This window comes from Paraburkholderia terricola (assembly GCF_003330825.1).
GTDB classification, from domain to species: Bacteria; Pseudomonadota; Gammaproteobacteria; order Burkholderiales; family Burkholderiaceae; genus Paraburkholderia; species Paraburkholderia terricola.
Genome location: NZ_CP024942.1, coordinates 1,491,603 through 1,548,547 on the forward strand (window position 1 = coordinate 1,491,603; position 56,945 = coordinate 1,548,547).

General features: G+C 62.2%; 52 protein-coding genes and 1 pseudogene (2 of these 53 cut by a window edge). 38 read left to right on the forward strand and 15 right to left on the reverse strand.

Going from position 1 to position 56,945, the window contains the following annotated elements; all coding sequences use genetic code 11:
* The 9 genes from CUJ90_RS25210 to CUJ90_RS25250 form a co-directional block, all read left to right on the forward strand.
* Positions 1-801: the 3' portion of a fatty acid desaturase gene (locus tag CUJ90_RS25210; RefSeq protein WP_073430680.1), read on the forward strand. It extends 258 nt beyond the left edge of the window; the window shows 801 of its 1,059 coding nt (coding positions 259-1,059); the start codon falls outside the window, past its left edge; the stop codon is at positions 799-801.
* Positions 802-816: 15 nt separating this feature from the next.
* The gene (locus tag CUJ90_RS25215) at positions 817-1,140 is read left to right on the forward strand and encodes a non-heme iron oxygenase ferredoxin subunit (protein ID WP_083081597.1); all 324 of its coding nucleotides are present in this window, start codon (positions 817-819) and stop codon (positions 1,138-1,140) included.
* 96 nt (positions 1,141-1,236) lie between these two features.
* Positions 1,237-2,271 carry a sugar ABC transporter substrate-binding protein gene (locus CUJ90_RS25220; protein WP_073430681.1) on the forward strand — a complete coding sequence of 345 codons (1,035 nt, stop codon included), beginning with the start codon at positions 1,237-1,239 and terminating at the stop codon, positions 2,269-2,271.
* A 19-nt stretch (positions 2,272-2,290) separates the two neighbouring features.
* Positions 2,291-3,538, forward strand: a complete 1,248-nt coding sequence (locus CUJ90_RS25225) for an NAD(P)/FAD-dependent oxidoreductase (protein WP_073430682.1) — start codon at positions 2,291-2,293, stop codon at positions 3,536-3,538.
* A complete protein-coding gene (locus CUJ90_RS25230) occupies positions 3,535-4,434 on the forward strand; it encodes a sugar phosphate isomerase/epimerase family protein (protein WP_200799519.1) in 900 nt (299 codons plus the stop codon). The genes CUJ90_RS25225 and CUJ90_RS25230 overlap by 4 nt, the downstream gene beginning before the upstream one ends.
* A 347-nt stretch (positions 4,435-4,781) precedes the next feature.
* Positions 4,782-5,561, forward strand: a complete 780-nt coding sequence (locus CUJ90_RS25235) for an acetoacetate decarboxylase (RefSeq protein ID WP_114164141.1) — start codon at positions 4,782-4,784, stop codon at positions 5,559-5,561.
* 15 nt (positions 5,562-5,576) lie between these two features.
* Positions 5,577-6,359 (forward strand): 3-hydroxybutyrate dehydrogenase, encoded by a 783-nt coding sequence (locus CUJ90_RS25240; RefSeq protein ID WP_073430684.1) that lies wholly within the window; start codon positions 5,577-5,579, stop codon positions 6,357-6,359.
* Positions 6,360-6,369: 10 nt separating this feature from the next.
* Positions 6,370-7,641 carry a DUF3734 domain-containing protein gene (locus CUJ90_RS25245; protein WP_114164142.1) on the forward strand — a complete coding sequence of 424 codons (1,272 nt, stop codon included), beginning with the start codon at positions 6,370-6,372 and terminating at the stop codon, positions 7,639-7,641.
* Between the two features lie 164 nt (positions 7,642-7,805).
* On the forward strand, positions 7,806-8,810 hold the full coding sequence (locus CUJ90_RS25250) for a DedA family protein/thiosulfate sulfurtransferase GlpE (RefSeq protein WP_090518810.1): 1,005 nt from the start codon (positions 7,806-7,808) through the stop codon (positions 8,808-8,810).
* Positions 8,811-8,940: 130 nt separating this feature from the next.
* Here CUJ90_RS25250 and CUJ90_RS25260 read toward each other — a convergent pair whose 3' ends face one another.
* The 6 genes from CUJ90_RS25260 to CUJ90_RS25285 form a co-directional block, all read right to left on the reverse strand.
* Complete coding sequence (locus tag CUJ90_RS25260) at positions 8,941-9,480, reverse strand: hypothetical protein (protein WP_208645287.1); 540 nt, start codon at positions 9,478-9,480, stop codon at positions 8,941-8,943.
* On the reverse strand, positions 9,452-11,002 hold the full coding sequence (locus CUJ90_RS25265; protein ID WP_114164143.1) for a DHA2 family efflux MFS transporter permease subunit: 1,551 nt from the start codon (positions 11,000-11,002) through the stop codon (positions 9,452-9,454). Before CUJ90_RS25265 ends, CUJ90_RS25260 begins: the two co-directional genes overlap by 29 nt.
* A 105-nt stretch (positions 11,003-11,107) precedes the next feature.
* Positions 11,108-12,421, reverse strand: coding sequence for an HlyD/EmrA/EmrK family protein (locus CUJ90_RS25270; RefSeq protein WP_073430688.1), 1,314 nt, complete (start codon positions 12,419-12,421; stop codon positions 11,108-11,110).
* A 33-nt stretch (positions 12,422-12,454) separates the two neighbouring features.
* Positions 12,455-13,972: an efflux transporter outer membrane subunit gene (locus CUJ90_RS25275; RefSeq protein ID WP_114164144.1), complete on the reverse strand. Its 1,518-nt coding sequence runs from the start codon at positions 13,970-13,972 to the stop codon at positions 12,455-12,457.
* Between the two features lie 90 nt (positions 13,973-14,062).
* Positions 14,063-14,563, reverse strand: coding sequence for a lecithin retinol acyltransferase family protein (locus CUJ90_RS25280; protein WP_073430690.1), 501 nt, complete (start codon positions 14,561-14,563; stop codon positions 14,063-14,065).
* Between the two features lie 855 nt (positions 14,564-15,418).
* A complete protein-coding gene (locus tag CUJ90_RS25285; RefSeq protein WP_073430691.1) occupies positions 15,419-16,444 on the reverse strand; it encodes a LysR family transcriptional regulator in 1,026 nt (341 codons plus the stop codon).
* A gap of 601 nt (positions 16,445-17,045) precedes the next feature.
* Between CUJ90_RS25285 and CUJ90_RS25290 the strand changes: the two genes are divergently transcribed.
* The 3 genes from CUJ90_RS25290 to CUJ90_RS25300 all read left to right on the forward strand — a co-directional run bounded on the left by CUJ90_RS25290 (position 17,046) and on the right by CUJ90_RS25300 (position 19,696).
* Positions 17,046-17,546, forward strand: a complete 501-nt coding sequence (locus CUJ90_RS25290) for an Ohr family peroxiredoxin (protein ID WP_073430692.1) — start codon at positions 17,046-17,048, stop codon at positions 17,544-17,546.
* Positions 17,547-17,944: 398 nt separating this feature from the next.
* Positions 17,945-18,700: an SDR family oxidoreductase gene (locus tag CUJ90_RS25295; RefSeq protein ID WP_073430727.1), complete on the forward strand. Its 756-nt coding sequence runs from the start codon at positions 17,945-17,947 to the stop codon at positions 18,698-18,700.
* A gap of 123 nt (positions 18,701-18,823) precedes the next feature.
* Positions 18,824-19,696: a hypothetical protein gene (locus CUJ90_RS25300; RefSeq protein ID WP_073430728.1), complete on the forward strand. Its 873-nt coding sequence runs from the start codon at positions 18,824-18,826 to the stop codon at positions 19,694-19,696.
* A gap of 161 nt (positions 19,697-19,857) precedes the next feature.
* Here the strand turns inward: CUJ90_RS25300 and CUJ90_RS33645 are convergent, their stop codons facing one another.
* A complete protein-coding gene (locus CUJ90_RS33645; protein WP_268802005.1) occupies positions 19,858-19,986 on the reverse strand; it encodes a hypothetical protein in 129 nt (42 codons plus the stop codon).
* Between the two features lie 588 nt (positions 19,987-20,574).
* On the opposite strand from CUJ90_RS33645, the pseudogene CUJ90_RS33775 reads away from it, so the two are divergent.
* From CUJ90_RS33775 to CUJ90_RS25330, 6 genes and pseudogenes are all read left to right on the forward strand, one after another.
* Positions 20,575-20,739 (forward strand): annotated as a pseudogene (locus tag CUJ90_RS33775) (acyltransferase); the annotation flags it as partial.
* 455 nt (positions 20,740-21,194) lie between these two features.
* A complete protein-coding gene (locus CUJ90_RS25310; RefSeq protein ID WP_073430694.1) occupies positions 21,195-21,839 on the forward strand; it encodes a NodA family N-acyltransferase in 645 nt (214 codons plus the stop codon).
* Positions 21,836-22,555: a chitooligosaccharide deacetylase NodB gene (gene nodB, locus CUJ90_RS25315; protein WP_073430695.1), complete on the forward strand. Its 720-nt coding sequence runs from the start codon at positions 21,836-21,838 to the stop codon at positions 22,553-22,555. Before CUJ90_RS25310 ends, nodB begins: the two co-directional genes overlap by 4 nt.
* Positions 22,552-23,844, forward strand: coding sequence for a chitooligosaccharide synthase NodC (gene nodC, locus CUJ90_RS25320; RefSeq protein ID WP_073430696.1), 1,293 nt, complete (start codon positions 22,552-22,554; stop codon positions 23,842-23,844). Before nodB ends, nodC begins: the two co-directional genes overlap by 4 nt.
* 66 nt (positions 23,845-23,910) lie before the next feature.
* Positions 23,911-24,825: a nodulation factor ABC transporter ATP-binding protein NodI gene (gene nodI, locus CUJ90_RS25325; protein ID WP_073430697.1), complete on the forward strand. Its 915-nt coding sequence runs from the start codon at positions 23,911-23,913 to the stop codon at positions 24,823-24,825.
* A 4-nt stretch (positions 24,826-24,829) separates the two neighbouring features.
* A complete protein-coding gene (locus tag CUJ90_RS25330; protein WP_073430698.1) occupies positions 24,830-25,618 on the forward strand; it encodes an ABC transporter permease in 789 nt (262 codons plus the stop codon).
* Positions 25,619-25,762: 144 nt separating this feature from the next.
* On the opposite strand, the gene CUJ90_RS25335 is transcribed toward CUJ90_RS25330, so the two are convergent.
* From CUJ90_RS25335 to pdhA, 3 genes are read right to left on the reverse strand one after another with little or no spacing between them, the layout of a single operon-like run.
* Entirely contained in the window at positions 25,763-26,878 is a 1,116-nt protein-coding gene (locus CUJ90_RS25335; protein WP_083081580.1) for a dihydrolipoamide acetyltransferase family protein, read from the reverse strand.
* Positions 26,879-26,882: 4 nt separating this feature from the next.
* Positions 26,883-27,863 (reverse strand): alpha-ketoacid dehydrogenase subunit beta, encoded by a 981-nt coding sequence (locus CUJ90_RS25340; protein ID WP_083081578.1) that lies wholly within the window; start codon positions 27,861-27,863, stop codon positions 26,883-26,885.
* Positions 27,856-28,944: a pyruvate dehydrogenase (acetyl-transferring) E1 component subunit alpha gene (gene pdhA / locus CUJ90_RS25345; protein ID WP_083081577.1), complete on the reverse strand. Its 1,089-nt coding sequence runs from the start codon at positions 28,942-28,944 to the stop codon at positions 27,856-27,858. Before pdhA ends, CUJ90_RS25340 begins: the two co-directional genes overlap by 8 nt.
* Positions 28,945-29,556: 612 nt before the next feature.
* Between pdhA and CUJ90_RS25355 the strand changes: the two genes are divergently transcribed.
* The gene (locus CUJ90_RS25355; protein WP_073430703.1) at positions 29,557-30,030 is read left to right on the forward strand and encodes a YbhB/YbcL family Raf kinase inhibitor-like protein; all 474 of its coding nucleotides are present in this window, start codon (positions 29,557-29,559) and stop codon (positions 30,028-30,030) included.
* A gap of 224 nt (positions 30,031-30,254) precedes the next feature.
* On the opposite strand, the gene CUJ90_RS25360 is transcribed toward CUJ90_RS25355, so the two are convergent.
* On the reverse strand, positions 30,255-31,235 hold the full coding sequence (locus CUJ90_RS25360) for a GlxA family transcriptional regulator (protein WP_073430704.1): 981 nt from the start codon (positions 31,233-31,235) through the stop codon (positions 30,255-30,257).
* Positions 31,236-31,338: 103 nt separating this feature from the next.
* On the opposite strand from CUJ90_RS25360, the gene CUJ90_RS25365 reads away from it, so the two are divergent.
* The 3 genes from CUJ90_RS25365 (at position 31,339) to CUJ90_RS25375 (ending at position 33,604) form a co-directional block, all read left to right on the forward strand.
* Entirely contained in the window at positions 31,339-32,013 is a 675-nt protein-coding gene (locus tag CUJ90_RS25365) for a DUF1326 domain-containing protein (protein WP_200799521.1), read from the forward strand.
* Between the two features lie 71 nt (positions 32,014-32,084).
* Positions 32,085-32,837: a DUF2182 domain-containing protein gene (locus CUJ90_RS25370; RefSeq protein ID WP_227470476.1), complete on the forward strand. Its 753-nt coding sequence runs from the start codon at positions 32,085-32,087 to the stop codon at positions 32,835-32,837.
* A 158-nt stretch (positions 32,838-32,995) separates the two neighbouring features.
* Positions 32,996-33,604, forward strand: a complete 609-nt coding sequence (locus tag CUJ90_RS25375; RefSeq protein ID WP_073430707.1) for a carbonic anhydrase — start codon at positions 32,996-32,998, stop codon at positions 33,602-33,604.
* 83 nt (positions 33,605-33,687) lie between these two features.
* On the opposite strand, the gene CUJ90_RS25380 is transcribed toward CUJ90_RS25375, so the two are convergent.
* The gene (locus tag CUJ90_RS25380) at positions 33,688-34,725 is read right to left on the reverse strand and encodes a GlxA family transcriptional regulator (RefSeq protein WP_073430708.1); all 1,038 of its coding nucleotides are present in this window, start codon (positions 34,723-34,725) and stop codon (positions 33,688-33,690) included.
* 134 nt (positions 34,726-34,859) lie between these two features.
* On the opposite strand from CUJ90_RS25380, the gene CUJ90_RS25385 reads away from it, so the two are divergent.
* The 14 genes from CUJ90_RS25385 to CUJ90_RS25465 all read left to right on the forward strand — a co-directional run bounded on the left by CUJ90_RS25385 (position 34,860) and on the right by CUJ90_RS25465 (position 51,498).
* Entirely contained in the window at positions 34,860-35,501 is a 642-nt protein-coding gene (locus tag CUJ90_RS25385) for an HD domain-containing protein (protein ID WP_073430709.1), read from the forward strand.
* A gap of 175 nt (positions 35,502-35,676) precedes the next feature.
* Complete coding sequence (locus CUJ90_RS25395) at positions 35,677-36,285, forward strand: glutathione S-transferase family protein (RefSeq protein WP_073430710.1); 609 nt, start codon at positions 35,677-35,679, stop codon at positions 36,283-36,285.
* 148 nt (positions 36,286-36,433) lie between these two features.
* Positions 36,434-37,315, forward strand: a complete 882-nt coding sequence (locus CUJ90_RS25400) for an NmrA family NAD(P)-binding protein (protein ID WP_083081571.1) — start codon at positions 36,434-36,436, stop codon at positions 37,313-37,315.
* 51 nt (positions 37,316-37,366) lie between these two features.
* Positions 37,367-37,825, forward strand: coding sequence for a MarR family winged helix-turn-helix transcriptional regulator (locus tag CUJ90_RS25405; RefSeq protein WP_073430712.1), 459 nt, complete (start codon positions 37,367-37,369; stop codon positions 37,823-37,825).
* A 143-nt stretch (positions 37,826-37,968) separates the two neighbouring features.
* On the forward strand, positions 37,969-38,817 hold the full coding sequence (locus CUJ90_RS25410; RefSeq protein WP_083081569.1) for an SDR family oxidoreductase: 849 nt from the start codon (positions 37,969-37,971) through the stop codon (positions 38,815-38,817).
* A gap of 42 nt (positions 38,818-38,859) precedes the next feature.
* The gene (locus CUJ90_RS25415; RefSeq protein WP_073430714.1) at positions 38,860-39,135 is read left to right on the forward strand and encodes a hypothetical protein; all 276 of its coding nucleotides are present in this window, start codon (positions 38,860-38,862) and stop codon (positions 39,133-39,135) included.
* 99 nt (positions 39,136-39,234) lie between these two features.
* The gene (locus CUJ90_RS25420; RefSeq protein WP_073430715.1) at positions 39,235-39,669 is read left to right on the forward strand and encodes a hypothetical protein; all 435 of its coding nucleotides are present in this window, start codon (positions 39,235-39,237) and stop codon (positions 39,667-39,669) included.
* A 575-nt stretch (positions 39,670-40,244) separates the two neighbouring features.
* Entirely contained in the window at positions 40,245-40,979 is a 735-nt protein-coding gene (locus tag CUJ90_RS25430; RefSeq protein WP_114164146.1) for a cupin domain-containing protein, read from the forward strand.
* 2 nt (positions 40,980-40,981) lie between these two features.
* Complete coding sequence (locus tag CUJ90_RS25435; RefSeq protein WP_073430717.1) at positions 40,982-42,307, forward strand: NAD(P)/FAD-dependent oxidoreductase; 1,326 nt, start codon at positions 40,982-40,984, stop codon at positions 42,305-42,307.
* 337 nt (positions 42,308-42,644) lie between these two features.
* A complete protein-coding gene (locus tag CUJ90_RS25440; protein ID WP_073430718.1) occupies positions 42,645-43,979 on the forward strand; it encodes an MFS transporter in 1,335 nt (444 codons plus the stop codon).
* A gap of 467 nt (positions 43,980-44,446) precedes the next feature.
* Positions 44,447-46,987, forward strand: coding sequence for a nitrite reductase large subunit NirB (gene nirB / locus CUJ90_RS25450; RefSeq protein WP_114164148.1), 2,541 nt, complete (start codon positions 44,447-44,449; stop codon positions 46,985-46,987).
* 44 nt (positions 46,988-47,031) lie between these two features.
* Positions 47,032-47,394: a nitrite reductase small subunit NirD gene (gene nirD / locus CUJ90_RS25455; protein WP_114164149.1), complete on the forward strand. Its 363-nt coding sequence runs from the start codon at positions 47,032-47,034 to the stop codon at positions 47,392-47,394.
* Complete coding sequence (locus CUJ90_RS25460; protein WP_114164150.1) at positions 47,391-48,662, forward strand: NAD(P)/FAD-dependent oxidoreductase; 1,272 nt, start codon at positions 47,391-47,393, stop codon at positions 48,660-48,662. Before nirD ends, CUJ90_RS25460 begins: the two co-directional genes overlap by 4 nt.
* A 13-nt stretch (positions 48,663-48,675) precedes the next feature.
* Complete coding sequence (locus CUJ90_RS25465; RefSeq protein ID WP_114164151.1) at positions 48,676-51,498, forward strand: nitrate reductase; 2,823 nt, start codon at positions 48,676-48,678, stop codon at positions 51,496-51,498.
* A 312-nt stretch (positions 51,499-51,810) separates the two neighbouring features.
* On the opposite strand, the gene CUJ90_RS25470 is transcribed toward CUJ90_RS25465, so the two are convergent.
* The gene (locus CUJ90_RS25470) at positions 51,811-52,662 is read right to left on the reverse strand and encodes a LysR substrate-binding domain-containing protein (RefSeq protein ID WP_176035744.1); all 852 of its coding nucleotides are present in this window, start codon (positions 52,660-52,662) and stop codon (positions 51,811-51,813) included.
* A 90-nt stretch (positions 52,663-52,752) separates the two neighbouring features.
* Between CUJ90_RS25470 and CUJ90_RS25475 the strand changes: the two genes are divergently transcribed.
* Together CUJ90_RS25475 and CUJ90_RS25480 are read left to right on the forward strand one after the other, a co-directional pair.
* Positions 52,753-53,604, forward strand: coding sequence for an alpha/beta fold hydrolase (locus tag CUJ90_RS25475; RefSeq protein ID WP_073428985.1), 852 nt, complete (start codon positions 52,753-52,755; stop codon positions 53,602-53,604).
* An 80-nt stretch (positions 53,605-53,684) separates the two neighbouring features.
* Positions 53,685-54,971: a DUF3422 family protein gene (locus CUJ90_RS25480; RefSeq protein WP_083081555.1), complete on the forward strand. Its 1,287-nt coding sequence runs from the start codon at positions 53,685-53,687 to the stop codon at positions 54,969-54,971.
* A 52-nt stretch (positions 54,972-55,023) separates the two neighbouring features.
* On the opposite strand, the gene CUJ90_RS25485 is transcribed toward CUJ90_RS25480, so the two are convergent.
* Positions 55,024-56,463 carry an MFS transporter gene (locus CUJ90_RS25485; protein ID WP_083081553.1) on the reverse strand — a complete coding sequence of 480 codons (1,440 nt, stop codon included), beginning with the start codon at positions 56,461-56,463 and terminating at the stop codon, positions 55,024-55,026.
* Between the two features lie 148 nt (positions 56,464-56,611).
* Positions 56,612-56,945: the end of a CaiB/BaiF CoA transferase family protein gene (locus CUJ90_RS25490; protein ID WP_083081551.1), read on the reverse strand. The gene runs 818 nt beyond the window's last position; the window shows 334 of its 1,152 coding nt (coding positions 819-1,152); the start codon falls outside the window, past its right edge; it ends in the stop codon at positions 56,612-56,614.

The following is a 56,945-nucleotide window of genomic DNA, read 5'->3' on the forward strand; positions in this document are numbered from 1 at the left end:
CATCGCACGCCATTCCGGAGCGAATGGTTGAACGAGTCGGTCCATTGGCTGATCTGTTTCATGACGTGGCGTGAACAGGTGTACAGCCGCTGGTCGCACGCCCAACATCACACTTACACCCATCTGACGGCGACGGTGCCATCCGACGTCGAACTGGCGGTGAAGCGGCCGCCGAACTACCTGAAGCTCGCCACCGATTTCCTGCGCATCTCGCACGGCATTCATCATCTGGGCAACATCGTGCTGCACAGCTTCGGCATCGTGTCGAACAAGGCGAAGGCGGTGGTGCCGCCCACCGAATTTCGCGCGATGTGCCGCAACTCGCGCGTGATTCTCGCACTCTATGCCGTCGTGATTGCGTGGGCGATCGTCGTGCATAGCTGGCTGCCGGTGGTCTTTCTGCTCCTGCCGCGTTCGTATGGCGCCTGGCTGCACGAATTTCTAGCGCTCACGCAGCACACCGGGCTGCGTGAGAACGAACTCGATCACCGCTTCTCGACGCGAACCCTCAGGCTGAACCGTTTCCTGCAGTTCCTCTACTGGAACATGAACTATCACGTCGAGCATCACATGTTTCCGAACGTGCCGTTTCATGCGCTGCCGCAACTGCGCAAGGCGATCGAAGCGGATTTGCCGCCCGCGTACGACGGCCTGTTCAGCGCATGGGGAGAAATCGTTCACGTGTTCAGAATGCAGCGGCACGACGCCGATTACATGGTGACGCCGCGCGTGCCGGGAAATGCGGCGGCGCACGACCCGGAATCTGTCGGCGATCAGCCGTTCGTAGCACAGACGCGCTAGGCGAAGAGGCACACCATGAACATGCTTCAATGGCATCAAGTCTGCGCATGCGATGACGTCGACGAAGAAGACGTCGTCGAGTTCGAGCACGGCGGCAAGCTCTACGCGATCTATCACACGCCTAGCGGTTTTTACGCATCGGCGGGTCTTTGCACGCATGAGACCGCACGGCTCACCGAAGGCCTCGTGTTTGGCGAGGTGATCGAGTGTCCGATGCACATGGGGCGCTTTCATATTCCCACCGGCGCGGCGAAAGGCGCGCCCGTTTGCGTGAACCTCGTCACGCACCCTGTCAGGATCGAGGACGGCAAGGTCTTCATCGGTCTCGCCGACGATTGACGCAACGCCCTTGATTATGTGATTCACGTTACTCGGGCAACGCGAGATGGGCCAATGCACAACGTCGGCAGATCAATCATAAACAAGGAGACAGCCATGAAACTATCCAGCCGCCGGGCGTTTCGCCTCGCTGCCGTCGTATTGGGTCTCGGACTGTGCGCCGGCGCTTTTGCCGAGCCCGCCGCCCGTTTTGACTTCATCTCGCACGCGCCGGATTCGGATGCCTGGTGGAATACGGTCAAGAACGGCATCAAGCAGGCCGACGAGGATTTCAACGTGCAGACCGATTACCGCAACCCGCCGAATGGCGATATCGCGGACATGGTCCAACTGGTCAATCAGGCAGCCGCGCGCAACTATGACGGTGTCGTTTCGACAATCGCCGACTACGATCTGCTGAAGAGCGCGTTTCCGAAGCTCAAGGCAAAGAACATACCGTTCATCACAGCCAATACCGGTACGGAAAAGCAGAGCGCCGACCTCGGGGCATTGCTGCATGTCGGCCAGCCCGAATACCTGGCCGGCAAGGAAGCGGGGTTGCGCGCGAAGGCCGACGGCATCAAGAGTTTTCTATGCGTGAACCACTACGCGACGAACCCATTGTCGTTCGAGCGTTGCCGCGGCTTTGCGGATGCCGTCGGCGCGGATATGAAGACCTCGGTGCTCGACGCGGGCACGGATCCCACCGGCATCGAGGCGAAGGTGAGTGCGTTTTTGCGCACGCATCCGAATACCCAGGCCGTGCTGACGCTCGGCCCGACTTCCGCCGATCCGACTATTCGTGCAGTGACCAAAATGGGGCTCGCCGGCAAGATCTGGTTCGCGACCTTCGACATTGATTCCGATGTCGCGAAGGCGATCAAGAATGGCACGATCAGGTTCTGCACAGACCAGCAACCGTATCTGCAGGGCTATATTCCCATCGCGATGCTGGCGATCATGCACAAGAATCACAACACGGACGTGCTGCAGGCGCGCGGTGAACTGGAGAAGAATTCAAAGTTCATGAAGCGTCTGCAGGACTATGGCCTCAAGCCTGTCTATGAGGCGCGCAATATCAGTTCCGGACCCGGCTTCATCACGCAACAGAACATCAGTCAGGTGTCGGCGCTGGCTGGCCAATATCGGTAATGGCGCCGGGGAGCGTGAGATGAGTTCATCCGATCCGATGGTGATCGTCGGCGGCGGGCAGTGCGGTGCGCGCGCCGCGCATGCGCTGCGTGAAAACGGCTGGGACGGCGCGATCACGTTGCTTGGCGACGAAGGACGCTTGCCATACGAACGGCCGCCATTGTCGAAGTCCCTGCTGCTCGGCCAGAAGACGGCCGCCCAGTGCGCGATCTACGACGAGGCCTTCTATCGCGAGCAGCGCATCGAACTGCGCGTCGATGTGCCGGCAGCGGCCATAGATTGTGCGCAGCGCAAGGTAGTTCTCGCCAGCGGCGAAGCGATCAGCTATCACCGGCTATTGATCGCAACTGGCGCCGAACCGCGGCGGTTCGACGTGCCTGGCTCAACGCTGCCGGGCGTGCATGCACTGCGCGCGGTGCCCGACGCGCACGCGATCGCCGGCGAACTGACGCAGGGCCGACGGATTGCCGTGATCGGTGCCGGCTTCATTGGTCTCGAAATCGCCGCGGCTGCCGTGACGCGCGGTTGCGAAGTGACCGTGCTCGAGGCGGCGCCGCGCGCGTTGATGCGGGCTGTGCCCGAGGCCGTTGCGGCGTGTCTGATTGACTGTCACCGACAGAGAGGCGTGGAGGTTCGCTTCGGCATACAGGTTGCCTGCTTGACCGGTCAAGCAGGGGTCACAGGCGTGCAACTCGCTGACGGCAGCATCGTTCCGTGCGATGCAATCGTGGTCGGTGTGGGAGCGAGCCCGCGTATCGCGCTCGCGCAGGCGGCGGGCCTCGACATCGACAATGGCATCGCCGTCGACGGCACGTTGCGCACCAGCGACCGGCATATCTACGCGGCCGGGGACGTCTGTTCCTTCCCGCATCCACATACAGGTCAGCGGATCCGGCTCGAATGCTGGAAGAACGCCGAGGACCAGGCGCGCGCTGCCGCACGCAACATGCTCGGGCATCTCGACATTTATTCGGCCGTACCGTGGTTCTGGTCCGATCAGTACGACATGACGATTCAGATCGCCGGGATTCCCGCATACGGCACGACCACGGTGGTGCGGGAAACCGGCGTGGCATCGCGAATTTTTTTCATGCTCGATGCCGGCGGCACGCTGGTCAGTGCAAGCGGAGTGGGACGGGCAGGCGAGATTGCGCGCGACGTGCGCATTGCGCAGTCGCTCATTGAGCAACGTGCGTGCATCGATCCGGCGCTGCTTGCCGATCGCGACACGAAGCTGCGTTCGCTGCTGGTCGCGGAGGCGCAATGAGTCAGCGCCTGCTGGTGTTCCAGTCGCTGTGGGCGATGGAGCGGCGACACACCGACGGCCGCGAACGTTCGCTAGAACAGAATGTGCGGATGATCGCCGGCGCGGGCTTCGATGGCCTGAGCGCACATTACACAGACCGCACGGCGGTCCGGCGACTGGCGCAATTGCGCGCAGACCATGGACTCGACGTAGAAGGCCAATGCTTTCCACGCACGGTCGACGATCTGCAGCCGGTGCTCGAGAATGCGGTCGAATTCGGTGCTCATCACATCGATCTGCAACCTGACGTGCGTCCTCGCACCGTCGCGGAATGTGTTGCGCTGATCGACGGCTGGCAGCGGCTCGCCGAACAGGTGGACGTGCCGGTCTACATCGAGACGCATCGCGACCGCATGACCACGGATCTCTACTTCACGCTTGATCTGCTCGATGCACGCCCCGAGCTGAGATTGCTCGGCGACATTTCGCATTATCTGGTTGGACGCGAATTCGCCTGGCCGGTGTCCGACGAAAACCACAGCCTCATGCACCGGATACTCGATCAGTCGTGGGCGTTTCACGGCCGCGTCGCGAGTCGTGAGCAGGTACAGGTCGAGCTTTCATTTGAGCCGCACCGGATGTGGGTCGACCTTTTTCTCGACTGGTGGCGCTACGGCTTCACATCGTGGCGTCGGCGGGCAGGGGAGCACGACACGCTTGCCTTCACCTGCGAACTGGGGCCCAAACCTTACGCGATCATCGGCCGCGACGGCAACGACATAAGTGACCGGTGGGCGGAGTCGCTGTTGCTGCGCGACTGGATCCGGACGCTGTGGCGGGATGTGGAACTCGAGGGGCCCGCCGCGCGTGAGACCATGACAATAATTGATCGAAAAGCCCAACGCGAGTTGCGGTAAACCGGGAAGCGATGACATCGATGTATGCCTCCAGGCAAGGTGCCCACCTCTGTCACCGCCGGGGGCGACATACCATGCACCCGTCCATCTGCCATTGACTGTTGTCGCAGAGACAACACCGTGAGTTCCTTCGCAGGACTTCCGCCGCAAGACGACCACGCTTACGCTTGGTTCCACGGTGACGGGGCACGCTGTCTGATGCAAGCCGTGAAACGCAACACTGCAAAAGAAGCGTCCAAACACACCTAGCACGTCTTCGCTGCCTTGTGCACGCACGCCATTGGCCGCGACAGCGAAAGCTGTCGCGATGCGTGTTACGCAGCACCTCACCAACCGAGGAACGATCCGTGACAGAAGAAGATATCCGCAACAACGCTTTTGCGATGCCCGTGCACAATCCGGCGTATCCGCGCCCACCCTTCCGCTTTCTCAATCGGGAGTACTTCATCATCTCGTATGAAACGGACATGGATGCGCTTAAGGCCGTCGTTCCAGAACCGCTAACGGTCGACAGCGCAATCGTCCATTACGAATTCATCCGCATGCCTGATTCATCGGGGTTCGGCGACTACACGGAAAGCGGCCAGGTGATTTCCGTGCTGGATGAGGACGGCAATCGAGCCAACTTCACGCACGCGATGTATCTGGACGACGAAGGCCCGATCGCAGGCGGACGCGAAATCTGGGGATTTCCCAAGAAGCTGGCTTCACCGAAGCTCTGCGTCGATGGCAAGGACACGCTGCTCGGCACGCTCGACTACGGAACGCAGCGCGTCGCCACCGGAACGATGGGCTACAAATATCGCGAGCTCGAGAGGGCGGCCGAGCGCCGCAAGCTCGCCGACACCCCCAACTATCTGCTCAAGGTCATTCCGCACGTCGATGGCTCCGTACGCATTTGCGAACTGGTGCGCTTTTTCCTGCGCGACGTCGATGTGATCGGCGCGTGGGAGGGGCCCGCGGCGCTCGAGTTGCATGCGCACGCGCTCGCATCGGTTGCCGAGCTGCCGGTTCGCAAGGTGATTGGCGCACGTCACGTCATTGCAAATCTCACGCTCGACGTCGGCGAAGTGGTTTATGACTATCTGGCCCCCGCCGAGTCGTTGAAACTCGCGGTCAACCAGTAAGCGCTCGGAGGACGTATGGCATTGAATGATAAGGTCGCGCTCATTACGGGCGCAGCAAGCGGTATCGGCGAAGCGTGCGCGCGTAAGCTCGCGTCGGACGGCGCGACGGTCGTGATTGCGGATCTGAATCTCGCGAACGCTCAAAAGGCCGCTGAAGATATCGTTGCTCACGGCGGCAAAGCGATCGCCGTTGCAATGGACGTAACCAGCGAGGAAGCGGTCGATGCGGGTGTGGCCGAAACGGTGAACCGGCTGGGCGGCATCGACGTGCTCGTGTCGAACGCGGGCATCCAGATCGTCAACCGGATCGAGGACTACGCATTTTCCGACTGGAAGAAGATGCTGGCGATTCACCTCGACGGTGCGTTCCTCACGACCAGGGCCGCCATCAGGCATATGTACGCGTCGAACAAAGGCGGCGCTGTGATCTACATGGGCTCGGTACACTCGCACGAGGCGTCGCAACTGAAGTCGGCTTATGTGGCCGCGAAGCACGGGCTGCTCGGTCTCGCTCGGGTTGTCGCGAAAGAAGGCGGACCGCGTGGCGTGCGCGCCAATGTCGTGTGTCCGGGCTTCGTCAGAACCCCGCTGGTCGACAAGCAGATCCCCGAGCAGGCGAAAGCCCTGGGAATCTCCGAGCAGCAGGTCGTGAAGGACGTGATGTTGAAGGAGACGGTCGACGGCGAATTCACGTCGCTAGCCGATGTCGCGAACACGGTTGCATTCCTCGCCGGCTTCGAGTCGAACGCGCTCACCGGGCAATCGATTGTGGTCAGCCACGGCTGGTTCATGCAGTAAGGAGACAGCCATGAATTCGAGCCAGCGTAACAAGCTGCAGGGGCCCCATCGCATCAAGCTTCCCGCCTATGACGAAATCGGACTCGTGCTGCAGGGCGGCGGCGCACTGGGCTCGTATCAGGCCGGCGTATATGAAGGTATGGCCGAGGTCGGCGTGGAGCCGACGCGAATATCCGGGGTATCCATCGGTGCGCTGAATACGGCGATCATCGCCGGCAATGCGCCCGCGAGTCGAGCGGAGGCGCTGCGCGGCTTCTGGAACACCATCAGTCAGCCGGCGGATGTTTTCTCACATCTCGGCGCGCGCATTCCGGCGTGGCCGGGGCTTGCAGACATGGGGCGCAGGTGGTCGAGCGCATGGGCCGCGACGCGTACGCTGGTGGAAGGTCAAAACGGATTCTTCTCCCCGCGCATGCATGTGCCTTTCGCAGGGCTCGGCAGGAAACGTCCTGACCAGGTCAGCTATTACGACACCTCGGCGTTGCGTGAAACGCTTTTGCGGTACGCAGACTTCGATCGCATCAATGACGGGAACATTCGCGTATCCGTTGGCGCGGTCAACGTCCGAACGGGCAATCTCGTCTACTTCGATAATTCGAAAATGCGCCTGGCACCGGAGCACTTCATCGCGTCCGGCGCGCTGCCGCCGGGCTTTCCGGCCGTCGAGATCGACGGAGAGTTCTACTGGGACGGGGGGCTGGTTTCGAACACGCCACTCACCGAGATCATCAGGGAAAGCCAGCATAAAGACACACTCGTATTCCAGGTCGATCTGTGGAGCTCGCGAGGCAAGCTGCCAGGCGACTTCCTCGACGTCAGCGAGCGCACCAAGGACATTCAATATTCAAGCCGTACACGAGCGATCACCGCGTTCATGTCGCAAAACCAGAAGCACGCGCAGATGATCAAGGCGCTGCTCGAGCATATTCCTGAAAAGGTGCGGCTTGCGCACCCGCTGTTGCGGGAGGCGCAGAAAACAGCGGACGGCAGTGCGGTGAATGTCGTGCACCTGATCTACAAGAACAAATCGTTCGAGGGGCACTACAAGGACTATGAATTCAGCAAGGATACGATGCGCGAGCATTGGGCGAGCGGTCTCGAGGATATTCGCCGTTCATTCGGACACCCCGAGTGGTTCGATATCCCGAGCCGCGAAATCGGCTTCGTCACGCGGGACGTGCACCGCTATCGGCAGGAGGTCAACGAAATCGCCGGACAGGGCAAGCAGGCGTTGCCGCCATCGAAACGCGCGTCGGAAGAAGAACTGTCCGGCGCAAAGTAGCGGTTATCGACTCCCTCCTTGCGGCTATGGTCCGGCAGTTCGCTCCTGGCGTAGTGTGCCCGAGCAAGTCCACTGCGGCGACATGCGGTTTGCCGCATTGCTGGTTCAGGTGGCGCGATGAACGATCTTCAAGACGGGTACATGCAAGCCACAAGGAGAGCACCATGATGTCGCATGAATTGATCGCGCGGTACGGAATCTTAGTCGTATTTCTGAATGTGCTTGGCTCCTCGCTCGGCCTGCCGTTGCCTGTCTTACCGACATTGATCACCGTTGGAGCCAGCACTGCGCTCGCCATGAACCTTGCGTCATCCACGTACCTTAATTTCGCGACGATACTAGGCTCCGCTGTGATCGGCGGCGTGCTGGGCGACCTGGTCTGGTTCCAGGGCGGCAAGCGATACGGCGAGCGCACGCTCCATACGGTTTGCAAACTGTCGCTCTCGCGCGAAACGTGCGTCAGGAAAACGGAGCGCTTCTTTGGACGCTGGGGCGTTCGCGTGCTGATCGTGGCGCGCTTCGTACCTGGCTTGTCGCTCGTTGCCGTGCCGCTGTGCGGTGCGATGGCCGTCAGATTGCGTTCCTTTGTCTTGCATGATTGCGTGGGCGTTGCGCTGTGGGCATTCGTCGGACTGGCGATCGGTGCGCTATTCGCGTCGCAGATCGATGTGGTTTTCGTACTCATCTCACGTCTTGGCTGGCAGGCGTTGATCGTGATCGCTACCGCGCTGATGCTTTACGTGTTGTATCGATACTGCCGGAGAATCATGCTGGCGAAAGCCCTCGAGAAGGCCCGGATCAGCGTGGCCGAATTGCATGCATTGCTCGCGAACAATCCGCGGCCAATCCTTTTGGATATTCGCTCCGCCGAGCGGCGAATGCTCGATCCGTTTGTCATTCCAGGCGCAGAGTTTGCCGATGAACAAAAACCGCGGCAGATCGTGGAGCGCTATGGAGCGAACCGGACACTCGTCATCTACTGTTCGTGTCCAAACGAAGTCTCTGCCGCATGGATGGCCGGGCGGTTGCGACAGGCCGGTGTCAAGCTTGCATTGCCGCTTACCGGCGGTATCGATGCGTGGCGCCTGGCGGGCTTCGACGTCGAGCCGATAATAGCGGTGAGCGACGCTGCAATCAGCGAAGAAGAGACAAAACTTTTCGCGCATTGATTCCAGGGGGTGTCGAAAACTTTGGCCACCCCGCGAATCGAAAAAATAAGGCTGTCAGCCCGCGTCCGCACGTGGGAATTCAAGGTAGACGGTCTCGCCCAGCGGCGCCAGCCCGTCGCGCTGCATACGTTCAACGACTATATGACAGAGCACACGAGAGCAATCGATCTGGTGTGTCTGACGACGAGAACGACGTTATCAGCGGGCGAATGATGACAGTAAGGCGATTCGCGACGTGAGCTAACCGACCTGCGCGACTGAAGCTCTCGTGCGACTGTGTATGACGTGCTCGCGAGGAGCGCCCCGCCGTCACGGCGACAGGGCACGGTCGGTTTCGTCCACTATAACGATGCGGCTTATCGCCCACCGGGGGGCAGGGACCTCCATGGTTGCCGTCAGCTCCTGCCGCGCCGGTGTTCTGGAAGTCGTTCGTGCGGGGATTGACGCCGATGGGCAAACGGGACGGAGCGTTGCCGGCGCCTTCGGGCAGTTGTGCGGCGGCTGCGGGAATGTTGTAGACCGTCCAGTGCCGCAAGTACGGGTGACAGGTCTCCACCGGTACAGCCGAAGACGTTGAGCACGAACCTGCGGCAGACAAAAGACAGCAGATTAGCTTCCCCGGGTATGCGAGGCGGTCCTGCTCAGTGAGCGCCGGCCGCCCCGCCGCCACCCTTGCCGGGCTTGGTGAGCCAGACCAGCGGAATGATCACGATGAAGATCATCGACGAGAGCCAGAAGATATCGTTCAGTCCGAGCATCGCGGCCTGGGCATTCTGCAAATATTCGAAAAGCGCCGCCGCCTGATCCAGGCCGCCGCCGAGCGTCGCGTGGAGGTTCGCGACGGCGCTCATATAGTCGGGGTTGTTCACGCTCGACTGTTCGGCGAGTCGTGCATGGTGCAGGATCGTGCGATCGTTCCAGCCCGTGGAGATCAACGACGTGCCGACGCCGCCCGCGAACACGCGCACAAAGTTGGACAGGCCGGCGGCCGCCGGAATCTTGTCGGGTGACAGCCCGGACAGGATGATCGCGGTAAGCGGCGTAAAAAACAGCGCCATCGGAATGCCTTGCAGCAGCGTCGGCAGCACCAGGCTATAGGGGTCGACGCTCGCCGTGTAATGGGAGCGCATGAAGAACACGCCCGCAAAGCCGAGGAAGGCCAGCGTCGCGAGCACCCGTGCATCGGACTTCGGCATGATCTTCGCCATCACCGGTGCAAGCAGCACGGCGAAGATCCCGAGTGGCGCCGTCACGAGACCGGCATCCACCGAACGATAGCCTAGGTAGCCCTGAATCCATTGCGGCAAAATCACGAGATTCGAGAAGAACACCGCATACGCGACCGAAATCGCAATCGTGCCGCCGCGGAAATTGCGCATTGCGAAGAGGCGAAGATCGACGATCGGGTTCTTCTCCGTGAATTCCCAGATCAGGAAAAACAGAAAGCTGACCGCCGCGACGACCGCGAGAATGCAGATCACAGGTGAGCTGAACCAGTCGAGATCCTTGCCCTTGTCGAGCATGATCTGCAGCGACGCCACCCATGCGATCAGCGACAGCAGGCCGACCTTGTCGATGGGAAGCTTGCGCGTCGGCGTCTCGCGGTCGCGATAGATGATCCACGTCACGGCGGCGGCGAACAGGCCAACGGGAATGTTGATATAGAAAATCCACGACCAGCTATAGCTATCGGTGATCCAGCCGCCCAGCGCAGGACCCGCAATCGGCCCGACCGTGGCCGTCATCGCCCACAGCGACAGCGCCGTCGCGCTTTTTTCCTTCGGATATGAGCCGAGCAGAATTGCCTGCGAAAGCGGAATCAGCGGACCCGCCACGGCGCCCTGCAACACGCGTGAGGCGAGCAGCACGATCAGATTCGGCGCGACGCCGCACAGCCACGACGAAAACACGAATAGCACGATGGCGGCCACGAACAGCCTGATCTGGCCGACGCGCTGCGTGAGCCAGCCCGTCAGCGGAATCGCGACGGCATTGGCCGCGGAGAACAGCGTGATGACCCACGTGCCTTCGTCGACGGATACGCCGAGGTTTCCCGAGATGGTTGGAATCGCAACATTGGCAATGGATGAATCGAGCACGTTCATGAACGTCGCGAGCGCGACGGCGATTGTCGCAAGAACCAGCTTTGCGCCTGTGAGCGGCGGCGGTGCAAGTTGCGTCGAAGGATTCATCTTGCTTCCAGTCTGAAGTTTTCGACAGGTCCGGCGTGTCTATCTGGCCTGTCAGACGATTGAATGAACCGGAACGCGACTGCCCGGTGCGCTCCGGGATGCGATCTAGCCGGCGTGCTGTGTAGTGCCGCTCTGGTCGCTTGCATCGCGCTTTGCGGGAGGCGTCGACAATACGACGTTGCCCGTGGACCCTGCATGCAGAGGGACGATGTTCCGCGCGATGATCTTCTCGATCTCGGCATCTGCCTGCGCGCCGTATTCGGTAAAGACATCCGTGCGATATGACGTGTTCATGGCCGCGCCGAGTTGCCGTCCCGTGTTGCCGCGCGTATCCACATCGACATCCATCGACAGACCGATGCGCAGCGGATGCGCTTCGAGTTCTTTCTGATCGAGCTGGATGCGCGCGGGCAGACGCTGGACGATCTTGATCCAGTTGCCCGTCGCGTTCTGCGCGGGCAACGTCGCAAAAGCGCTGCCTGTGCCCGCCGAGAAGCCGACGACGCGGCCGTGGTACTCGACCTTGCCGCCATACACATCGGCAGTCAGCGTGACGGGTTGACCGATGCGCATGTTGCGCAACTGGCTTTCCTTGTAGTTCGCATCGACCCACACGCCGTCGAGCGGCACGATCGCCATCAACGGCGTGCCCGGCGACACGCGCTGGCCGACCTGCACCGAGCGCTTCGCGACATAGCCGGTGACGGGCGCGGGCAATGTGTTGCGCGCATACGCGAGGTAAGCGTCGCGTACTTTCGACGCGGCGGCTTGCACGTTCGGGTGCTGTTCGATCGTCGTGCGGTCGGTCAGCGCGCGATTGGCTTCCGCCTGTTGACGCGCGGCGTCTAGCGCGGCCCGCGCGGCCGTCACGGTGTCGCGCGCGTGCGCGATGTCCTCGGCCGAAACGGCGCCCGTATCGGCGACGGCCTTGCGGCGGCGCAAATCGTCCTGCGCGCGGGCCAGATCGGACTGCTTCTGCGCGACGTTCGCTCGATAGAAATCATTGTTCACGTACAGGCTGCTCACCTGACGCACGGTCTGCCCGAGCGTCGCTTCGGCATTGCCGAGCGCGACTTTCGCATCGGCGCTGTCGAGCGTCACGACCGGGTCGCCCGCCTTTACGATCTGCGTGTCGTCGGCATTCACGGCGACGACGGTGCCGGCCACCTGGGGCGTCAGTTGCACAAGGTTGCCGCTGACGTACGCATCGTCGGTCGATTCGTGGTAGCGCGCATAGGTCATGTAGTAAGCGCCATAAGCCGCCGCCGACACGACGACAGCCATGCCCAGCAGCGCGAGCAGCGTTTTGCGCTTGCCTGTGTCAGGTTCGTTTGCAACGGAATCTTTCGTCGGTGTCGCGTCATATTTAGCGCCCGTTGCTTGCGTCTTTTGGCGCTCCGTTGCGTTGATTTCGCTCATTTCAGGTCTCCGGCAGATTGGGTGGGCAGCCGCTCAGCGCGCGGCAACGACAGGCGTGTTGGATGCGGACGCATCGGCGCGCGGCGGCGCCGCGGAGTTCGCGTTCGACGTGTCGACGAAACCACCGCCCAGCGCGGAAGCCAGCGCGATCTGCTGGTCACGGCGGCTCATGCGCAGATTCGCAACGGCCTGATCGGCGGAAAGCGCGTTGACGTCGGCGTTCAATACGGTCAATTGATTCGTCAGGCCCGCCTTGTATTGCACTAATGCGAGTTTGTAGGCCTGGCGCGCGGCGTCCTGTGCCGCCTGCGCATCGACAAGCTGTGCGTCGGTCGAGCGCACGTCGGCCAATTGCGTCGCCACTTCGCTCAGCGCGGTCACGAGCGCCTGGTTGTAGGTCGCGACGGCATGGTCGAAATCGGCATAGCGGCCCTTGAGCCTGGCGCGCAACTCACCTGCGTCGAAGATCGGCAGATGGATGGCGGGGCCGACGGATGCCGTGCGGCTCGCCGCCGTCAGGAAGCGGCCGAAGCCGAATGCGTCGAGCCCGATCGCAGCGCTCAGATTGATGTCCGGATAGAACTCGGCCTTCGCTTCCTTCACGTCGTGCGTCATCGCGTCGACGCGCCACCGCGCGGCCACGATGTCCGGGCGGCGGCTTACGAGATCGGCGGGCAGGTTGTCGGGGAGCTTCACTTCGTCGGCGATGCCGAGCGTCGGCCGCGCGATCCGCAGTCCGCGATCGGGACCGGCGCCGAGCAGCGCGGCGATCTGATAGCGCGTCGTGAGGACCTGTCCGTCGAGCGACGTCAGCGCGGCGCGACTCGTCGCGAGATTGGCCTGCGCGGTCTTGCGTTCGACTTCCGTATCCAGTCCCGTCGCAATGCGCCCTGCAGTGATGCGGTCGATCTGCTCGCGATGCGTGACTTCCTGTTGCGCGATGTCGCGCAAGACATACAGGCGTGCGAGCTGGTTGTACGCGCGGGCAATCGATGTTGTCAGCGTCAGCTTGACGACTTCAGCATCGGCCCGGCTTGCCTGAAGTTGCGAGATCGCCGCCTTCAGCGCTTCGCGGTTCTTGCCCCACAGATCGAGATCGTAGGAAGCAGTCAACAAGCCCTTGTTCTCCGTCTGCCACGAGCCGCCATTCGGAGGCGGCACGAGCGCCGTGCCCGAGTACTGCTGGCGCGTGAGCGAATAGTTCGCGTCGATACGCGGCAGCGTGCCGGCTCTCGCCGTTTCGCTATATGCGGAGGCGGCTGCCACGCGGGAATGCGCCTGATCGAGCGTCGGGCTGCTCGTCAGCGCTTCGTCGATCAGCGCCTTCAGTTGCGCATCGCCGAACTGATCCGCCCAGTTGGCTGCGGGCCAATGGCCCTGTTCGGCAGGAATGCTTTGCTGCGTTGCATACTGCTGCGGATCGGCCGTTTTTGCGTCGCCATGGATTCCCGCGTAGTTCGCACAGGCTGACAGCACCGCGGCAACCAGCACCGATACGCCCGCTTTCAGTGCGCGTGAAGCGCGCCGTTCGGTGTTTGACTGAATGCTCATTTTCTGGCCTATCAGATCGTTGAGTAAAAGCGTTCCCCGTAGAGAATCGGGGTACACGTCCGGTGCGACATCGACGACACGCGGTACGACCTAAACCGTGACGGTCCCGGCGAGCCGGTTTCGCGCGGTCACGAAGGGCATCCATTCCGCTCTCGCAAGCGCGACGAGCGTCTTGATACCGGTCCATGGATTCCTTAGGCATTGGCGTACCTGCTCACTCCGCCCGACACCTAGAACACACCATGTGCAGAAGTGTTCGCAGTTATTGGTCAGCAATCGATACCGGTCTTCGCCGAGGCGGGACCTGGCCCTCTCCACCGCATCAAATCCGGTATAAATGGCGTCTGGTTCTGACTGAACCTTGATCCCTTTTCCTGCTGCAAAGGCGCGCAACGGAATATATTCAATGGGGCGCCGTTTCGCGGAATGATGAAAGCCTCCGTAGTGAATAACCAGTCCATTCCCCGCATAAATTCCGTGGTGTGTGTAGCCTTCGCGTTCACTAATAAGATGCGTACCCACCGCGATAGCGCGTTCTGTGCTGGTCGGCTCAGGGGAAGTTACGAGCCAATCGACATGTGGAGTTTCCATGGCGTGCCACCGATGTCATATCCGTGATGAATTCAGTACCTTCCCCGGATCGAAGACAAAGCGAGTCTTTCCGAGGGACTAGCCTCAGGAAAAGCGATCGCCTCATCACGGTGGATTGACATTCACTCGCCGCCGACAAATCGGCGGTCAGGAAGATCGGGGCGTGCGGCCACCCTCGAGCACATTCCGCGAATCGCCAGTCAAGTTGGATGGTCAGCTTGCCAGCCGCATCATTCAGACCTCGTGCCTCGCTGGAGACAGACGATCGGATCTGGAAGGCCTGTATGAGACTTCAGAAAATGCCGCTGAACGAGACAGCAATTGCGAGCCCGACACTGACCGCGGAAAGCATGATCCAGCCTACAAACACCGACAGGGGTCCGGGATGAAACATGGCGCCCTCCACTAACGATCTCAACGATCGTCAACTCAATCGATCACGAAGCCATGTCGGAATGGTAGGTGCCGCGTCCGCGTCGCGGTAGATACGCACCAGACCACTCACTGTTGCCGCGTAGACACCAATAGGTGCGGCCGCGGTAGCCGCGGTGTTGCCCTGAGGTCAGCGAGGCTGAGCGGCACCTTGGTGGAAACTGGCGGCCAGGCGGATGATTGAGGCAGCGCCACGATACGGACGCACTGTGGCCTTCAACGCAACGTTTGAAGGCGCAAGGGTTCAAGGTGGACTGCAATGGGTATTTCGTCGACTATCAGGATTCTTCGTGGACGAAGGTTGTTGAAGCCTTCAGGCGGCCATCATCGCCGTCAATATTTTCGTTCGAAGTGGGTGGCGTTTGCGACCGCGAAGCACATCCACAATGCGATCGCACCGCTTATGGCGGTGCATGAATAGCTTCACGCCTGATGCTCGCGTTCCAGATAGTCTGGATTGAATTCTCCCAGACAAAGCGAGTTGAGCGCCCGAATCTGCTCCGTCATGAAATCGACAAACACGCGAATGCGTGACGGCAAATTCTGTCGGCAGAGATAGCAGATGTAGTGGCCCCGATCGTCCGGCACGTTGTGCCTCAAGGCCACGACGAGTTCATTGCGCGCGATGTAATCGCGTATCTGATATCCCGGCATCTGGGCGATTCCGCGACCTTCCAGGACTGCCTGCAATACCAGGTCCGCGTCGTTGAAAGTCAATCTGGCGGTTGGCAAATACTTTCGCATGCGACCGTCGACCTTGAAATCCCACTCGAAGACGCGACCGCTCAATCGCAGATTGATGCAGTCGTGCTGCGCCAGATCTTCCAGCATAGATGGCAGCCCGCGCTCTTCGGCATAGGCGCGGGAAGCGCAGAGCACCATCTGCATTGGAATCAACTGTTTCGCAATGATGCTTGAGTCCTCGATGCGTCCATCGCGAAACGCAACGTCGATCTGTTCAGCAGCGAAATCGGCTGGCCTGTCATCAAGGCTCAGATCTACCGCGATATCAGGGTAGAGCTCGGAAAACTTGAAAAGCAGCGGAGCAACCACCTTGCGTCCAAATCCAACTGTCGAGCGAATTCGAATGAAGCCACGAGGCGGACCCTGGCGAAGGTCCAACATGTCATTCATTGCCTCGACGATATGGGTCACGCCCTGGTTGCAGTTCTCGAAGAACCGTTCGCCCTCCTGCGTCAGGTTTGTGGTCCTTGTCGTTCGGAGAAACAGACGCGTGCTTAGCTGGGTTTCGAGCTTTTGAACATTTCGGCAGACGGCCGAGCGTCCGATCCCCAATCGTTCACCGGCTTTCGCGAAGCTTCCCTCGGTCGCGACCGCCATGAACGCGATGATCCCTGCGTAGCTCGTCGCGAAACAGGTAGACAGCGCATCAGCGTTGTTGGGTAAGCCAACGCGGAAGCCTCGCTGCGATGTATCCGATTGATCCATTGATGGCCCCACTACTGACACATGAACGGATAAGCCGTTCGAGGCGCCGGTAATGCGTTCTGGCGCGGACAACGACTCTCCTGTTGCAGCGATGAAGTGACCGGGATCGACGCTTTCCTTCCGCTCAGTCTCACCTCGATCTTCGTGCAGCCACGGAAACCGGATGCCCGACTATCACCTGGCGGAATGGCCGCATTCCGCATGCGGCGCGGTCACGCTAAAGTCTAGCACTTGCCTGTTGCAACCAATTGCCGAATGGAGGCGGTCTCGTCTAGTCAACCGCTTCGAGTGCGTGACGGTGCGCTCCCGTTTCACGCGGCCATTTGGATTGTCGCCGAAACGGAAACATCATGTCTCCTCGTGCGACGCTACCGTTACCATCCACGCTCATCTACCATAGTGCGGGATTGTACCGTCGCGTAAGGGAAAACAGGTGGCAGGACGCTCGACTGATTTACTATACGATCGTTCGTTCCATGCAGTTCGTCCCGCCCTGGCAGACGGTGCTTGATCCCGCAGGTGCAGCGCGCTTCATATGGCAGGCTTCGGCGGATCGACGACTGAGAGCCGGAACGCGCATCACCAAATTCGAGACCGCACCATGGACGACAAGAAGCTGCAAGCCCCCCCGCTTTCCCTCCTCGACAGGTATCGGGGCCGGGATTTTCATCCGCTGTATACAACGAGTGTCACCGTTTCGGGCGGCGAGACGGGACACGGTCGCGCATCCGGCGTCGCCCGTTCGGATGACGGAAATCTCGTCGTCGAACTGCGGCTCCCTACCGAGTTCGGCGGACCCGGTAATGGGACCAATCCCGAGCAGTTGTTCGCGGCGGGGTTTGCTGCGTGTTTTCACGGGGCGCTCAACCTGATCGCAAAACGCGCGGGAATGGAGATCAACGACATCGTGGTGGAGGTACAGGTTTCGTTCGGTCGCGATCCCATGGATGGCGGTTATGCATTGGTCATTGACCTCCGTGTCAAGGTGCCGGGCGTTGACCGACGCATGGCGGAAGAGATGGTCCGAACAGCGGAACGCCTATGTCCGTATGCAAAGATGGCTCGGCAAGGGACTGTCAATATCGTGACCGTTGTCGACTGAGTCAACGCCCGTTGTGCGGCAGTTTGATCTGTCGATCCCAGCCTTCCGGGTAAACAGCAGCCCATTCGCCAAGGTCTAGGCACCGACACCACGCCAGATCCAGGTACGGCCTCGACGCCCAGCGAGTCGAAGGCCTCAGATACGTACGGCCGGGGATTGGGACCGAGGTCGGGACCAATCTCGTCCTGAGGTAGCGACCTCATCTCTTTGATTGGTGCCGGGCGGGCAACGCCGTGTGTCTGGTTGCGTGCCTACCGCAACAGGTAGCACCCGCCTATGATCGTGACGTGCTTTCACGAGCGTAGCGCATGCTCGGGGCAGCCAGAAATCCCTGATCTTTCCTCAACTGCATTCGAGCCCGAATGGCGCATCGAGTGGTCGATAAAGGACAGCAAATCATGAAAATCGTCGTCATCGGCGGCACCGGCCTTATCGGCTCGAAGGCCGTCGCCATTCTGCGCCAGAACGGCCACGAGGTCGTCGCTGCCTCGCCCAGGAACGGTATCAACAGCATCACTGGAGAGGGGCTCAAGGAAGCCGTGGCCGGTGCGCAGGTGGTGATCGATCTCGCCAATTCACCATCGTTTGAAGACAAGGCGGTGCTGGAATTCTTCGAAGCTTCCAGCCGCAACCTTCTCGCGGCTGAGGCCGCAGCGGGCGTCCGACATCATGTCGCGCTATCCATCGTCGGAATCGACCGGACGCCCGCTAACGGCTATTTCCGCGCCAAAGTCGCGCAGGAGAAGCTGATCGAAACCTCCGGCATTCACTACACCATCATCCGCTCCACACAGTTCCTGGAGTTCCTCGGCGGCATCGCCGCGTCAAGTGCGGACGGAAACGTAATCAGGGTTTCGCCGGGCCTGTTCCAGCCCATCGCGGCCGACGACGTTGCGGCGATCGTTGCCGACGTGGCACTCGCGGCGCCGCGAAACGATATCGTCGAGATCGCCGGCCCGGAAAGAGCGCCGTTCAACGAAATCATCGCCCGCTATCTGAAGGCGGCCGGCGATCCGCGCGAGGTCGTGAGAGACCCCAAGGCCCGGTATTTCGGCGGGCTGGTCGAGGAGCAGTCGCTCGTGCCGTTGGGCGAGGCGCGTCTAGGCCGCATCGGTCTCGACGAATGGCTGCGCCACTCGCAGGCGGGAGCCTGAGAACATCACGGGCGCCCGCGTCCAGTCCCGCCCGGGCGCTCGCATCGCGGATTCGCCTTGGTCTAACGCCTTCCAGGCGGCCAGTTCCGTCCCGTGATTGGTCGCCGCGACTCACTAACCATCATGCGTACCATTCAGATCCTGCTTCAAACGACCATCCTGCCCTGCAACGACGACTGGTCGATTGCGCGATTCAGCCGCCTGGCGGAATTACTGCGGACGTATCAAGATCCCAAAGGGCGCGTGACGTTCAATGTCGTTGCTCGGGACCGCGAGCAGCTCGGGCAGCCGGACCCGATTCTTTCCCGTCTCGATGAGACCGGGTTCGACGAGTTGTGGTTATTTGCCGTTGACGAAGGCGACGGTCTGACCTCGGCGGATTGCGAGGGAATCACGCGATTCCGGCGCGCGGGTCGCGGCCTGTTGGTCACGAGGGATCACATGGATGTGGGGAGCTCACTGTGCACTTTAGGCGGAGTTGGCAAGGCGCACCGCTTTCACACGCGCAATCAGGATCCCGACCACTCCCGGCGCGTGGCCGACGACCCGTTCTCAACCCACATCTCCTGGCCCAATTTTCACTCGGGCAGAAACGGAGACTTTCAGGAAGTCACGATCGTTGGCCCCATACATCCAGTATTGGCGGACCCCGATGCTCCTGGCGGCGCAATCCGGTTCCTGCCAGCACATCCCCATGAAGGCGCCGTCGACGTTCCTGACGACGAACCAGCTAGAGTGATCGCACGAGGCAAAAGCAAAGTAACAGGAAAGAGTTTCAACCTTGCAGTCGCATTCGACCCTTCTGTCCGGGGAGGTCCCGCCGTCGCTCAAAGTACTTTTCATCATTTTGCCGACTACAACTGGGACGCGCGACTCGGTTGTCCGAGCTTTGTGAGTGAGCCTCCCGGAACCGGAATGCAGACCGAGCAGCAAGCCCTGCGGGACGTCCACCGCTACTCTGTCAATCTCGCGCTGTGGCTGGCTGGCGCTCTCTGAACCTGTCATTCGACAGTTGAAAGAAGCGGTTTCCGTCGATGCCTATATCGAGCTGCCGGCAGGTTTCCGTGAACGCAGCGCCTCTTTCGTGAGAGAGAACCCGCAACGCATGCCGGTCATGCCAGCCGCAAGCCGGATGCGCGTGCCTGCCGGCAGCGCGATCACTTCAGGCATTCCTGCAGGAGCGCTTTGGCGCGCTCGGCAGACAGGCCGCGAATCTTCACGCGCCGCTTGCCGATTTCCACCTCGATCTCGCACACGGGCGCCGGCATCGGTATGCTGCTGCTCATTGCTTCCGATGCTACTGTCGGCTCCGGCGCCCGAAGTACCCATGCCGGGTCGCCTCGGGAAACGGTCGGACCGAGCCGCTTACTTGCAGTGGAATCGTAGAGCTTTACATCCGGCTCTATGGTAAAAATTCACGCTCAGCTTTCTCCAACCGCTCGTCGATTCCCATATCGGCAATCTCGTACCGGCCTACCGTCCATCTCTTGCAGCAACACCACCCCATGAAGTTACTGATGGCACTGACACGACACCTTTTCGTGAGCTTAGGCAACGCGCTGCCCAGGTACGACCCTTTCAATCACATCCGTGCTTCGCTATACCGCAGGGCCGGCATGTCTATTGGCAAAAACGTGACGATCGTCGGGCCGTTGACCGTAGAGCGGAGCTTGAACGAGGAAGCAATTCGCGGCATCTCGATCGGAGACCGGACGTATCTCAACGCTAATACGCGCCTCGCCTGTCGCAACAGCCGGATCTCGATCGGCATCGACGTGCTGATCGGGCCGCACGTATCGTTCGAGACGGCGACGCACGATATCGTGTTTGTCCCCAAACTCGGGCGGAGGCTCGACCACCATGAGATTCGCGTCGAAAACAAGGTTTGGATCGGTGCGGGGGCGACGATCCTGCCCGGAGTGACGATTCACGAGGCAGCGGTGGTTGCAGCCGGTGCCGTGGTCACGAAGAATGTGCCGGCCTATACGCTCGTCGGCGGCGTGCCGGCGCGAAAAATCAAGGATATCGCCCGCACGTGACGGTCGCTCGCGCCGCGTTACGTCGGCGGTACTACTGCAATCTGATCGTTTCCCGACGTGGCCGATTCAACGGCGTCAGTTGGCGCGAGACGGCCGCATCGGATCGAAGCCGCGCTTAAGGGTTTCCCTACCGCAAGATCAGCATCGCCCTGATCTTTTTTCTTCATGCCCTGACAGCGCCGCGATAACCGTCCACATACGATGGGACACGCATCCATTGGTCTGCTTTCGAGCGCCACCATGGTCTCCCTCTCTGTATGTGCAAAAAAATGCGACTAAGCCAATGGCCAATGGCCAATGACACGAAGTGAGACCTCGCCGGCTACCCATATAGCGGCGACGCGGCATTTATCCGGTGCAACGCAACTCGGGGTGCGGACACGTCATCCGCGTTCCCCGATATCAGGAAGACGCCTCGTTAGCGAAACTCAAACAGATTTGCGAGGACAAGACGCATGCCGCCGTTCAACGAGCGCAACCCCGTGGAAGATAAGAACCATTGCGAGAGGCCGCCCCTGCATTGGAAAACATACTGGGAGAACGAATTACGGCCGGACGATCATGCGCAACTCGCTGAGTTCTTTCGAGTTGTTTACGGGGCCGTGAACCGGTCGAACGCGCAAATTTTCGAAGGCAACCGCAGTTGGGCCGGGGCGAGGCCCGAACTGCGAATCATCGGTTACGATGCGCACGGAGTCGCCGCCCATTACGGCGTGCTGCGCAGGTTCATCAGACTCGGCACGGTCGATCAGTTCGTTGCGGAAGTGGGGCTGTACGCGGTTCGCTCCGATCTCGAAGGTTCCGGAATCAGTCGCCACGCCGCAATGAACGTCGTCTATCCGACGCTACGAATGCTGAAGGTTCCTTTCGGGTTCGGGACGGTACGTCATGAGTTGAGACAGCATCTCGAACGAATGGGACGACATGGGCACGGGCGCGTTCTGTCGGGCATGCGCGTGCGATCCACGGCCCCGCAAGTGGCGTTCGAAACCCCGCAAATGCGGGTTGAAGACGTGCTGGTTGCTGTCATTCCGATCGAATGCTCGATGGACGATTGGCCTGCTGGCACGCTCATCGACCGCAACGGGCCGGAGCTATGACGCGCATCCGTGAACGACGCTCCTCGTGCTGCGCATCGGCTGCGTTTGAACTGGACAGTACTGAAGCCAGGGAACGGGCGCAGGCGATTTTCCTGACGTTCGATGACGGGCCCAATCCGTTTTCCACGCCCGATTTGCTCGACGTGCTCGCGGAGCACGAGGTCACCGCTACCTTCTGCGTCATTGGCGCTTACGCAGCCGAATATCCCGACCTGATCCGCAGGATCGTTGCGGAAGGCCACGGGCTGGTCAATCACACCATGACGCATCCGGACTTCTCTGAATGCACACCGGACGAGATCGACCGGCAGCTAGGCGGGGCGAACGAAGTCATCGCGTCGATCTGCCCGCAGGCATCCCTACATTACGTGCGCGCGCCATACGGAATCTGGACAGCGCAAGCGCGGGCCGCATCGGCGAGGCTGGGACTCGAACCGCTGACCTGGACCATAGATCCATGCGACTGGTCATGCCCTGGCGTCGACGCTATCGAACAGGCCGTACTGGACGCTGCCTGCCCCGGTGCCGTCATTCTGCTGCACGACGGTTGCCCGCCGGACGAACTGCCGCCGGACGGTCATCGCGGCTTGCGTGACCAGACCATCATGGCGGTCCGCCGCCTGATTCCGGCGCTGCATGATCGCGGCTTCGTATTTGCGCCGCTCCCCTGTCGCTGCGCGACATCACCTCGCAATACCCACATTGACATGCCATGAGCACGCTCGCTATCGTCGGCGCGATCGCTGTCCTGTCGTATGCGGCGCTCGCCATCGGCTACAAAGGCATACAGGCGCTATACATTCTGCGGGCCGGGCGTTCGACGCGCGCGCGGTGCGCGGCACCGCCCGCAAACTGGCCGAGTGTCGACGTGATTGTCCCGTGCTACAACGAGGCCCCGGCCATCCTCGCGGCGTGTTTGAGTTCGCTGGCGGCACAGGACTACCCGGGCACGTTGCGCGTCTATCTCGTGGACGATGGTTCCAGCAATCGGGATGTCGTCGTGCCAGTGCGCGAAACATGGGCCGACGACCCAAGGTTCGCCTTCGTTCTGCTTCCGCGCAATGTCGGCAAGCGCAAGGCCCAGATCGCCGCGATACATCGCTCGACCGGCGAACTGGTGATAAACGTCGACTCGGACACCGTCATCGCCCCGGATGTCGTGCGCAAGTTGGTCGACGCGATGGCCGATCCCACCGTCGGTGCCGCCATGGGTCAACTGGTCGCGCAAAACCGGAGCGCCACCTGGCTCACGCGGCTGATCGACATGGAGTACTGGATCGCATGCAACGAGGAGCGCACGGCGCAGGCCCATTTTGGCGCCGTCATGTGTTGCTGCGGCCCATGTGCGATCTACCGCCGGTCCGCCATCGCCAGCGTGCTCGAGCAATACGAGACGCAGTATTTCCGCGGAAGACGGAGCGATTTCGGCGAGGACCGCCACCTGACGATTCTCATGCTGATGGCGGGACTGCGCACGGTGTATGTTCCCGATGCGATAGCGGCGACCGTGGTGCCGGAGCGATTTGGGCCTTATCTGCTGCAACAGCTTCGCTGGGCGCGCAGCACCTACCGCGACTCGCTGCTTGCGAGGCGCCTGCTGCCACGCCTCGATCGCTATATCACCGTCGACACGATTGGCCTGCAACTCGGTCCGCTGTTGCTGGCGTTCTCGGTGCTGACGGCATTCGCGCAAATTGCGTTGAGCGCGACTATTCCGTGGTGTGCGATCGTCGTCCTCACCGCGATGACCGTCCTGCGCTGCGGCGTTGTCGCGTGGCGCGCCCGGCAACTGAGATTTTTAGGCTTTACGGTGCATACCTTCGTCAACATTTTCATGCTGCTGCCGGTGAAGGCATGGGCGCTGTTGACGCTCGACAACAGCAATTGGCTGTCGCGCACGACACGTGCGACTGCGCCCGACGAGCACAAAGCGCAAATGCCGGATGCCGCTTACGACGGGGAAATCGTTGTCTGCTCGCAGGCCGAGTCGACGGAGCCCATGTGATGAGGCCAGAGGCCCATCCGGTCTTCATGTGTCGCCCGACCTGCTCACGCCTTTTTTATCGACACCATGGCCTCACCTGCGATAGAGCTAAATAGAGTCGTCAAGACGTATGGCGGTAAGACGGTTGTCGATGCGCTGTCGCTGACGGTGCCGCGGGGACAATGCTTTGGACTTCTCGGACCGAACGGGGCGGGCAAGACCACGACGATGCGCATGCTGCTGGGTATGGCTCCTGCGGATGCGGGCACGATCGCCGTGCTCGGCAGCCGGATTCCCGCGTACGCAGATCTGACGAGGACACGCGTTGGCGTGGTGCCGCAATTCGACAATCTCGATCTCGAGCTTTCAGTGCGGGAGAATCTGCTCGTGTTTGGCCGCTATTTCGGCATGAGCGCACGAAAAATCGCGTCGGTGATCCCTGAGCTGCTGGAATTCGCGTGCCTCGAGAGCAAGGCCGACGCCCGGGTTGCCGAGCTGTCGGGGGGCATGAAGCGACGTCTCACGCTCGTGCGCGCCTTGGTCAACGATCCGGATTTGCTGGTCCTCGACGAGCCGACGACGGGGCTCGATCCGCAGACGCGGCATCTGATCTGGGGACGCTTGCGTGAACTGGTGGCACGCGGCAAGACAATTTTCTTGACCACGCACTTCATGGAGGAAGCCGAGAGGATGTGCGATGCCCTGTGTGTGCTCGAAAAAGGGCGAAAGATCGCTGAAGGAAGACCGAGCATCCTGATCGCGGAGCAGATCGGTGCCGATGTCATCGAGATTTACGGGCCGACGCCGCCTGGACTGCGCGCACGAATCGCTGCCCACGCGGCGCATATCGAATCCGCTGGAACCACGCTGTTTTGCTACGCACCCGACGTCGAGGCGGTTCGACGCGAACTACGCGGCTGTGCCGGACTGCGATTCGCACAGCGGCCCGCCAATCTCGAAGACGTCTTCTTGCGCCTGACTGGCCGGGAACTGCGGGACTGAACCCATGAGCGATTCGCGCCTGCCCGTGTGGCCAAGGAATGCCTGGAACTGGGGCGCCGTTTGGCGCCGAAACTTCCTGGCCTGGAAGAGGCTGGCATTCGCCTCCATGGTCGGCAGTCTCGCCGATCCGATGATGTATCTTTTCGGGCTCGGCCTGGGCCTTGGAGCCATGGTCGGGCGCGTCGACGGCACATCGTATATCGCGTTTCTCGCAGGCGGCATGGTCGCATCGAGCGCGATGCTGACGGCAAGCTTCGAAACGATCTACGCGAGCTTCTCTCGCATGCACGTTCAGCGCAACTGGGACGCGATCCTGCACACCCGGTTGACACTCGGCGACGTCGTGCTGGGCGAAGTCGTGTGGGCCGGTAGCAAGGCGCTGTTGTCCGGCACCGCAATCATGCTGGTTTCGGCAGTCATGGGTTACTCCGCGTGGCCCGCAATGCTCTTCTCCTTGCCCATCATTGCCATTACCGGCCTGGCTTTCGCGGCCCTCGCGATGATCGTCGTTGCGGTCTCGCCGAGCTACGACTACTTCGTCTTTTATCAAACGCTCGTATTGACGCCGATGTTGTTCTTCTGCGGCGGCGTGTTTCCAATCGCTCGATTGCCGCATGGTTTCCGGCAGGTCGCGGATCTGCTCCCGCTCACTCATGCGGTAGCGCTCATCCGTCCGCTCATGCTCGGACGTGTCCCCGACGAGGGCTGGTGGCACGCGGGGTCGCTCTGTGTGTACGCGCTGTGCGCGTTTCTCCTTTCGACCGCGCTCCTTCGTCGGCGTCTCATGCGCTGATCAGAAGCGCGCGAACGCATTTTCGGATGGTTGAGTCTCTTCCCGCTTTATCGCGGTGGAATTGACCGGCAGGGGACGCACTGAGACAGCGGATCATCAGCCATGAAGCCGCCGATGCGAGAGCGTCGAAACACGCGAGCACGGCTACTGCGCCATCCGCAGATCCGCCATCGTCGCCGCAAGAAAACGCGCCGCCTCGCCACCCGTGACGACCCGATGGTCGAATGTCAGACTCAGCGGCAAGATCCGATGCACGGCGGGAACGCCGGCTACCGCCACGACCTGCTCGTGAATGCGGCCGGCTCCGAGAATCGCGACAGTGGGCGGCACGACAATTGGAGCCGCATATTTACCGGCGATCATGCCGAAATTCGATAGCGTGATCGTATTGCCGCGCAGTTCTTCCGGTGGGATCCTGCGTGCCCGGATGTCGGCTCGCATCCGGTCGAGCCCGCCGCGCAGATCCGCTGCGTCGCGGTGCGCGACGTCGCGCAACACCGGCACGAAGAGGCCATCCGGCAGATCGACCGCGATGCCGAGATCGATCTTCTCCAGCACGTGGCGCCGCCCCGTGTGTCCCTCGAACCATGCGTTGAGCCCCGGCTCGGCGCGGCATCCGGCCACCAGCGCACGGATCAGCCGGATCGTGACATCGGTATGCGGCGGCCATGCCTCGATGTCGGCGTCGTCGATGACGGTCGCCGCCGCCACTTCGCTCTGCGCGCGCGCCATGTTCTGCGCCATCGCGCGCCGCACGCCACGCAGCACTTCGGGTGGCCCGAGCGCGGCGAGGACCTTCTCGACGCGCTGCACGTCAGCCGCCGTGACGACACCGTCCGGCCCCGATGGCGTCACCATCGCCAGATCGATATCCAGCTTGCGCGCGAGCGCTCGCGCCGCCGGGACCGCCTTGATCACGCCGGCACCCGCACCCATGCCGCCGCCAGGCGCCGCCGGCGCTTCGCGCACCACATGCTGGCCGACCTCCATGTGGCCGACCACGGTGCCGGCATCGGCTTCGTCGCTTTCTCCTTCGAATGCGGCGAGCGGCGCGCCCAGATGCACGACGTCGCCCGGCTGGCCGAACAGCTTCGCGATACGGCCGGATTGAGGCGATGGAATCTCGACAATCGCTTTCGCCGTTTCGACCGACAACAGGGGTTGATCCGCGCGAACCTCGTCGCCGCTCGTGACGTGCCACTCGACGATCTCCGCTTCCTGCAAGCCTTCTCCGAGATCGGGCAGTTTGAAGACTTTCATGGCTTCACGACGCCTCCAGAGTCTGCCTGGCTGCGGCGACGATCCGCTCCGTGCCTGGCATATATTGATTCTCGAGTCTGTACAGCGGCACCACCACGTCGTATCCGGTGACACGCTGCACCGGCGCGAGCAGCGAGTACAGTCCGCGCTCGGCGATATCGGCGGCAATTTCCGCGCCGACCCCTCCGGCTCGCGAGCCTTCGTGCACGATCACACAGCGTCCGGTTTTCGCCACCGACGCGAGAATGGTGTTCATGTCGAGCGGTTTGAGCGTCGCCACGTCGATCACCTCGACCGTCACACCTTCCTGCGCAAGCAGATCGGCGGCGGCCTGCACTTCCTGCAATGCGCCCCCCCAGCTCACCATGGTGAGGTCCGACCCAACGCGCAACGTCAGGCAGCTATCGAGCGGCAACGCTTCGCCGTTATCCTCGACTGGCTGCCTGAAGAGCCGGTAGAGCCGCGTCGGCTCGAAGAAGATCACCGGATCCGGATCGCGGATCGACGCGAGCAGCAAACCGTACGCGCGTGCAGGAGACGACGGTGTCACGACGCGCACTCCGGGGATGTGGGCGAACAATGCTTCAGGGTTTTCGGAATGATGCTCCGGCGCGTGAATCCCCGCGCCGCACGGCGCACGAATCACGAGCGGGCACGTCAGCCGTCCGCGTGTTCGATGCCGCAGACGCGACGCGTGATTCAGAACATGATCGATGACCGGATAGATGAACCCGCTGAACTGGATCTCCGCGACCGGCTTCAAGCCCATCGCCGCCATGCCGATCGCGGTGCCGGCGATGCCGGTTTCAGCCAAGGGCGTATCGATCACCCGCTGCGCACCGAATCGCGCCTGTAAGCCGATCGTCGCGCGGAACACGCCGCCGTTCACGCCGATATCCTCGCCGAGCAGCACGACGTCTGGATCGTGCGCCAGTTCGTAGGCGAGCGCCTGATTCAGCGCTTCGACCATGTTCAGATCAGCCATGGCGGTTCCCCGCGGGAGGCGCGAATCGCTGCGCCATCGCCAGTTGCTCACGCATCGCCAACGGCAAGGTCTCGTACAGATGATCGAACATGGCGGAGGTGTCCGGCGGTGGTTGCGCCAGATACGCGTCGACGGCCTGCTCGACCTGCGCAAGACACGCGCGGCCGAGTTGCTCGTCCTGGGCCTTGTCCCAGACGTTCGCGCGCATCAGGTAAGTTCGCAAGCGCAGCAACGGTTCGTACGTCCATTGCTTGCTGAGGTCCTCGGCGTCGCGATAGCGTGTCGCGTCGTCGGCTGTCGTGTGATCGCCAAGGCGATAGCTGAGCGCTTCGATCAGCGTCGGGCCATCGCCGCGGCGAGCCTTGGCGAGCGCCGCGTGGACCACCTGATGCACCGCGATCACGTCGTTGCCGTCGACCTGCAGCCCATCGATTCCCGCAGCGATCGCTTTTTGCGCGAGCGTTTGCGCGGCGCTCTGGCGGCTGCGTGGCACGGAGATCGCCCACTGGTTGTTATTGACCACGAGAACGAGCGGAGCCTGCCAGACGCCGGCCATGTTCATTGCCTCGTAGAAGTCGCCCTTGGACGTGCCGCCGTCGCCGAATATCGACACCGCGACGCGCGGTTCGCGACGCAACTGGAACGCGTAGGCCGCGCCGGCGGCATGGCACACCTGCGTGCCGATCGGCACACAGTTCGGGAAATCGTGGCGGGGCACGCTGAAGTCGCTGCCGCGTTCGTCGCCGCCCCAATACAGCAGACTTTCCGTCATGGTGACGCCGCGCAGCAATTGCGCCGCGTGATCGCGATACGAAGGAAACAGCACGTCGTCGGGCTGCATTGCGCTGGCGACGCCGACACCAATCGCCTCCTGGCCGACTGACGATGCGAAGGTGCCGAGCTTGCCGGTACGCTGAAGCGCCACCGCCTTGGTGTCGAACGCCCGTGTCAGCACCATTGCGCGATAAAGGGGAATCAGCGCCGTCGGGTCCTGTGCAAACGCAGGCAACGGCTGAACAGGCTCCCCGTCGGGGCCGAGGTATTGCGTGTAGCCGATATGAAAACTGGCAGTCGCGGTCATGACCGCCCTCCATGTTCATTCAGATATCGTATCCGTGTCGGAGTTCACGTGCATGAGCGCTACCGCACGAACACCGCTGCCTTGCGTACTCGAACCGCAGCGCGTGCGAACCCGATTCTGGACGATGCCGGCGTGCACAAGGGGGCTACGGGCTCGCCTCGTTATTCACAGGCAGCAAGTGAGCCGGGCATACGAACCGACCCCAATGCACGATTGCCGCGTTGCATCATCGGATGAATGGCACGCGCCATCGATTGAGTGTGCCCGGTGTGTGTATTGCGGCTCCGCGGATGCCTGCCATAACCGATACCGGGACCGATACACGGCAACGCCTCGCACCGCCACTTTTGTTCGCGCGGAACTTATGTCACGATAAAAGTCTCGCTTCGATTTCCGTCAAGACTCGCGCAGAGTGCGCACCGACGAACGCCTTCAGTCACGGACAAGGTATGAAGCGTGGCGATGAGCGACTTCAACGTGCTGAACACCACCTCGGGAGCTTTGAACAAAGCGGCTTGGACTTCGGCTCCGCGTCGCCTGTTGGCACTCTTGCTCATCGCCTTGATCTTCCCACCGGCCCCGGCATCCACTGTTGCCGCCGAGGAGCGCGCCATGACTCTCACGCTGACGTCGCAAGCCTTCCAGCAGAACGGGGAGATTCCCCCACACAATACCTGCCAGGGCGCCGATGTTTCCCCGCCGCTCACGTGGTCCGGCGTGCCTTCGAACGCAAAAAGCTTGGCGCTGATCGTCGACGACCCCGATGCGCCGGACCCGGCCGCGCCGAAAATGACTTGGGTACATTGGGTGCTTTACAACATCCCGCCGACGGCCATCGGGCTATCCGAGGGCGCTGCTGCGGGCGGATTGCCGCGCGGCACGCTCGAAGGCACCAATGACTTCAAACGCGCTGCTTACGGCGGCCCGTGCCCGCCAGTGGGACGCCACCGCTATTTCCACAAGCTGTATGCGCTCGACACCGTGCTGCCCGATTTGAAAAGCCCCAGCAAGGCGGCGCTCGAAAAGGCCATGCAGGGGCACTTACTGGCGCACGCCGAACTGATCGGCACCTATCAGAAGCGATGAGCGAAAGCGTTGTTGCATAACTCGCGTTTGAAGACGACGCAACTCCGACATGGCCGACTTCATGCAAATTCGCACGCGTGAAGATCAAGACGCGAACATCCGCCTCGATTTTCGGAGATGCGGCAGTGATTACTGACGGATCGCGAAGACGTGTTCGTTCGCCGGATCGGGGGGGCCTAAAGTCTGGTCGTTTGCTCTGCTTTTGGGCGCACGCCGCGGCCGTTCTAGCGCCGAGTGACGCTGAACCGTCGGCGAAACTCACCGGGGGTGAGCCCCGTGACTCTGATGAAAATCTTGCGAAACGCGCCGGCGTCTCCGTAGCCCACTTCCCATGCAATCGTCTCGATGCTCGACGTCGTGAACTGCAGCCTTTCGCGCGCTTTGCCGACGCGCAACTGCTGACAGTAGTCGATGGCCGTCAGCCCGGTTGCCTTCCTGAATCGTCGCAGGAAGGTTCGCTCTTCGAGTCCGGCAGATGAGGCGAGCGACGCAAGAGTGATTTCTTTGGCCCCGGTAGCCTGGAGCCAATGCTGCGCTTTCAGCACGGCGGCGTCGCCGTGGGTCAGGTTCGGGGAGAAAGCGCTGTAATAGCGTTGCTCGCGCCCGGGAGGATCCACCAGAAGAAACCGAGCCGTCTCGGCCATGATGGTCGGCCCCAGAAAACGGTCGACCAGCTTCAGACCCAGGTCGATCCATGCCATCAAACCGCCGGCGCAGATAATATCGCCATCATCGATGATGAGCCTGTCGATATCGAGGCGCACATCTGGAAACCGCGTGCGGAAGATGTCGGCGTGAGCCCAGTGCGTCGTCGCCGTCCGTCCGTTGAGAAGCCCTGTTTCAGCCAGCAGGAAAGCGCCTCCGCACATGGAGCCGAGCGTCGTCCCCGTCTGATGATGTTCGACTAACCAGTCAACGAATGGCGCCGCGTCGTCGTGACTGATCTGTCCGCCAAGGCTTGGCGGCAACAGAATGACTGCAGGTGACCTGTCTGCATTTTCGCCCTTGCCAGAGTCTCTGACAGGTGCCTTGCCGCGTGTACGGGTTCGCCACTGACTGACCAGCAGAAGGGCCGATCCCTCACTGTGACGTTGCGCGACGAAGCCATTCGCGACTTCGAACAGGTCACTCAGACCATGTATCGCCGCGAGTTGCGCGCCCGGATAGTGGACGATGCCAATTTCGATTGTCGGATGTAAAGCCATGTGTCGGTATTGCCACGTTTAATGTCGATTTCGACACTGGTGATGATCCTGCGCGAGCCTCATGATGTCCAGACTTTTCCGTCGTCAACCAGAGGGGCGTGCAATGGCAGATCAGGTAGCTGAAAGCGTGATGGCGATTCCGGAGTGGCGGATCGCCGGCGAGTGGTTAGACGTGTGCTCGTGTAACACACCCTGTCCCTGCACCTTCGCGCAAGCTCCGACCGGCAATCACTGTGAAGTGCTATGGGCGTACAGAATCAATGAAGGCTACTACGGCAAGACGCCGATGGCGGGCCTGAAGGTGGTCCTCCTTTCCGGCTTTACCGGAAATCTTTGGGATGGCGCCAAGCTCGAGACAGGGGTGTTCTTTGACGAAGCCGCGAACGAGGATCAGAGGCGGGCGCTCGTGGCGATCTTCACGGGCCAGGCTGGAGGTTGGATGACACAGTTCGTGCCGGCCAAGGTAAGCGCGGTGCGGGGCGTGGAGTTCGCCAACATCTCGGTGGAGATCGACGGCTCGCTGGAACACTGGAGCGTGACGGTGGGCGACAAGGTGGATGCGAGCGGCGTCGCGCTGAGCGGGCCAACCTCGGATCCGACGAAACGGCTGCAAAGCTTCAACCCGCCGGGCAGCGAAGTCGGTCCGACCGACGGAGCCGTGACGTGGGGCAAGAGCGTGAATGGCCGTTGGAAAGGATTCGGCTTTGACCAGAACATCCCGGCGGGTCAGGCGAGCAAGCATATCCCGTTCGACTGGCATGGTCCGGACGCGCCATGAGGGCCGTTCCTTCCTTATCGCGATCAGCGGTGTCCGCGTTAGGCCGGGGCCAACCCGTACTCGGCTGGACGATGGTCGTCCTGCTAGCCAGCCTCGCAGCCTGGCTCGGCGTACTGGTATTCATGGCCGGCATGGACGAGGGACCGGGAACGCCGCTACACAACTTGCCGGCCTTTCTCGTCGGCTGGGTAGTCATGCTGACCGCGATGATGCTGCCGTCGGAATTGAATTACGTCGCGGCATTCGCGGCAGTGCTCAGGTCGCGTAACGGGGTATCGGTCGCGCCTGTGCGTCTCGTCGCCAGCTTCATTGCAGGCTACGGCGTCGCGTGGATCGCCTACGGCCTTGCCGCATACCTCCTGGATTTGCTGGTTCGAACTATCAGCCCGGAAATGATCGCGTGGAATCGCGCGGGTCCGTACATTGCCGGGACGGTGTTGGTCATCGCTGGTGTCTATCAGATCTCGTCCCTGAAGCATGTGTGCCTGACGGGATGCCGCACGCCTCTTTCGTTTTTTGGGCGCTACTGGCGGGAAGGTAGCGCGGGCGCCGTTGCCATGGGTGTCCGGCACGGCCTGGTATGCGTCGGCTGCTGCTGGGCTTTGATGGCAGTGATGTTCGCGGTCGGCGTCATGAGCCTCACCTGGATGGCATTGCTGACACTGTTTATGTTCGCTGAGAAGGTTTTGCCCAAGGGCGAGAAGCTGGCAATTCCAATCGCCAGCTTTCTCTGGGCAATGGGAATCTGGATTGCGGTGTCGCCCGCGACGGCGCCGCTGCTCAAAAATCCCATGATGTTTGCCGGTATATGCCAGGGGAACTGATCGCAGGCAACTGCGCTTCGTTTGAACCACGATAACTTGGCGGGTATCGAGAGCACAACTTCATTCGCGCTGAAGGACGAACGCAGTGTCGGCAGCGACCGCGTGTCAAAGTCACAGCGCTCTTACTTTGCAGTCACACATCATTTTGGAGCAGGAAAATGACGATGAAGTACAGCGAATTTGAATTCAGGACGCAACCCTGGTTTGACCAGGATAATTTTCAGGGCTTCAACGAAGTCATCCCGATGAAGACGATGATCATCTGCTGTTTCGATCCGCGAGCGTCGGAAGTACCCCAGGTGGTCGCCAAACATTTCGGTGATGAGATTTACCCGGGCGAGAACATTCTTGACGAACGTGGCAACAAGATCGGACATACCCGGACGCTGTTTGCTGTTTACTGCGCGGCAGGTCGTGCCGCGTCAGGTTTGCAGTCGGCCGCAACGATGGACTACCTGTTCAGCGTGCAGAACATCGTCGTCGTCCACCACTCATTCTGCGGCGCCACGGCCTTCAGGCCTGACCAGCTCATCGGGAAGTACCACGACTGCCATCACACCGACATCTCGACGATGTTCGATCACGATAGTCTCGCGATCATGAACTATGAGGAATCGCTCAGGCACGACGTGAAGCTGCTTCGCGACAGCCCTGCCGTGCCGAAACATATCAAGCTGTATGGCTTTTTCTACGAGATCAACAGCGGTGAGTTGATCGAGGTCGTGCGCGACGTGCCGTCTCGCGACGGTACCGGGCGTATCGCCTGATACTTTTCTTGAATCTGCTCGTCTTCTGCCATCGAAGCACGCGCGCGGGTATCGCACCGGCAGTGCAGGATAAGCAGCTAATGTCAACCGGACTGCATCGGCTCGGCGCTTTTGCCGAAGCGCCGAGCGTACTCTGTGGGGCTCACGCCGAAGCGGCGTGTGAATGCCTTCCTTAGCACGTCGACGCTGTGGTAACCGTTCCGACGACAGACGTCGTGCATCGATCGCTCGCCAAGCGCAAGTGAACGGCAAACGGATTCCAGCCGGACGTTTTCGACATATCTTGCGGGCGTGGTCTGCAATTCTCGTTGAAACATGCGTATCAACGTTCTGACGCTCGTTGAAGCTCTGGCTGCCATGACCTCGACTGTGAGATCCATATGCAGATGCTCACCGATCCAGAGGCATAACTCGCCGAGACCTGGGCTGTGCGCGCTCTGTGACTGAAGTGCGAAGCTGAACTGCGCCTGTCCGCCGGGGCGACGGAAGAACAGGACCAGATTCTTCGCAATCTCCAAGGCGAAGTCATTTCCCAGATCTTCGCTGACCAGCGAGAGCGCGAGGTCGATTCCAGACGATATGCCGGCCGACGTGTACACATTGCCGTCTTTCACCCAGATAGGAGCCGGGTCGACCCGTACCTTGGGATAGCGCTCCGCCAGGCGCCGTGCCACGCCCCAATGCGTCGTCGCCCTGCGTCCGTCCAGCAGGCCTGCGGCAGCCAGGGCGAATGCTCCAACACATATGGAGCACACGCGACGTACTGTCGGTGAGCGGGTCCGGATCCAGTCTATCGCTGCCTGATCGATCTGTTCGAACGTCCTGGAGCCCGCAGTCACGAGTAAGGTATCAATCGGCTTGTTCGCATGACCCTCCTGCTCGAGCGTGCTATGGCCTTTGAGGCCAATACCTGTTTCGCTGTCCAGGTGCACATCAACCGCTGAGCAAACCAGTTCCAGCACGTATGGGGCAGATTCACCGCCGTGCAGTTGATTCGCCCAGGCGAATACTTCCGCTGGACCGATCACGTCGAGCGCATCCACTGGTGGCAGACCCAATATGACGACGCGCTTCTGTCCCGGCTCTGCAGGCGGGGCGACCGGTTTCGTCCGTTTTCTCATTGAAAGAGGCGCTGCGTATCGGGACATAGGGAGAACGATTGTGGCAGAAATCGTCCGCGATCTGTCAATTGAGCTATTGACGAACCGCCTACACTGGATCGCTCTGTAAGTTCGCATGACCCGGAGGGTATGCAATGCGTCAACGTGTGATTGTGGGGGAGGTGAGTGCTCCAGATTCGGAGATCGCCACGAAGGCGGCTTTGCTCGTCGAGCGCGTCCATTCCAGAGCGATGATGCATCACGTGCATCGGACATGGTGGTTCGCCGAATTCCTGGGTAGGAAGCGAGGTTTGAAATACGATCGGGAAGTGGTGTATCTCGCATCGCTGCTTCACGACCTTGGCCTTACGGATGAATTTTCTGCCGACCAACGCTTTGAGGTGGATGGTGCCGACGCGGCCAGCCGCCTTTTGCTGGCCCATGACTACCCGGAAGCGAAAACGCAACTCGTGTGGGACGCCATCGCGCTTCACTCCGCTGGCGGCCTCGCCGACCGCAAGCAGCCGGAAATCGCCCTCGTCTATATGGGCGCACATCTCGACGTCTTCGGACTGTTTCTGGACGAAGTCACGCCGTCGCTGATCGATGACACGCTCGCGCTCTATCCGCGCGTTGGATTTAAAGCGGCGTTTACCGAAGCGCTGGCTGAAGTCGCCAGAAGAAAACCCCATACAACCGTCGGTACCGGGATCGCCGATATCGGCCGTCGCCATGTACACGGTTTCGAGATTCCGAACGTGTGCGACCTGATTAATGATGCACCGTTTGAAAGCTGAGGTAGCGCACCGCTGGCGCGCTCTCCGCCAGGGCGGCCGCGCTCCTGTTTCTGCATTACTAAGGCGGGTCAAGCCGAAGCTGGGATGGCGTGTTCCGTGACCTGGCGGGCCGATATCGGTCGGTAGCTATGGATCACCGCGGTTGGGGTCCCGAAGGTCAAGAGGAGATGCGCTCATGGCAATCCGTCTTTACGGAGCACAAACAGGCAACAGCCGAAGAGCGGCCATCGCCCTGGAAGAGGCTGGCATTTCGTATTCCGTCAGCCGGGTGGATTTGAGGGCCGGGGAACACAAGACTGCTGCGTTCCGGGAGCTTAATCCGCGTGGCCTTGTCCCGATCATGGTCGAAGAAGGCAAGGCAGGGACGGGCCTCGTCGTTACCCAATCGAACGCGATCATGTTCTATGCGGCGAGTCGATCGCGGGAGAGGCTAACGCCCGATCCGGGCCAGGAGGTAGCCTTGTTTTTCGATCGTCTGTTCTATTTCATTACCGAAGTGATTGCGCCGAACGGCAGTGCTTTCGCGCTTACGCAACAAGGCAACGAACCGGGCGCTCAATTTCTTGCTGCTCGTTCCATCGAGGCGCTCGTTCAGGCCGAACCATTCTTGGTCGACGCCCCCTATATCGCCGGTGATAGGTTCACACTCGCAGACATCGCGGCCTATACGTGTGCCTTTGCTGTGAGGCAGGACCTCGATTGGTCCGAACTCCCTCTGCTTCGCGCCTGGTACGCAAGGATCAGTGCGCGGCCAGGCGTCGTTCGCGGCATGGCAGCTTTTTAGCGCGGCCTTCTTCCAGGCTCCGTGAGAGGCGAGGTGTTTCGCTCAAGGCGAACAGAAGCTGTCCGCAAAAAAACTTGCATATAGGAGCATATGCTTCTATAGTGCCTCACATGAGCCAATGCTCTTAACCCTTCGGAGGATCAAAACCATGAACGAATCGACCATTCTTGTAAGCGGCGCAACCGGCCGTACCGGCGGTGCAGCCCTCGACGAATTGCTGCGGATGGGTAAGCGCGTCCGCGCTTACGTGCGCTCGGATGATGAACGCGCAGCGGCGCTGCGGGCGCGCGGCGTTGACATCGCCGTCGGGGATTTCACCGACATCGACGACATCCGCGCAGCCATGGAGGGTGTCAGCTCCGCCTACTTCCTTCACCCGATCGCACCGGGGATTGTCGGAGCGGCAGCCTATTTCGCGCTGGCCGCCAAGGAAGCCGGCGTCGCTGCGATCGTCAACATGTCGCAGATTTCAGCGCGGCGCGAGTCGACCAGCCATGCCGCGCAGGACCACTGGATTTCCGAGCGGGTCTTCGACTGGTCCGGTGTGCCTACCACGCATCTGCGCCCCACATTCTTTGCGGATTGGCTCGTCTATCCGCATTTTGCAAAGCAAATCTGGGCCCGGAAGAAAATCGATTTTCCGTTCGAAAACGGTCGCCACGCTCCAATCAGCTCGGACGACCAGGGCAGGGTCATCGCTCACATTCTGGCGAATCCGGCAGAGCATCGCGGCAAGACCTACACGCTCCACGGCCCGGTCGAGATGAACCACACGGAAATCGCCGCAGCCATGAGTGAGGTGCTCGGCGCGACGATCGAATACGCCCCGACTTCGATCGAGGATTTCAAGCAACAGATGGAGCAGGTGTACAAGTTCCCTCCGTTCCTTGTGCAGCACCTCGTTGAAGTCGCGCAGCACTATCGTGAAGGGGTGTTCCAGGGTACTAACGATGCCGTCGAGAAAATCACCGGCACGCCGGCGCTTTCGGTCCCGGCGTTCATCGGAAAATACCGGAGCGCGTTTGCCTGACGAACGCGCGAGGCGCCTGGGCAATTTAACCAACGTTGAGGAAGACACGAGATGCTGCCGGAAAACCAACCCATCGGGATCGATCAATGCAACTGCTTTACGGTGAGGAAGGCCGCCCGTCAGATCTCGCGCCTTTACGACGCTTTTCTCCAGCCGTCCGGCCTTCGCATCACGCAGTTTCTCATCCTGGCGACCCTGAATGAGCAGCAGAGCGCTTCGGTCAATGCGCTCGCCGAGCGACTCGACATCGAACGGACAGCCATGGGAAAGATGATTGGCTTTCTGGAGCGCGATGGTTTCGTGACGATGCGGCCGTCTCCCACGGACGGTCGCATCCGTATCGTCGAACTCACCCCGGAGGGAACTGAACTTTTTGAACGGGCGGCGCCGCTCTGGCTTGAAGCGCAGCATCAGTTCAGCATCATGAACGGGCCCAAAAATGTGGCCTCGCTACGCCGCAATCTTTCGCGGATGAAGGTCGACAATGGGGCGGCTTCTTCCGTCGAATGATCGCCTCTCTGTTTGTTTCGTCGACTGTGCAGTTCGCATCGGCCGTACCTTGCGTTGCGATCCCAAACGTAGCCTTGCGATAAGTCAGCTTTGCAAACGGCAGACTGACCGCGCGAACGGCTTGACCATACAGAGGTAATGAAATGTCGAAGACATGGTTCATCACAGGTGCAGGTAGCGGTTTTGGCCGGGAGCTTGCAGAGCTTCTTCTCCAGCGCGGCGACCGCGTCGCGGCGACGGTTCGTAAGCCCGATGCTCTCAACGACCTTGCCGCCCAGTATGGCGAACGTCTTTGGGTCGCCATACTTGACGTCACGGACAGCTCAGCGGTGCGTAAGGTCATCGACCGCGCGTTTTCGGAACTGCAGAGTATCGACGTCGTCGTAAGCAACGCGGGCTATGCGCTCTTCGGCGCGGCGGAAGAAGTCGGCGACGCGCAGATCGAGCGGCAGATCGATACGAATCTGCTCGGTTCGATTCAGGTCGCGCGTGCGGCGATCCCGAATCTGCGGCGGCAAGGTGGCGGTCGAATCATCCAGATCTCGTCGTCGGTCGGCCAGGCGGCGTACCCGACGATGGGTGTTTACGCCGCGACAAAATGGGGCATCGAGGGTTTCTTCGAAGGCACGATGCCGGAGATCGCGCCGTTCGGCATAGAGGTAACGCTCGTTGAGCCTGGCGCATCGCGCACGAGCTTTGCCTCATCGAGCGCGGACATGGCGCAGGCATTGGACGTATATGACAAGACGCCCGCGGGCGAATTTCGCCGCATGGCCGCGACAGCCGGCCTCGCGATGTTTCCGGGCGATCCGCGCAAGGTTGCGGCGGCGATAATCGCGTCGGCGGACCTGCAGCCTGCGCCGAAGCGGCTCACGCTGGGCAGTGACGCATACGCACTCGTTCACGAAGCCCTGACCGAGCGTCTCGCCATGCTCGAGGCCCAGAAGGAACTGGCGCATTCGACCGATGTAAACGAGGCGCCGCAAGCATAGCCGCCAGCTACTTCTATACAGACCAGCCCGGCGATTCCAGAGATGAGATCCGTGCAGGTGGGCAAATTGCAGCCATTGGGGGTAGGCGATGTTCTCGTGCGGTTGATCGCACGTTCGATGGTTGGCATCCGCTCATCAAACGCTTTCATAGGTATGGCGACGAAAGCGTTTCACTTCCGTCGTGCCGGCGGCGGGATATACGGAGCTGCATTCATCACCTTTCCGATTCTCTATCAGATGTATTTCGGCGACACGTCCCACGCCGAAGCTCAGTCCGCGTTGCCCCAAAAGACACGTGGCTCCATTCATGACGTTTGACCTATCGTTTTCGATTGCTTGCGAACCTAGGATGACCTCGAGTCTCGAAGACTCAGGTTGTTCCGAATCACACCCAGTTCAACAGTGAGGTACGCAATCATGGTGTACGTACTCGAAATGTCTACCGATGCCGATATTCGTCAAACGCAGCTTGATGCGGCGTGGGGGAATGCGGTCACCCGATATTCATGGGCGCAGGTCAGCCAGGGAGGGCTCAATATTCCCGCTGGCTCGACGATCATCGTCGTGGCGCATGGCAACGACACCGAGATCGGGAACGCGGCTCCCGGCACGGTGGATATCAATGAATCTGTTTTTCTCGCCACGGTGCATGCGTGCATGGCTGCGAACGCGGCACCGGCGCGCGTGTATTTGTCCACATGCGGCACGGGCCTTGCCATCTTTACGGCAAGGGTCCGTCTTGCGGCGACGCATAACCAGGTGTGGCATGGGGTGCAACTGCTCGGACACCACGATGCAGTCGCTGGTCCGGTGCCGCCCTCGACCGCGCTGGCGTGGACCCAGATTTTCTGAGGTTGCGGGGAAGGGTGCCAAACGCGATCCGGGCGAGTGCTGCCGGACGCAGGCGTCGCGGACGCGGCTGGCACTCCGCTCGGGGCGATGAAGCGCACGAAGTCTTCGCGACGATGATCCGCGAGCGTGATCGACACTATCAGCAACTCGCCGGGCTTCTCGATCCGAACTAGCGCGCCTTCGAATACATGTTCAAGAAGCATTGATGCGCAGCCTCACGAAACTCTGCGGGTCTCGTCGAGCTACGACGTGATGACCTCGGCACATTCGATCCCGCGACGCATGACCAGCCAGCACCTTCCGCTGCGAACCCGAGTTCGATAATCGGTTCAGCGGAGACTAACGTAGCAACCCGACACAGCAACCGTCTTGGGCCCTTCACCGCAGACTGTGCCGCCAGCATTACCAACAACGGGCGGATTGTGTTTTTTTCCCGCGCAAATCAGCGCCACCCTGACTTTTTGCGCTGGTCAAATACTCGATATGAACAGAGATCGCGCAGCTCCGGCGGCTCGTCCCCAGTATTGCCTTCCAGGTCTTCAGTGAAATCATCGTGCAATGCGCAGGAGCAAACAATGACCGTGGCCTTCGTGCTGCATCGCGCCGACGGCGCACCGCTTTCAACCTCGTTCCGCAGGGCGGCGTTCGGCAAGGACGACCCCTTTGGGCGAATTCGCGAAATCGCGTGGGAAGGACCGGACTCGATGATCGCGGGTCGCGCCAGCCTCATTGGCGAGCTCGACGTCGCGAGCTTTCCCCACCTTGAAACCATCGTCGTGGTCGAAGGAGAGCTCACCCTGGAAGCGGCCGGAGAGGCCCCGTTGGTGCTCGGTCCGCAAACCGGTGCTGTCATCGGGGCCGGTACGGCGCTTCGCGTCCGGGCCGAATCCCGCGTGCGTTTCGTGTTTTGCGCGGCCGCTTGCGAGAGGCCGACGAAGCGCGGGCTCATCCCCCTGCGCGCCGACGCCGACTTCAAGCCGTCCGCTTCGCTACCGGCGGAGGTGCTGCTGGGCCCGGCCCCGCAATGCCGTAGCGACAATGTCTTCACCGACGACGCCGCGGAGTACCTCGCGGGCACGTGGGATTCGACGCCCTACCACCGGGTTGTTCGCCCGCATCGCGTGAACGAGTTCATGCACCTCCTGGCCGGCAGCGTGCGGTTCGCGGCGCCTGATGGCAGCGTGCTGTCGCTCGGCGCCGGCGACGCGCTTTTCGTGCCCCGGGGTGCACCGGTCGGCTGGGAAAGCCGCGACCGGGTGGCGAAGTTCTACGTTGTTCAAAACGTCCAAGCTTCAATCGAGCGAGATTAATCATGTCCCCTCCGCTGAACCACATCGAGACTTCGCCCACGTTGCCGGCCGCGGCCGACGTGGTCGTGATCGGGGGCGGCATCATCGGCGTCTTCACTGCCTACTACCTGGCGCAGCGCGGGCTTTCAGTCGCCCTGGTCGAGAAGGGCAGGATCGGCGCCGAACAGTCGAGCCGCAATTGGGGCTGGTGCCGGCAGCAGAACCGCGACGCCCGCGAATTGCCGATGGCGAGCAAGAGCCTCGATCTCTGGGAACGCTTTGCCGCCGAAACCGGCGAAGACACGGGCTTTCATCGCTGCGGGCTGTTGTATCTGAGTAACGACGAGGCCGAACTGTCCCGTTGGTCCAGTTGGCGTGCCTTCGCGAAGACCGCCGGAGTGACGACCTACATGCTCGACAGCCGCCAAGCCGCCCAGCGGGGGCAGGCGACCGGCCGCGCCTGGAAAGGCGGCGTCTTCTCGCCCAGCGATGGCACCGCCGATCCCGGCAAGGCTGCGCCGGCCGTGGCACGTGCGCTCATGAAGCTCGGCGGCAGCGTCCACCAGCACTGCGCGGCCCGCGGCATCGAGCTGGAGGGCGGGCGGGTCAGCGGCGTCGTCACGGAAGCCGGGGTCATCAAGACGAGGACGGCTGTGCTCGCCGGTGGCGCCTGGGCGTCCTCGTTCTGCCGCCAGCTCGGCATCCGTTTTCCCCAGGCCTCGATCCGCCAATCCATCCTTAGCGTGTCCCCCGTGGAAAATCGCTTGCCGGACGCCCTGTTCACCTCCGGCGTGTCCGTGACGCGCCGCAACGACGGACGCTACGCACTGGCGATCAGCGGCCGCGCGCGCGTAGACGTGACGCCACAGTTCATGCGCTTCGCCCCACAGTTCGTGCCGATGTTCGCCAAGCGCTGGCGCAACCTTCTTCCGGGCGGCCTGGAAGGCATTCGTGGCGGCCACGAAACGCTGAAGCGGTGGCGGCTCGATGCGCCGACTCCCATGGAGCGGGTGCGCATTCTGGATCCGAAGCCCGATCTGCCGACGGTGAGGGAAACCTACCGCCGTGCCGTCGAACTGCTGCCCGAACTTGGCGAGGCAAAGATCACGCACGCGTGGGCCGGCTTCGTCGACAGCACGCCGGACGGTGTTCCCGGTATTGGCGAAGTGCCGGACATGCCGGGATTGATTCTGGCGGCAGGCTTTTCCGGACACGGTTTCGGCATCGGTCCCGGCGCGGGCCACCTGATCGCGGACCTTGCCACCGGCGCCGAACCGATCGTGGATCCCATACCGTATCGGCCCAGCCGATTCAGCGGCTCCGCATGGGGCAAGGTCGCTGATTTCTAGGTCGCGTCATGGACGCGTTCGCGACTATCGCCGCCTGCATCACCGCACGCGAATAGTGCCGCCTTGCACCTCGGCTGTGCGCGACGACGCTAAAAAAAGCGTCGTGCCGCCGAGAGAATCCGCCACGACACATCGCTTTCTCCCGCTTCGCGGAAGCCAGGCACTGAGTTTTCCTATGTGGCACGGCATGTGCATACAGAGCCGCATAGGATCAAAGTCGATCTAGCTTCATTCGAAGTACACGCAACAACCCCTACGGCATTTTGGACAACGGCGTCCCCCGAACCCGGTCATCTGACCGGGCTCGCGGGACGCTTTTTCTTTTTGTGGAACGACGATGACGGACAAAGCAACTCGCATCGAACTCTTCAGCCTGCGCACGCCACCGATGCGCGCTTTCCATCTGACCTGGATGGCGTTTTTCGTCTGCTTCTTTGCATGGTTCGCCTGTGCGCCATTGATGCCGCTCATCAAGCGCGAGTTCGGGCTTTCCGTCGATCAGGTCGCCAATATCAGCATCGCGGCGGTCGCCGTCACGATCCTCGTGCGTCTCGTGGTGGGTCCGCTATGCGATCGCTACGGCCCGCGCAAGGTCTATTGCGGGCTGATGCTCGCGGGTGTATTTCCGCTGCTCGGCGCCGCGCTTTCCACCGGCTACGAGAGCTTCCTGCTGTGCCGTCTGTGCATCGGCGCGATCGGCGCCTGCTTCGTCATTAGCCAGTACCACACGTCCATGATGTTCGCGCCGAACGTGGTCGGCACCGCCAACGCGGCGACCGCCGGATGGGGCAATACCGGCGCGGGCGCGGCGCAGGCACTCGTGCCCTTGCTACTGGCGGCGATCATGGCGCTCGGTGTGGAGCACGCCTCGGCATGGCGCCTCGCGCTGGTGGTGCCGGCCCTCGCGATGCCGGTCATGGCGGTGTGTTACTGGCGCTTCACGCAGGATTGCCCGCAAGGAAACTTCGCGCAACTGCGAGCGCGCGGCATTCCAATCGAGGGCGGCAAGAAGGGAGGTTGGGCGAGCTTTCGCGCGGCCTGCGCGAACTATCGCGTGTGGATGCTGTTCATCACCTACGCAGCCTGTTTCGGCGTCGAGGTTTTCATTCACAACGTCGCGGCGATCTATTACGTCGATCATTTCCATCTGTCGCTGAAGGCCGCGGGCATGGCTGCCGGCAGCTTCGGCCTGCTGGCGCTGTTTGCCCGCGCGCTAGGTGGCTGGCTGTCGGACAAGGTTGCCACGCATCGAGGTCTCGGCGTCCGTTCAACCTTGCTGTTCGGGCTGATGGTCGGCGAAGGCGTGGGCCTCGTGGCCTTCGCGCACGCGGACGGCATCGCTCTCGCCGTGATCGCCATGCTGGTGTTCGGTCTGTTCACGCACATGGCTTGCGGCGCGACCTACGCGCTGGTGCCGTTCATCGACCGTAAGGCGTTGGGCGGCGTGGCGGGCGTGATCGGCGCCGGTGGCAACGTCGGCGCGGTGGCCGCCGGGTTTCTGATGAAAGGCATCGGCAGCGTCCAGCAAACGCTGGCGATGCTGGGTGTCCTCGTCACGTTGTCCGCTTTGTGCGCGCTGGCAGTGCGTTTCAGCAGCGAACACACGGCACGCGAGGCGGCGCTCAGAGAGCGCGCGCTGGCCGCCGCCAGCACGCAAGGCGTTGCCAGTTGACGGACTCGCCCTCGCGCGAGCCTTCACCGATGAAGCCGCGACAAGTCGCGAAGACGAGCGCCCCACCGACTCTCGCGGCGCGAAACACGCCGCGTCTGAAGTGGCGCGTTGCACGGAGAAGGTGCTGCGTCGCACCATCATTGCGCCTCCGTGCATCGGAATGCGTCAACTCCCGCTGACCGGTCGCGCGTTGCGATATGTGTCGCGAGCCCACCGGGCGGGGCGGCGGCGCGGTTTTTCGTCGTTTGGCATGGGCTTTGCGTTGAAGAGGCGGCGGATCAAGGGCGATCCGGCCAGCTTGCAGCAATAGGTTTCTCCCCCGATCACTGTTTTTGGACAACGGCGTCCCACGAATTCAGTCGCACAGGCGATTGCATCCGCGGGACGCTTTTTTATTTTTCCGAATCACTTTCGCCATCTGCCACGCGGTGGCGAATCCAGCCCAGCACATTGAGGAAAGCGCGGTCATGAAAATCATCGTTATCGGTCACGGGATGGTCGGTCACAAACTGGTCGAATGCCTCGCGCAGGACGCGGCGCACGGCCTCGACATCACGGTGCTGTGCGAGGAACCGCGTCCCGCCTACGACCGCGTGCATCTGTCCGAATTTTTCTCGGGCAAGAGCGCGGACGACCTGTCGCTGGTCGAGCCCGGTTTCTTCGAGCGCCAGAACGTGCTGCTGAAGCTGAACGCGAAGGCCGTCTCGATCGACCGCGCCGCGCGCACCGTGACGGTATCGACCGGCGAGACGCTGCCGTACGACAGGCTGGTGTTCGCCACCGGTTCCTATCCGTTCGTGCCGCCGGTTGAAGGCCGCGAGCGCGCCGACTGCTTCGTCTACCGCACCATCGACGATCTCGAAGCGATGCAGGAATGCGGCGCGCGCTCGAGGACCGGCACGGTGGTCGGCGGCGGGCTGCTCGGTCTCGAATGCGCGAAGGCGTTGCGCGACATGGGCCTGCAGACGCACGTGGTGGAATTCGCGCCGCGCCTGATGGCCGTGCAGGTCGACGAAGGCGGCGGCCGCGTGCTGCGCACGAAGATCGAGGAACTCGGCGTGACGGTGCACACGCAGAAGAACACCACGGCGATCGTCGATGGCGAAAACGGCACGCACCGCATGCAGTTCGCCGACGGCACGCATCTCGACACGGACATGATCGTGTTCTCCGCCGGCATCCGTCCGCGCGACGACCTCGCGCGCGACAGCGGCCTGACGCTCGGCGCGCGCGGCGGCATCGTGATCGACAACGCCTGCCGCACGAGCGACCCGCACATCTACGCGATCGGCGAATGCGCGCTGTGGAACGGTCAACTGTTCGGTCTCGTCGCGCCGGGGTACGACATGGCGCGCACGGTGGCCAGGCAGTTGCTCGGCGAGCCGGCCGAATTCGCCGGCGCCGACATGAGCACGAAGCTCAAGCTGATGGGCGTGGACGTCGCGAGCATCGGCGACGCGCACGGCACGACGCCAGGCAGCCGCGCCTACCAGTTCAGCGACGAGCGCAAGCAGGTCTACAAGAAGCTGGTGGTGTCGGAATGCGGCAAGTATCTGCTGGGCGGCGTGATGGTCGGCGACGCCAGCGAATACGGCACGCTGCTGCAGATGATGCTGAACCGCATCGAGCTGCCGGAAGCGCCCGAATTCCTCATCCTGCCGCAAGGCGACGGCAAGGCGAAGCCGGGACTCGGCGTCGACGCGCTGCCCGCGGCCGCGCAGATCTGCTCGTGCAACAACGTCTCGAAGGGCGATCTGTGCGCCGCCGTCTGCGCGGGCGCGACCGACATCGGCGCGCTCAAGGGCGCGACCAGCGCCGGCACCTCGTGCGGCGGCTGCGTGCCGCTCGTCACGCAGGTGATGAAGGCCGAGATGAAGAAGCAGGGCCTCGCGGTCAACAACCACGTCTGCGAGCACTTCCCGTTCTCGCGCCAGGAGCTGTATCACATCGTGCGCGTCGAGGGCGTGCGCAGCTTCGGCGAACTGCTCGCGAAGCACGGCCGCGGGCTCGGCTGCGACATCTGCAAGCCGACGGTGGCGAGCATTCTCGCGTCGTGCTGGAACGAGTTCGTGCTGAAGAAGGAGCACGCGTCGCTGCAGGACACCAACGACTACTACCTCGCCAACATCCAGCGCGACGGCACCTACTCGGTCGTGCCGCGCATGGCGGGCGGCGAGGTGACGCCGGACGGCCTGATCGCGGTCGGCCAGGTGGCGAAGAAATACGGCCTCTACACGAAGATCACCGGCGGCCAGCGGGTCGATCTGTTCGGCGCGCGCGTCGAACAGCTGCCGTTCATCTGGGAAGAACTGATCGCCGCCGGCTTCGAATCGGGCCATGCATACGGCAAGGCGCTGCGCACCGTGAAGTCGTGCGTGGGCTCGACGTGGTGCCGTTATGGCGTCGGCGATTCGGTGGGCCTCGCGGTCGAACTGGAGAACCGCTACAAGGGCCTGCGCACGCCGCACAAGATCAAGTTCGGCGTGTCGGGCTGCACCCGCGAATGCGCGGAAGCGCAGGGCAAGGACGTCGGCGTGATCGCCACCGAGAAGGGCTGGAACCTCTACGTGTGCGGCAACGGCGGCATGAAGCCGCGCCACGCGGAACTGCTCGCGTCGGACCTCGATCGCGAAACGCTGGTGCGCTACATCGACCGCTTCCTGATGTTCTACGTGCGCACCGCCGACCGTCTGCAACGCACCAGCGTGTGGCGCGAGAGCCTCGAAGGCGGCCTCGATTATCTGATCGACGTGGTGGTCAACGACCACCTGGGCGTGGCGGCGGAACTGGAATCGGACATGCGGCACGTGGTCGAGACCTACGAATGCGAATGGAAGAAGGCGGTGACCGATCCTGAAACGCGCAAGCGCTTCCGCCATTTCGTCAACAGCGATCAGGCCGATAACACCGTGACGTTCGTCGAGGAGCGCGGACAGATCCGTCCCGCGACGCCGGTCGAACGGCAAGCGAAGCTGGTGTCGATTCCCGTGGTTGTCGAGACGGTCTGATTTTTTACCCCACTCATTTTGCTCATTCACTGAGGAGTTCCGCGATGAACAACGACCGCCTGCCGCGCGCCTGGACACCGATCTGCACCCTCGACGACATCGTTCCGAATACGGGCGTCTGCGCGCTCGTCAACGGCGAACAGGTGGCGGTATTTCACGTGAACAGGCATGAGAAGGATGCGGAGGACACCGCCGTGTACGCGATCGAAAACTTCGATCCGGGCTCGCAGGCGGCGGTGCTCTCGCGCGGCCTGATCGGCAGCCTCGGCGAACGGCTCGTGGTCGCCTCGCCGATCTACAAGCATCACTTCGATCTGCGCACCGGCGAATGCCTGGAAGCGCCCGAGAATTCCGTCAGCGCATACCCCGTGCGCGTGCAGAGCGGCACGGTGTGGGTCGCGGCATGAAACGTGAAGTCGACGTGCAGACTTCGGGAGGCGCATCGCTCAGCGCGCCTTCCCGCCCGCGCCTCGTCGTGATCGGCAACGGCATGGCGGGCATGCGCACCGTCGAGGAATTGCTGAAGCTCGCGCCGGATCTTTACGACATCACCGTATTCGGCGCGGAGCCGTACGGCAACTACAACCGCATCCTGCTTTCGCCGGTGCTGGCCGGCGAGAAGACGGTCGACGACATCATCCTCAATACGCGCGACTGGTATGCGCAGAACGGTATCCGGCTGCATGCCGGCGATCCAGTGATTGCGATTGACCGCAGACGCCGCATCGTGCGTTCGCAAAGCGGCGTCGAGGTGGGCTATGACCGGCTGTTGCTCGCGACCGGCTCGAAGCCTTTCCTGATTCCCGTGCCGGGCCACGACCTGCCGGGCGTGATCGCGTTTCGCGATATCCAGGATGTCGAAACGATGCTCGCCGCGGCGCGCAGTCATCGCCACGCCGTGGTGATCGGCGGTGGACTGCTCGGGTTGGAGGCGGCGAACGGACTCATGCGCCAGGGCATGTCGGTCACGGTCGTGCATGTCATGGACAGCCTGATGGAGCGTCAGCTCGACAGGAGCGCGTCGGCCTTGTTGCAGCAGGCGCTGGAACGCAAGGGCTTGCGTTTCCTGCTGCGGGCTAACACCGCGGAAATCGTCGGACCGGAGCGCGTCACCGCCGTGCGTTTCGACGACGGCACGGAGATTCCCGCAGACCTCGTCGTGATGACGGCCGGCGTGCGCCCGAACATCGACCTCGCGAAACAGGCGGGTCTGCACTGCGAGCGCGCGATCGTCGTCGACGACACCCTGCAGACCTACGATCCGCGTGTCTACGCCGTCGGCGAATGCGTGCAGCATCGCACGGCGACCTTCGGCCTCGTCGCGCCGATCTGGGATCAGGCGCGCGTTTGCGGCGCACATCTCGCCGGCGCGGGCCACCGCCGTTACGTGCAGCGCGCGACCGCGACCAAGCTGAAAGTGACCGGCGTCGAACTGTATTCGGCCGGCGACTTCATCGGCGGCCCGGATTCCGAGGACCTCGTGCTGCGCGATCCGCGACGCGGCGTCTACAAGCGCCTCGTGATCGAGGACAACCGGGTGGTCGGCGCCGTGCTCTATGGCGACGTCAAGGAAGGCGCGTGGTATTTCGAGCTGATCCAGAACCGGACCGACATTTCATCGCTGCGCAGCCAGTTGCTGTTCGGCAAAGCCCTCTGCGAGACGCAGCCCGCCTGAACCGGAACGCAACGTGAGTTTTCCCATCGCTATTTCCAGCGCGTCCGATGGCAGCCGCGACGCTGTCAGGACCACTTGTCCCTACTGCGGCGTAGGCTGTGGCGTACGCGCGACCCCGCGCCCGGACGGCCCGCCCGAGATTGCCGGCGACGAACGCCATCCGGCAAACGCCGGCCGCCTGTGCGTGAAGGGCTCGGCGCTCGGCGAGACGGTCGGACTCGACGGACGCCTGCTGCAGCCGAAACTGCGCGAGCCCGGCGGCGGCGCATTGCGCGCCGTGTCGTGGAGCGATGCGCTCGACACGGTCGCCGGCGGCTTGCGCCGCATCATCGATCGGCACGGCCCGGAGGCGGTCGCGCTCTACGTCTCGGGACAACTGCTGACGGAGGACTACTACGTCGCCAACAAGCTGGTGAAGGGGTACATCGGCAGCGCGAACATCGACACCAATTCGCGCCTGTGCATGTCCTCGTCGGTGGCGGGGCACAAGCGTGCGTTCGGCGAGGACCTCGTGCCGGTGTGCTACGAAGACCTCGAACTCGCGGACCTGGTCGTGCTGGTCGGATCGAATACCGCGTGGTGCCATCCGATCCTGTTCCAGCGGATCGTCAAGATCAAGGAAACGCGACCCGATATGAAGGTCGTCGTGATCGACCCGCGCTATACCGCGACCTGCGAAATGGCCGACCTGCACCTGCCGCTGAAGGCGGGCACCGATGTCCGGCTGTTCAACGGGCTGCTCAGTTTTCTGGCGGAACACGACACGACGGATGCGGGCTTCGTCGATGCGCATACGACCGGCTACGCGCAGGCGCTCGATGCCGCTTCGACCGACGTGACGAACGGCTTCGACCTCGCGCAATGCGCGGAGGCCTGCAAGCTCGACCCGCACGATCTGCTCGAGTTCTATCGGCTTTTCGCGCGAACCGAGCGGGTGGTGACGGTCTATTCGCAAGGCGTGAACCAGTCGAGTTCCGGCACCGACAAGGTCAACAGCATCATCAATTGCCATCTGCTGACCGGCCGCATCGGCAAGCCGGGAATGGGCCCGTTTTCGTTTACCGGCCAGCCGAACGCGATGGGCGGGCGTGAAGTGGGCGGCCTCGCGAACATGCTGGCGGCTCATCTGGAACTCGACAATCCGCGTCATCGAGAACTCGTGCGGACGTTCTGGGATTCGCCCGCCATCGCGCAGCGGCCGGGACTCAAGGCGGTCGAACTGTTCGAGGCGATCGAGCGCGGCCAGATCAAGGCCGTCTGGATCATGGGCACGAACCCGGTCGTGAGCCTGCCCGACGGCGATCAGGCGAAGCGCGCGCTGGCGCGCTGCGAACTCGTCGTCAGCTCCGACATCGTCGAGAACACGGACACCAATGCGTTCGCTCACGTCCTGCTGCCGGCGCTCGGCTGGGGCGAGAAGGACGGCACCGTCACCAACTCCGAGCGCAGGATCTCGCGCCAGCGCGCGTTCCTGCCGCCGCCGGGCGAAGCGCGCGCCGACTGGCGCATCATCTGCGACGTCGCTCAGCGCATGGGGTATGCCGGCTTCGATTTCTCGGATGCGCATGAGATCTTCGACGAGCATGCGCGGCTGAGCGCCTATCGGAACGACCCCGGCAACGGTGGCGCGACCGCTGACAGCCATGAGGCCGCACGCGAAACACAAACCGACGGTAACGTGCCGCGCGTGTTCAATCTGGGCGGGCTCGTCGCGCTCGGCCGCGAGCGTTACGATGCGCTGCAGCCGATCCAGTGGCCGGTGCCGGCGGCGAGCGGCGCGGCGCCGCACGGCACCGCGCGTCTGTTCGGTGATCGCCGCTATGCCCACGCGGACGGCAAGGCGCGTTTCGTCGCGACGCCGCCGCGCGATCCGATCCACGCGCCGGACGACGACTATCCGCTGACGCTGAATACCGGCCGGGTGCGCGACCAATGGCACACGATGACCCGCACCGGCAAGTCGGAGAAACTCGCCGGTCACGTAACGGAAGCCTTCGTCGATCTGCATCCGCAGGACGCGCTGTCGTGCGGCGTGCGCGAAGGCGAACTCGCGCGCGTGTCGAGCCGCTGGGGCACGATGGTCGCGCGCGTGCAGCATGGTGGCGGCATGTCGCGCGGCAGCGTGTTCGTGCCGATCCACTGGAACGATCAGGTCGCGTCCGACGCGCGCATCGGCGCGGTGGTGAATCCCGTGGTCGATCCGGTTTCCGGGGAGCCTGAGTTCAAACACACGCCGGTGCGCGTCGACAGGTTCGACGTCGCCTGGCACGGCTTCTCGCTGAGCCGTCGCGCCCCGGTGCTGGATGACGTGACGTACTGGACGCGCGTCCACGGCGCGCAGTTCGTGCGCTATGAACTCGCGGGGCGCAAGCCGCTCGCCGATCACGGCGGCTGGGCGCAAGCGCTGTTCGGTATCGACGATCCGCACGCCGACTGGCTCGAGTACGAGGACCGCACGGCGGGCGTCTATCGCGCCGTGCACCTGGTGGACGAGCGTATCGAGAGTTGCATCTTTGTCTCGGCGCGTCCGCAATCGCAGTTGCCGTCGCGTACGTGGCTCGCGGGCCTGTTCGCCAAGGACAGGCTCGATGAAGCGGATCGTGCGGGTCTGCTGGCAGGACAGCCGATCGGCAAGGGCGCCGATACGGGGCCGACGGTCTGCTCGTGTTTCGGTGTCGGACGCAACACGATCTGCGCGGCGATCCGCGAACAAGGGCTCAAGACCGCGGCGGAGATTACCGCGTGCCTCAAGGCCGGTGGTAACTGCGGGTCGTGCGTTCCTGAACTGAAGAAGCTGCTGGTCGACACCGAGCTTGCACGGTTGAGCACCGTCTGATCATGATGAAGAGACTCAAAACCCTGATGGCCGCGATCAAACCCGGCAATAATTTTCCGGGTCGCCATGACGACGGCGAACTCACGCCCGCAGGCTCAGGGAGTATCGGCGAGCCACACCTGCGGCATACGGCGAGCCTGCGCTCCTCACAGCCGGGCGAACGCGGGCGGCATGAACGCGCACGGCGCCGCACCCGCAACCCTGGTGCGAACATGGGGCAGTCGCACGCCGAGACGCCCTGTTCGCATCGTCATCGATTGCGCTGAAACGAGGCCTGTACCGGCGCGCGGCACGTTGCGAACAACTGTGCGATTAACGCCGCAGTTCCGACATGATCTTTTCGGCGAGAAAGTCGCATGGCGGCCGCTTCGATTTGGCACTCCGCGCAAGTATGAGCTCCAGCGCGGCGATCTCGGGCAAGCCGTGCGCGTGGCCGAGCAAGGTCAGATGAGCAGGCACCGCGCATTGCGCGAGCGGCGCCACTGCGAGTCCGGCCTCGACCATGCTGAGCAGGCCGAGCAGGCTCGGGCTCTCGTAGGAGGTCCGATAGGTGATCCTGGCCCGCTCCAGACTGCGGATCGCGTTTTCGCGGGCGACGCTACCCGGCAGGAACACGGCAATCGGCAGCGGCCGTTCGCGCCAGATGTCATGCGAACTCGGCGCCGCGGCCCAGACCATCGGTTCGTGCCGGATGAACTCGCCCGATAGGCCCTTCACGCGTGTCCCGCAGACCAGGTCGACCGAGCCGTCCTTCACCATCGGCGCGAGCGCCACGCTCGGCAGTCCGACGACCTGAATCTCGACCTTCGGATATTGGGCAGAAAATTTCTTGAGAATCGACGGCAACAGTGACGACGCGTAGTCGTCCGGCACACCGATGACGACCCGGCCGGTGACGTCGGGCCGGACCACCGCCGCCCATGCTTCATCGCGCAGCGCGAGCATGCGCCGCGCGAACGTCAGCAGGACCTCGCCGTCTTGCGTGGGGATCACGCTTCTCGGCTTGCGCACGAAAAGCGGCTTGCCGAGCGCGGTTTCGAGCGTCTTGATCTGCATGCTCACCGCCGATTGCGAGCGATGCACGACGTCCGCCGCACGACTGATGTTCCCCGTGTCGGCGACGGCGACGATCATTGTCAGAACGTCCAGATCGAGTGCTTTCATTGGTATCAGATAAATCGATAGATGCCATCAATATTACGCGATTTTCTTAGGTTATTGCGTCGTGCATAGTGCTGTAAAAGGAGCCCATGCATGAACGCGCGAACCGACCCCTCAATACTTGCTGTCCCGGAGTTGTGCTTTGCCACCGTCCCCTCCGGCATTTGCGTGCCCTATGTGGTCAGCGGTTCGGGAGCGCCACTGGTGTTCGTGCATGGATCGCTTTGCGATTACCGCTACTGGAGCGGTCAAACGGATTTTCTCTCGAAGCATTTTCTCTGCGTTTCGGTCAGTCTCAGCCATTACTGGCCGGCTTCCGATGCATGCATTCAAGGGGAATTCGGCTGGAAGACGCACGTCGCGGAGCTTGCCGAGTTCATTGCCGCAATGAACCTCGGACCGGTTCATCTGGTCGGGCACTCGCGGGGTGGCTGCGTCGCCTTCCACGTGGCGCGCGAGTATCCGCGATTGGTTAAAACGCTGACGCTTGCTGATCCGGGCGGCCCGTTGCAAATCGATCGGGCGCCGGAAGCAGCGCTGCCGCCCGCGACCAATGTGCTTCGCGCCAAGGTTGCCGATCTGATCGAGAGCGGTGCGATCGATGCGGGACTGGAACTATTCGTCGACTCGGTGAGCATGCCCGGCTTCTGGCGCAAGAGTCCCGCGAGCTTTCGCACCATGGCGATCGACAACGCCGTCACGTTGCCGAAGCAGTTTAGAGATCCTTTGCCCGCGTACTCACATGACGCGGCGCGTGACGTGAAGTGCAGGACGTTGCTGATCGAGGGCGAAAAGAGCCCTCGCATGTTTCGCAACAACGTTGAAAAGCTCGCGGATTGGATCGATTACGCGGACAAACAAACCATTGCCGGCGCGTCGCATGGAATGAACGTCGCGAAACCAGCGGTATTCAACCGGCTCGTCCACGCCTTCGTGAGCGCCTGATAGTACAGGTTAGTACCGGTTAGCGCCGGTTGGTCCCGATCGCGCGACGACGCGCAGGACAATCAGAAAGAAGATCAGCCATGGACCATTTTCTGCGCGCCAGCCTCGCGCGCGAGTTGCATGCGCGGCCGTTTCTCAGGATCGGCGGATCAGTGGCGCTTACCCACTTTGCCATCTATGCCGACGGCGACCCTTCCGTTCACGAAGCACTGCTTCGATCGCTGTGCAGACTGACCGGCCTCGCGATTCCCGCCGAGGGAACGACGCATTACTCGGCACGGTGGAATGACGAGAAGCAATTGAAATGGGAGAGGCACACCGAATTCTCCACCTTCACGTTCGTCGCGCAACGCCATGACGCGGACTACTTTTCCGATCTGGCGGAGGAACATGTCCCCTCTGAATGGTTTCACGGTTTTGAAGGCAAGCGGTTCGTCGCTGCCCGGATGGAACTCGTGTCGGGCGATGCAGCCGGTGCGGCGCGTCAGAGCGTGCGTCAGTGGATCGACGGCGCCATTCTGGTGGGCAGCACGGTGCTGGGCGGCGGACAGGTTTACTGCGACTGGACCATCCGGTCCGACGGCTTCTCGCGATTTCTCGTGATCGACGATGGCTTCCGGGAAGAGCAGGGCGGACGTCTCCTGCAGCGCCTCTACGAGATCGAGACATACAGGATGATGGCCCTGCTGGCGCTGCCGGTCGCCCGCGAACTGGGCAGAAGTCTCGACGAATTGCAGTCGGCGCTTCAGCCGTTGATGCACAGCATGGACACGAGCCAGGGGCGCCGCAACGATGCCGAACTGCTGGTGCGTCTCACGCATCTTGCCGTGCGCATCGAGTCACTGGCGGGGTCGAGCGGGCGCTTCAGCGCGTCGCGTGCTTACGAAAAACTCGTGCTTGCGCGCATTCACGAGCTGCGCGAAGAACGCATTGAAGGGACGCCGACGATCGCCGAATTCATGGAGCGGCGCTTCGCTCCGGCGATGGAGACGTGCAAGACGGTCTGGGCGCGCCACGAGCAATTCGCTGGACGGGTGGCGAGAGCCGTCGATCTGCTGCGCACGCGCGTCAACCTCGCGCAGGAAGAGGACACGACCCGCTTACTGGAAGGCATGAATCAGACCGCGCGCAGCCAGTTGAGGCTGCAACACGCGGTCGAGGGTCTGTCCGTGGCCGCGATCTCCTATTACGTTCTCTCGCTGGCGTCGGCCGGGTTCAAGGCGCTTCATACACTGCATTTCCCTCTCGATCCGGAACTGGCGGAAGGATTGTTGATTGCCCCCGTCGTCTTGCTGGTCATGATCGCGATCCGGCGCAGCAAGGGAAGGCACACGGTGCGCAAGCCGGAATTGCCGACATCGGTATGAAAACCGCATCTGCAACGTGAGCCCGAAAGCGGAACTGAGCGCGTCATGGAACTCACCGATTCAGCTCCTCGAGTCGAACGCCGTTGGTCCTGGGTCCGAACACGCCGATCGCCACGGCAACGACCAGCATGCAGCCGGTGATGCCGGTGAACACACCCGCAACGCCGAAATCGCGTAACAGGAAGGCGATGAAGAACCCCGACATCATCGCCCCGATGCGGCTGACCGAATACACGATACCGCTCGCACGGCAGCGCACCGCGGTCGGAAAGAGTTCCGCCTGGTACGCGTGGAAGGATACGGAAATGGTCTGCCCGGCGAGACTGATCAGCACGCCGAGAATGATGAGCGGCACGGCTTCCTTCACTTGCCCGAATGCCAGGCCGCAAACGATCACCGCAAGCGCCCCGCCGACGATCAGCCATTTGCGCTGGATCCTGTCGGCGTAGAGCATCGCGAGCATCGGGCCCGCCGGCATCGCGAACGCGATGATGAACGAATACAGCAGGCTCTTCGTCACGGTGATGCCCTGGCCGATCAGAAGCGTCGGCACCCAGTTGGCGAAGCCGTAATAGCCGATCGCCTGGCACAAGTTGAAGATGATCAGCATGATGAAGCGCGAGCGGTACGGCGGCTGCAACAGCTCCGCAAACGACGCGCGCCGATGCGCGGGCTGCTCGATCACCGGTAGCGGAGGCGGCAGCGGCTGGCCTGTCTCGCGCGTGACGATCGCCTCGATCTTCGCGACGACCCGCTCGCCCTTCTCAACGTGGCCGTGCGTCGCGAGCCAGCGCGGGCTTTCCGGCACGGCGCGGCGGATGAACCACACGAGCACCGCGCCGATCGATCCCGCGAGCACCACGACACGCCATCCGTCGATGCCGAACACCGTCGTCGGCACGAGCCAGTACGAGAGGATCGCCGCGACCGGCGCGGCCGCGAACATCACCATCTGGTTGAACGCCATCGCGCGGCCGCGCATGTGTTGCGGGACCAGTTCGGTGACGTAGCTGTCGATCGTGATGATCTCCACACCCACGCCGATGCCCGTGATGAAGCGCCACAGGATCACGCCTTCGGGCGTCGTCTGGAAGGCCATGATCGCGGAGCCGACCGAGTACCACAGCAGCGAAAAGGTGAACACGGCGCGGCGCCCGTAGCGGTCCGGCAGCCAGCCGAACCCGAAGGTGCCGACGAAGAGCCCCGCGAACGTCGCGGCGATGAAGCCGGCGATGCCGGTGAAGCCGAAGAACGCGCTCGTCGTGGTCTTGAGCAGACCGCTCTTCGCCATGCCCGGCGCGATATAGCCGGTGAAGATCAGGTCGTAGACCTCGAAGAAGCCGCCGAGCGAAATGAGGAACACGAGCATCCAGAGATGCCGCGTGATGGGCAGTCGATCCATGCGCGCGGAGATTTCCGCGCCGGGGTCGATGCCGATGCGAACGTTCGGCGACGCAAGCGGGGGGCTGCCCGCGGTGACGGTCTGCTGCATGTTTGTCTCCTGCTTTGTGCACCGGCGGCATTCTTTTGTGTGCACGCTTGCCGGTATGAAGGTGATGGGCCGCACGCTGCTCGCGCACGGCCCAAGCGATCTGCCGTTTAGTCCGCTCCGTGATTCGATGCGCGTTCAGCGCGCAAGCTCATGCGCTCACCCGGCTCTTCAGACGCGACAGCACTTCCTGCGTGTGCTCGCCGACGCGCGCGAGCGCCTGGCGCACGCCCGGACGCCGGCCGCCCATCGTCAGCGGCAGGAGCACGACTTCGGTCACGCCGCCGTCGTCGGTTTCCATCGGCACGAGGCCGCCGCTCGCCTTCAGATGCGGGTCGTCGAGCAGTTGCTCGGGGCGCACGATCGGCGCATACGGAATGCCGGCCGCTTCGAGCTTCGGCGACAGTTCTTCAACGCGATGATCCTTGAGAATGACGCCGAGAACGTCGAGCAACTCGGGGCGGATCGCGACGCGCAACGCATTG

What these genes read in the sequence shown, in the direction of transcription:
- CUJ90_RS25230 (WP_200799519.1), top strand. Translation starts at nt 3,535, where the DNA reads ATGAGTCAGCGCCTGCTGGTGTTCCAGTCGCTGTGGGCGATGGAGCGG.
- CUJ90_RS25375 (WP_073430707.1), top strand. Translation starts at nt 32,996, where the DNA reads ATGACGATGAAGTACAGCGAATTTGAATTCAGGACGCAACCCTGGTTT.
- CUJ90_RS25370 (WP_227470476.1), top strand. Translation starts at nt 32,085, where the DNA reads ATGGTCGTCCTGCTAGCCAGCCTCGCAGCCTGGCTCGGCGTACTGGTA.
- CUJ90_RS25365 (WP_200799521.1), top strand. Translation starts at nt 31,339, where the DNA reads ATGGCAGATCAGGTAGCTGAAAGCGTGATGGCGATTCCGGAGTGGCGG.
- CUJ90_RS25435 (WP_073430717.1), top strand. Translation starts at nt 40,982, where the DNA reads ATGTCCCCTCCGCTGAACCACATCGAGACTTCGCCCACGTTGCCGGCC.
- CUJ90_RS25310 (WP_073430694.1), top strand. Translation starts at nt 21,195, where the DNA reads ATGCCGCCGTTCAACGAGCGCAACCCCGTGGAAGATAAGAACCATTGC.
- CUJ90_RS25225 (WP_073430682.1), top strand. Translation starts at nt 2,291, where the DNA reads ATGAGTTCATCCGATCCGATGGTGATCGTCGGCGGCGGGCAGTGCGGT.
- CUJ90_RS25420 (WP_073430715.1), top strand. Translation starts at nt 39,235, where the DNA reads ATGGTGTACGTACTCGAAATGTCTACCGATGCCGATATTCGTCAAACG.
- CUJ90_RS33645 (WP_268802005.1), bottom strand. Translation starts at nt 19,986, where the DNA reads ATGAGCAGCAGCATACCGATGCCGGCGCCCGTGTGCGAGATCGAGGTG.
- CUJ90_RS25440 (WP_073430718.1), top strand. Translation starts at nt 42,645, where the DNA reads ATGACGGACAAAGCAACTCGCATCGAACTCTTCAGCCTGCGCACGCCA.
- CUJ90_RS25460 (WP_114164150.1), top strand. Translation starts at nt 47,391, where the DNA reads ATGAAACGTGAAGTCGACGTGCAGACTTCGGGAGGCGCATCGCTCAGC.
- nodB (WP_073430695.1), top strand. Translation starts at nt 21,836, where the DNA reads ATGACGCGCATCCGTGAACGACGCTCCTCGTGCTGCGCATCGGCTGCG.
- CUJ90_RS25415 (WP_073430714.1), top strand. Translation starts at nt 38,860, where the DNA reads ATGAGATCCGTGCAGGTGGGCAAATTGCAGCCATTGGGGGTAGGCGAT.
- CUJ90_RS25470 (WP_176035744.1), bottom strand. Translation starts at nt 52,662, where the DNA reads ATGAAAGCACTCGATCTGGACGTTCTGACAATGATCGTCGCCGTCGCC.
- CUJ90_RS25335 (WP_083081580.1), bottom strand. Translation starts at nt 26,878, where the DNA reads ATGAAAGTCTTCAAACTGCCCGATCTCGGAGAAGGCTTGCAGGAAGCG.
- nirD (WP_114164149.1), top strand. Translation starts at nt 47,032, where the DNA reads ATGAACAACGACCGCCTGCCGCGCGCCTGGACACCGATCTGCACCCTC.
- nirB (WP_114164148.1), top strand. Translation starts at nt 44,447, where the DNA reads ATGAAAATCATCGTTATCGGTCACGGGATGGTCGGTCACAAACTGGTC.
- CUJ90_RS25400 (WP_083081571.1), top strand. Translation starts at nt 36,434, where the DNA reads ATGAACGAATCGACCATTCTTGTAAGCGGCGCAACCGGCCGTACCGGC.
- CUJ90_RS25290 (WP_073430692.1), top strand. Translation starts at nt 17,046, where the DNA reads ATGGACGACAAGAAGCTGCAAGCCCCCCCGCTTTCCCTCCTCGACAGG.
- CUJ90_RS25275 (WP_114164144.1), bottom strand. Translation starts at nt 13,972, where the DNA reads ATGAGCATTCAGTCAAACACCGAACGGCGCGCTTCACGCGCACTGAAA.
- CUJ90_RS25215 (WP_083081597.1), top strand. Translation starts at nt 817, where the DNA reads ATGAACATGCTTCAATGGCATCAAGTCTGCGCATGCGATGACGTCGAC.
- CUJ90_RS25295 (WP_073430727.1), top strand. Translation starts at nt 17,945, where the DNA reads ATGAAAATCGTCGTCATCGGCGGCACCGGCCTTATCGGCTCGAAGGCC.
- CUJ90_RS25475 (WP_073428985.1), top strand. Translation starts at nt 52,753, where the DNA reads ATGAACGCGCGAACCGACCCCTCAATACTTGCTGTCCCGGAGTTGTGC.
- CUJ90_RS25285 (WP_073430691.1), bottom strand. Translation starts at nt 16,444, where the DNA reads ATGGATCAATCGGATACATCGCAGCGAGGCTTCCGCGTTGGCTTACCC.
- CUJ90_RS25270 (WP_073430688.1), bottom strand. Translation starts at nt 12,421, where the DNA reads ATGAGCGAAATCAACGCAACGGAGCGCCAAAAGACGCAAGCAACGGGC.
- CUJ90_RS25485 (WP_083081553.1), bottom strand. Translation starts at nt 56,463, where the DNA reads ATGCAGCAGACCGTCACCGCGGGCAGCCCCCCGCTTGCGTCGCCGAAC.
- CUJ90_RS25360 (WP_073430704.1), bottom strand. Translation starts at nt 31,235, where the DNA reads ATGGCTTTACATCCGACAATCGAAATTGGCATCGTCCACTATCCGGGC.
- CUJ90_RS25380 (WP_073430708.1), bottom strand. Translation starts at nt 34,725, where the DNA reads ATGAGAAAACGGACGAAACCGGTCGCCCCGCCTGCAGAGCCGGGACAG.
- CUJ90_RS25395 (WP_073430710.1), top strand. Translation starts at nt 35,677, where the DNA reads ATGGCAATCCGTCTTTACGGAGCACAAACAGGCAACAGCCGAAGAGCG.
- pdhA (WP_083081577.1), bottom strand. Translation starts at nt 28,944, where the DNA reads ATGACCGCGACTGCCAGTTTTCATATCGGCTACACGCAATACCTCGGC.
- CUJ90_RS25480 (WP_083081555.1), top strand. Translation starts at nt 53,685, where the DNA reads ATGGACCATTTTCTGCGCGCCAGCCTCGCGCGCGAGTTGCATGCGCGG.
- CUJ90_RS25330 (WP_073430698.1), top strand. Translation starts at nt 24,830, where the DNA reads ATGAGCGATTCGCGCCTGCCCGTGTGGCCAAGGAATGCCTGGAACTGG.
- CUJ90_RS25385 (WP_073430709.1), top strand. Translation starts at nt 34,860, where the DNA reads ATGCGTCAACGTGTGATTGTGGGGGAGGTGAGTGCTCCAGATTCGGAG.
- nodC (WP_073430696.1), top strand. Translation starts at nt 22,552, where the DNA reads ATGAGCACGCTCGCTATCGTCGGCGCGATCGCTGTCCTGTCGTATGCG.
- CUJ90_RS25280 (WP_073430690.1), bottom strand. Translation starts at nt 14,563, where the DNA reads ATGGAAACTCCACATGTCGATTGGCTCGTAACTTCCCCTGAGCCGACC.
- CUJ90_RS25245 (WP_114164142.1), top strand. Translation starts at nt 6,370, where the DNA reads ATGAATTCGAGCCAGCGTAACAAGCTGCAGGGGCCCCATCGCATCAAG.
- CUJ90_RS25355 (WP_073430703.1), top strand. Translation starts at nt 29,557, where the DNA reads ATGACTCTCACGCTGACGTCGCAAGCCTTCCAGCAGAACGGGGAGATT.
- CUJ90_RS25220 (WP_073430681.1), top strand. Translation starts at nt 1,237, where the DNA reads ATGAAACTATCCAGCCGCCGGGCGTTTCGCCTCGCTGCCGTCGTATTG.
- nodI (WP_073430697.1), top strand. Translation starts at nt 23,911, where the DNA reads ATGGCCTCACCTGCGATAGAGCTAAATAGAGTCGTCAAGACGTATGGC.
- CUJ90_RS25250 (WP_090518810.1), top strand. Translation starts at nt 7,806, where the DNA reads ATGATGTCGCATGAATTGATCGCGCGGTACGGAATCTTAGTCGTATTT.
- CUJ90_RS25410 (WP_083081569.1), top strand. Translation starts at nt 37,969, where the DNA reads ATGTCGAAGACATGGTTCATCACAGGTGCAGGTAGCGGTTTTGGCCGG.
- CUJ90_RS25340 (WP_083081578.1), bottom strand. Translation starts at nt 27,863, where the DNA reads ATGGCTGATCTGAACATGGTCGAAGCGCTGAATCAGGCGCTCGCCTAC.
- CUJ90_RS25430 (WP_114164146.1), top strand. Translation starts at nt 40,245, where the DNA reads ATGACCGTGGCCTTCGTGCTGCATCGCGCCGACGGCGCACCGCTTTCA.
- CUJ90_RS25265 (WP_114164143.1), bottom strand. Translation starts at nt 11,002, where the DNA reads ATGAATCCTTCGACGCAACTTGCACCGCCGCCGCTCACAGGCGCAAAG.
- CUJ90_RS25240 (WP_073430684.1), top strand. Translation starts at nt 5,577, where the DNA reads ATGGCATTGAATGATAAGGTCGCGCTCATTACGGGCGCAGCAAGCGGT.
- CUJ90_RS25405 (WP_073430712.1), top strand. Translation starts at nt 37,367, where the DNA reads ATGCTGCCGGAAAACCAACCCATCGGGATCGATCAATGCAACTGCTTT.
- CUJ90_RS25300 (WP_073430728.1), top strand. Translation starts at nt 18,824, where the DNA reads ATGCGTACCATTCAGATCCTGCTTCAAACGACCATCCTGCCCTGCAAC.